Source organism: bacterium endosymbiont of Bathymodiolus sp. 5 South, assembly GCF_900128535.1.
Taxonomy (GTDB): domain Bacteria; phylum Pseudomonadota; class Gammaproteobacteria; order PS1; family Pseudothioglobaceae; genus Thiodubiliella.
The window spans coordinates 1-57,191 of record NZ_FQTR01000001.1; the positions used below are offsets into that span (position 1 = coordinate 1).

Annotated in this window: 62 protein-coding genes and 1 tRNA gene (1 of these 63 running past the window's edge); 21 read left to right on the forward strand and 42 right to left on the reverse strand. The window is 38.6% G+C overall.

The features are described from left to right. Positions 1 to 153 precede the first annotated feature (153 nt). From BBROOKSOX_RS00005 to BBROOKSOX_RS00020, 4 genes are read left to right on the forward strand one after another with little or no spacing between them, the layout of a single operon-like run. The gene (locus BBROOKSOX_RS00005) at positions 154 to 1,263 is read left to right on the forward strand and encodes an aminotransferase class I/II-fold pyridoxal phosphate-dependent enzyme (protein WP_139659125.1); all 1,110 of its coding nucleotides are present in this window, start codon (positions 154 to 156) and stop codon (positions 1,261 to 1,263) included. After that, positions 1,250 to 1,957, forward strand: a complete 708-nt coding sequence (locus BBROOKSOX_RS00010; RefSeq protein ID WP_139659126.1) for an alpha/beta fold hydrolase — start codon at positions 1,250 to 1,252, stop codon at positions 1,955 to 1,957. The genes BBROOKSOX_RS00005 and BBROOKSOX_RS00010 overlap by 14 nt, the downstream gene beginning before the upstream one ends. Positions 1,958 to 1,982: 25 nt before the next feature. Beyond that, positions 1,983 to 2,471, forward strand: a complete 489-nt coding sequence (gene purE / locus BBROOKSOX_RS00015; RefSeq protein WP_139659127.1) for a 5-(carboxyamino)imidazole ribonucleotide mutase — start codon at positions 1,983 to 1,985, stop codon at positions 2,469 to 2,471. Continuing rightward, a complete protein-coding gene (locus BBROOKSOX_RS00020; protein ID WP_139659128.1) occupies positions 2,472 to 3,545 on the forward strand; it encodes a 5-(carboxyamino)imidazole ribonucleotide synthase in 1,074 nt (357 codons plus the stop codon). A 37-nt stretch (positions 3,546 to 3,582) separates the two neighbouring features. On the opposite strand, the gene BBROOKSOX_RS00025 is transcribed toward BBROOKSOX_RS00020, so the two are convergent. The 5 genes from BBROOKSOX_RS00025 to lpxK are packed head-to-tail and all read right to left on the reverse strand — an operon-like array spanning position 3,583 to position 6,677. Continuing rightward, a complete protein-coding gene (locus BBROOKSOX_RS00025; protein WP_139659129.1) occupies positions 3,583 to 3,957 on the reverse strand; it encodes a glutaredoxin family protein in 375 nt (124 codons plus the stop codon). Continuing rightward, positions 3,954 to 4,790: a bifunctional methylenetetrahydrofolate dehydrogenase/methenyltetrahydrofolate cyclohydrolase FolD gene (gene folD / locus BBROOKSOX_RS00030; RefSeq protein ID WP_139659130.1), complete on the reverse strand. Its 837-nt coding sequence runs from the start codon at positions 4,788 to 4,790 to the stop codon at positions 3,954 to 3,956. Before folD ends, BBROOKSOX_RS00025 begins: the two co-directional genes overlap by 4 nt. Beyond that, positions 4,787 to 5,521: a 3-deoxy-manno-octulosonate cytidylyltransferase gene (gene kdsB, locus BBROOKSOX_RS00035; protein ID WP_139659131.1), complete on the reverse strand. Its 735-nt coding sequence runs from the start codon at positions 5,519 to 5,521 to the stop codon at positions 4,787 to 4,789. Before kdsB ends, folD begins: the two co-directional genes overlap by 4 nt. Then, positions 5,521 to 5,682 (reverse strand): Trm112 family protein, encoded by a 162-nt coding sequence (locus BBROOKSOX_RS00040; protein WP_139659132.1) that lies wholly within the window; start codon positions 5,680 to 5,682, stop codon positions 5,521 to 5,523. Before BBROOKSOX_RS00040 ends, kdsB begins: the two co-directional genes overlap by 1 nt. Further along, positions 5,679 to 6,677 carry a tetraacyldisaccharide 4'-kinase gene (lpxK, locus tag BBROOKSOX_RS00045; RefSeq protein ID WP_257607706.1) on the reverse strand — a complete coding sequence of 333 codons (999 nt, stop codon included), beginning with the start codon at positions 6,675 to 6,677 and terminating at the stop codon, positions 5,679 to 5,681. Before lpxK ends, BBROOKSOX_RS00040 begins: the two co-directional genes overlap by 4 nt. A 235-nt stretch (positions 6,678 to 6,912) precedes the next feature. Here lpxK and BBROOKSOX_RS00050 point away from each other — a divergent pair, with 235 nt between their 5' ends. The 5 genes from BBROOKSOX_RS00050 (at position 6,913) to BBROOKSOX_RS00070 (ending at position 10,429) form a co-directional block, all read left to right on the forward strand. Further along, positions 6,913 to 8,148 carry a lipoprotein-releasing ABC transporter permease subunit gene (locus tag BBROOKSOX_RS00050; protein ID WP_139659133.1) on the forward strand — a complete coding sequence of 412 codons (1,236 nt, stop codon included), beginning with the start codon at positions 6,913 to 6,915 and terminating at the stop codon, positions 8,146 to 8,148. After that, a complete protein-coding gene (locus tag BBROOKSOX_RS00055) occupies positions 8,141 to 8,812 on the forward strand; it encodes an ABC transporter ATP-binding protein (protein ID WP_139659134.1) in 672 nt (223 codons plus the stop codon). Before BBROOKSOX_RS00050 ends, BBROOKSOX_RS00055 begins: the two co-directional genes overlap by 8 nt. Further along, positions 8,809 to 9,378, forward strand: coding sequence for a hypothetical protein (locus BBROOKSOX_RS00060; RefSeq protein WP_139659135.1), 570 nt, complete (start codon positions 8,809 to 8,811; stop codon positions 9,376 to 9,378). The genes BBROOKSOX_RS00055 and BBROOKSOX_RS00060 overlap by 4 nt, the downstream gene beginning before the upstream one ends. Beyond that, on the forward strand, positions 9,378 to 9,653 hold the full coding sequence (locus BBROOKSOX_RS00065) for a hypothetical protein (protein ID WP_139659136.1): 276 nt from the start codon (positions 9,378 to 9,380) through the stop codon (positions 9,651 to 9,653). Before BBROOKSOX_RS00060 ends, BBROOKSOX_RS00065 begins: the two co-directional genes overlap by 1 nt. A 92-nt stretch (positions 9,654 to 9,745) precedes the next feature. Then, on the forward strand, positions 9,746 to 10,429 hold the full coding sequence (locus tag BBROOKSOX_RS00070; protein ID WP_139659137.1) for a tetratricopeptide repeat protein: 684 nt from the start codon (positions 9,746 to 9,748) through the stop codon (positions 10,427 to 10,429). A 57-nt stretch (positions 10,430 to 10,486) separates the two neighbouring features. On the opposite strand, the gene panD is transcribed toward BBROOKSOX_RS00070, so the two are convergent. The 6 genes from panD to infA form a co-directional block, all read right to left on the reverse strand. Then, the gene (gene panD / locus BBROOKSOX_RS00075) at positions 10,487 to 10,852 is read right to left on the reverse strand and encodes an aspartate 1-decarboxylase (RefSeq protein ID WP_139659138.1); all 366 of its coding nucleotides are present in this window, start codon (positions 10,850 to 10,852) and stop codon (positions 10,487 to 10,489) included. Between the two features lie 5 nt (positions 10,853 to 10,857). Continuing rightward, a complete protein-coding gene (locus BBROOKSOX_RS00080) occupies positions 10,858 to 11,988 on the reverse strand; it encodes a sodium ion-translocating decarboxylase subunit beta (protein ID WP_139659139.1) in 1,131 nt (376 codons plus the stop codon). 94 nt (positions 11,989 to 12,082) lie between these two features. After that, positions 12,083 to 13,912, reverse strand: a complete 1,830-nt coding sequence (gene oadA, locus BBROOKSOX_RS00085) for a sodium-extruding oxaloacetate decarboxylase subunit alpha (RefSeq protein WP_139659140.1) — start codon at positions 13,910 to 13,912, stop codon at positions 12,083 to 12,085. 5 nt (positions 13,913 to 13,917) lie between these two features. Continuing rightward, a complete protein-coding gene (locus tag BBROOKSOX_RS00090; protein ID WP_010645631.1) occupies positions 13,918 to 14,151 on the reverse strand; it encodes an OadG family protein in 234 nt (77 codons plus the stop codon). A gap of 23 nt (positions 14,152 to 14,174) precedes the next feature. Then, positions 14,175 to 14,259 (reverse strand) — tRNA-Leu (locus BBROOKSOX_RS00095). Between the two features lie 12 nt (positions 14,260 to 14,271). Further along, complete coding sequence (gene infA / locus BBROOKSOX_RS00100) at positions 14,272 to 14,490, reverse strand: translation initiation factor IF-1 (RefSeq protein WP_010645628.1); 219 nt, start codon at positions 14,488 to 14,490, stop codon at positions 14,272 to 14,274. A gap of 117 nt (positions 14,491 to 14,607) precedes the next feature. Between infA and metF the strand changes: the two genes are divergently transcribed. Continuing rightward, positions 14,608 to 15,426, forward strand: coding sequence for a methylenetetrahydrofolate reductase [NAD(P)H] (gene metF / locus BBROOKSOX_RS00105; protein ID WP_139659141.1), 819 nt, complete (start codon positions 14,608 to 14,610; stop codon positions 15,424 to 15,426). Positions 15,427 to 15,434: 8 nt separating this feature from the next. On the opposite strand, the gene BBROOKSOX_RS00110 is transcribed toward metF, so the two are convergent. From BBROOKSOX_RS00110 to BBROOKSOX_RS00120, 3 genes are read right to left on the reverse strand one after another with little or no spacing between them, the layout of a single operon-like run. Next, entirely contained in the window at positions 15,435 to 15,869 is a 435-nt protein-coding gene (locus BBROOKSOX_RS00110; protein ID WP_010645624.1) for a hypothetical protein, read from the reverse strand. Between the two features lie 45 nt (positions 15,870 to 15,914). After that, positions 15,915 to 16,649 (reverse strand): uroporphyrinogen-III synthase, encoded by a 735-nt coding sequence (locus BBROOKSOX_RS00115; protein ID WP_139659142.1) that lies wholly within the window; start codon positions 16,647 to 16,649, stop codon positions 15,915 to 15,917. Between the two features lie 13 nt (positions 16,650 to 16,662). Next, positions 16,663 to 17,259, reverse strand: a complete 597-nt coding sequence (locus BBROOKSOX_RS00120) for a hypothetical protein (protein ID WP_139659143.1) — start codon at positions 17,257 to 17,259, stop codon at positions 16,663 to 16,665. A gap of 167 nt (positions 17,260 to 17,426) precedes the next feature. Here BBROOKSOX_RS00120 and BBROOKSOX_RS00125 point away from each other — a divergent pair, with 167 nt between their 5' ends. Further along, positions 17,427 to 18,380 (forward strand): calcium/sodium antiporter, encoded by a 954-nt coding sequence (locus BBROOKSOX_RS00125; RefSeq protein WP_180323790.1) that lies wholly within the window; start codon positions 17,427 to 17,429, stop codon positions 18,378 to 18,380. 11 nt (positions 18,381 to 18,391) lie between these two features. After that, positions 18,392 to 18,847 carry a tRNA (adenosine(37)-N6)-threonylcarbamoyltransferase complex ATPase subunit type 1 TsaE gene (gene tsaE / locus BBROOKSOX_RS00130; RefSeq protein WP_139659144.1) on the forward strand — a complete coding sequence of 152 codons (456 nt, stop codon included), beginning with the start codon at positions 18,392 to 18,394 and terminating at the stop codon, positions 18,845 to 18,847. Here the strand turns inward: tsaE and BBROOKSOX_RS00135 are convergent. The 15 genes from BBROOKSOX_RS00135 to BBROOKSOX_RS00205 all read right to left on the reverse strand — a co-directional run bounded on the left by BBROOKSOX_RS00135 (position 18,844) and on the right by BBROOKSOX_RS00205 (position 32,952). Then, entirely contained in the window at positions 18,844 to 19,176 is a 333-nt protein-coding gene (locus BBROOKSOX_RS00135; protein WP_139659145.1) for a HesB/IscA family protein, read from the reverse strand. The genes tsaE and BBROOKSOX_RS00135 overlap by 4 nt on opposite strands. Further along, positions 19,173 to 20,522 carry a cobyrinate a,c-diamide synthase gene (locus BBROOKSOX_RS00140; protein WP_139659146.1) on the reverse strand — a complete coding sequence of 450 codons (1,350 nt, stop codon included), beginning with the start codon at positions 20,520 to 20,522 and terminating at the stop codon, positions 19,173 to 19,175. Before BBROOKSOX_RS00140 ends, BBROOKSOX_RS00135 begins: the two co-directional genes overlap by 4 nt. Positions 20,523 to 20,535: 13 nt before the next feature. After that, the gene (gene nrfD, locus BBROOKSOX_RS00145; RefSeq protein WP_139659147.1) at positions 20,536 to 21,735 is read right to left on the reverse strand and encodes an NrfD/PsrC family molybdoenzyme membrane anchor subunit; all 1,200 of its coding nucleotides are present in this window, start codon (positions 21,733 to 21,735) and stop codon (positions 20,536 to 20,538) included. Positions 21,736 to 21,750: 15 nt separating this feature from the next. Then, a complete protein-coding gene (dsrO, locus tag BBROOKSOX_RS00150) occupies positions 21,751 to 22,479 on the reverse strand; it encodes a sulfate reduction electron transfer complex DsrMKJOP subunit DsrO (protein WP_139659148.1) in 729 nt (242 codons plus the stop codon). Continuing rightward, a complete protein-coding gene (locus tag BBROOKSOX_RS00155; protein WP_139659149.1) occupies positions 22,479 to 22,862 on the reverse strand; it encodes a sulfur reduction protein DsrJ in 384 nt (127 codons plus the stop codon). Before BBROOKSOX_RS00155 ends, dsrO begins: the two co-directional genes overlap by 1 nt. A 14-nt stretch (positions 22,863 to 22,876) precedes the next feature. Continuing rightward, positions 22,877 to 24,838: an NAD(P)-binding protein gene (locus tag BBROOKSOX_RS00160; protein WP_139659150.1), complete on the reverse strand. Its 1,962-nt coding sequence runs from the start codon at positions 24,836 to 24,838 to the stop codon at positions 22,877 to 22,879. Between the two features lie 15 nt (positions 24,839 to 24,853). Further along, positions 24,854 to 26,449, reverse strand: coding sequence for a sulfate reduction electron transfer complex DsrMKJOP subunit DsrK (gene dsrK, locus BBROOKSOX_RS00165; protein ID WP_139659151.1), 1,596 nt, complete (start codon positions 26,447 to 26,449; stop codon positions 24,854 to 24,856). 1 nt (position 26,450) lies between these two features. After that, a complete protein-coding gene (locus BBROOKSOX_RS00170; RefSeq protein ID WP_139659152.1) occupies positions 26,451 to 27,224 on the reverse strand; it encodes a respiratory nitrate reductase subunit gamma in 774 nt (257 codons plus the stop codon). A gap of 100 nt (positions 27,225 to 27,324) precedes the next feature. Continuing rightward, positions 27,325 to 27,648, reverse strand: a complete 324-nt coding sequence (locus tag BBROOKSOX_RS00175) for a TusE/DsrC/DsvC family sulfur relay protein (RefSeq protein ID WP_010645598.1) — start codon at positions 27,646 to 27,648, stop codon at positions 27,325 to 27,327. A 37-nt stretch (positions 27,649 to 27,685) separates the two neighbouring features. Then, positions 27,686 to 27,982, reverse strand: a complete 297-nt coding sequence (tusB, locus tag BBROOKSOX_RS00180; protein WP_010645596.1) for a sulfurtransferase complex subunit TusB — start codon at positions 27,980 to 27,982, stop codon at positions 27,686 to 27,688. A gap of 11 nt (positions 27,983 to 27,993) precedes the next feature. Then, complete coding sequence (gene tusC, locus BBROOKSOX_RS00185; protein ID WP_139659153.1) at positions 27,994 to 28,398, reverse strand: sulfurtransferase complex subunit TusC; 405 nt, start codon at positions 28,396 to 28,398, stop codon at positions 27,994 to 27,996. 1 nt (position 28,399) lies between these two features. Further along, positions 28,400 to 28,801 (reverse strand): sulfurtransferase complex subunit TusD, encoded by a 402-nt coding sequence (gene tusD, locus BBROOKSOX_RS00190; protein ID WP_139659154.1) that lies wholly within the window; start codon positions 28,799 to 28,801, stop codon positions 28,400 to 28,402. 11 nt (positions 28,802 to 28,812) lie between these two features. Continuing rightward, entirely contained in the window at positions 28,813 to 29,886 is a 1,074-nt protein-coding gene (gene dsrB, locus BBROOKSOX_RS00195; RefSeq protein WP_139659155.1) for a dissimilatory-type sulfite reductase subunit beta, read from the reverse strand. A gap of 35 nt (positions 29,887 to 29,921) precedes the next feature. Beyond that, on the reverse strand, positions 29,922 to 31,226 hold the full coding sequence (gene dsrA, locus BBROOKSOX_RS00200) for a dissimilatory-type sulfite reductase subunit alpha (RefSeq protein WP_010645590.1): 1,305 nt from the start codon (positions 31,224 to 31,226) through the stop codon (positions 29,922 to 29,924). Positions 31,227 to 31,518: 292 nt separating this feature from the next. After that, a complete protein-coding gene (locus BBROOKSOX_RS00205; protein WP_139659176.1) occupies positions 31,519 to 32,952 on the reverse strand; it encodes a glutamate synthase subunit beta in 1,434 nt (477 codons plus the stop codon). Between the two features lie 117 nt (positions 32,953 to 33,069). On the opposite strand from BBROOKSOX_RS00205, the gene rplS reads away from it, so the two are divergent. Then, positions 33,070 to 33,423 (forward strand): 50S ribosomal protein L19, encoded by a 354-nt coding sequence (rplS, locus tag BBROOKSOX_RS00210; protein WP_010645587.1) that lies wholly within the window; start codon positions 33,070 to 33,072, stop codon positions 33,421 to 33,423. Positions 33,424 to 33,521: 98 nt separating this feature from the next. Beyond that, positions 33,522 to 34,397, forward strand: a complete 876-nt coding sequence (gene xerD / locus BBROOKSOX_RS00215; protein WP_139659177.1) for a site-specific tyrosine recombinase XerD — start codon at positions 33,522 to 33,524, stop codon at positions 34,395 to 34,397. Between the two features lie 133 nt (positions 34,398 to 34,530). On the opposite strand, the gene greA is transcribed toward xerD, so the two are convergent. From greA to carA, 4 genes are read right to left on the reverse strand one after another with little or no spacing between them, the layout of a single operon-like run. Further along, positions 34,531 to 35,007, reverse strand: a complete 477-nt coding sequence (greA, locus tag BBROOKSOX_RS00220) for a transcription elongation factor GreA (protein WP_139659156.1) — start codon at positions 35,005 to 35,007, stop codon at positions 34,531 to 34,533. Between the two features lie 10 nt (positions 35,008 to 35,017). After that, complete coding sequence (gene carB / locus BBROOKSOX_RS00225; RefSeq protein ID WP_139659157.1) at positions 35,018 to 38,227, reverse strand: carbamoyl-phosphate synthase large subunit; 3,210 nt, start codon at positions 38,225 to 38,227, stop codon at positions 35,018 to 35,020. Between the two features lie 11 nt (positions 38,228 to 38,238). Then, complete coding sequence (locus tag BBROOKSOX_RS00230) at positions 38,239 to 38,925, reverse strand: MlaA family lipoprotein (RefSeq protein WP_139659158.1); 687 nt, start codon at positions 38,923 to 38,925, stop codon at positions 38,239 to 38,241. Further along, positions 38,922 to 40,043: a glutamine-hydrolyzing carbamoyl-phosphate synthase small subunit gene (gene carA, locus BBROOKSOX_RS00235; RefSeq protein ID WP_139659159.1), complete on the reverse strand. Its 1,122-nt coding sequence runs from the start codon at positions 40,041 to 40,043 to the stop codon at positions 38,922 to 38,924. The genes BBROOKSOX_RS00230 and carA overlap by 4 nt, the downstream gene beginning before the upstream one ends. Positions 40,044 to 40,148: 105 nt before the next feature. Here carA and BBROOKSOX_RS00240 point away from each other — a divergent pair, with 105 nt between their 5' ends. Together BBROOKSOX_RS00240 and thiS are read left to right on the forward strand one after the other, a co-directional pair. Next, complete coding sequence (locus BBROOKSOX_RS00240; RefSeq protein ID WP_010645581.1) at positions 40,149 to 40,418, forward strand: heavy-metal-associated domain-containing protein; 270 nt, start codon at positions 40,149 to 40,151, stop codon at positions 40,416 to 40,418. Then, a complete protein-coding gene (gene thiS / locus BBROOKSOX_RS00245) occupies positions 40,415 to 40,615 on the forward strand; it encodes a sulfur carrier protein ThiS (protein WP_010645580.1) in 201 nt (66 codons plus the stop codon). Before BBROOKSOX_RS00240 ends, thiS begins: the two co-directional genes overlap by 4 nt. Here thiS and BBROOKSOX_RS00250 read toward each other — a convergent pair. After that, entirely contained in the window at positions 40,612 to 41,655 is a 1,044-nt protein-coding gene (locus tag BBROOKSOX_RS00250; protein ID WP_139659178.1) for a tRNA (5-methylaminomethyl-2-thiouridylate)-methyltransferase, read from the reverse strand. The genes thiS and BBROOKSOX_RS00250 overlap by 4 nt on opposite strands. Positions 41,656 to 41,662: 7 nt before the next feature. After that, on the reverse strand, positions 41,663 to 42,532 hold the full coding sequence (gene prmA / locus BBROOKSOX_RS00255; protein ID WP_257607707.1) for a 50S ribosomal protein L11 methyltransferase: 870 nt from the start codon (positions 42,530 to 42,532) through the stop codon (positions 41,663 to 41,665). A gap of 114 nt (positions 42,533 to 42,646) precedes the next feature. On the opposite strand from prmA, the gene BBROOKSOX_RS00260 reads away from it, so the two are divergent. Continuing rightward, positions 42,647 to 42,937 carry a TusE/DsrC/DsvC family sulfur relay protein gene (locus tag BBROOKSOX_RS00260; RefSeq protein WP_139659161.1) on the forward strand — a complete coding sequence of 97 codons (291 nt, stop codon included), beginning with the start codon at positions 42,647 to 42,649 and terminating at the stop codon, positions 42,935 to 42,937. Positions 42,938 to 43,080: 143 nt separating this feature from the next. On the opposite strand, the gene BBROOKSOX_RS00265 is transcribed toward BBROOKSOX_RS00260, so the two are convergent. The 6 genes from BBROOKSOX_RS00265 to BBROOKSOX_RS00290 form a co-directional block, all read right to left on the reverse strand. Then, positions 43,081 to 43,665, reverse strand: a complete 585-nt coding sequence (locus BBROOKSOX_RS00265) for a hypothetical protein (protein ID WP_139659162.1) — start codon at positions 43,663 to 43,665, stop codon at positions 43,081 to 43,083. Next, positions 43,662 to 44,084, reverse strand: coding sequence for a hypothetical protein (locus BBROOKSOX_RS00270; protein ID WP_139659163.1), 423 nt, complete (start codon positions 44,082 to 44,084; stop codon positions 43,662 to 43,664). Before BBROOKSOX_RS00270 ends, BBROOKSOX_RS00265 begins: the two co-directional genes overlap by 4 nt. Before the next feature lie 160 nt (positions 44,085 to 44,244). Then, positions 44,245 to 46,842, reverse strand: coding sequence for an alanine--tRNA ligase (alaS, locus tag BBROOKSOX_RS00275; protein ID WP_139659164.1), 2,598 nt, complete (start codon positions 46,840 to 46,842; stop codon positions 44,245 to 44,247). Continuing rightward, entirely contained in the window at positions 46,839 to 46,991 is a 153-nt protein-coding gene (locus tag BBROOKSOX_RS00280) for a hypothetical protein (RefSeq protein WP_180323791.1), read from the reverse strand. Before BBROOKSOX_RS00280 ends, alaS begins: the two co-directional genes overlap by 4 nt. Before the next feature lie 45 nt (positions 46,992 to 47,036). Then, positions 47,037 to 47,654, reverse strand: a complete 618-nt coding sequence (locus BBROOKSOX_RS00285) for an L-threonylcarbamoyladenylate synthase (RefSeq protein ID WP_010645572.1) — start codon at positions 47,652 to 47,654, stop codon at positions 47,037 to 47,039. Beyond that, entirely contained in the window at positions 47,654 to 48,511 is an 858-nt protein-coding gene (locus BBROOKSOX_RS00290; protein ID WP_257607708.1) for a PHP domain-containing protein, read from the reverse strand. The genes BBROOKSOX_RS00285 and BBROOKSOX_RS00290 overlap by 1 nt, the downstream gene beginning before the upstream one ends. A gap of 20 nt (positions 48,512 to 48,531) precedes the next feature. On the opposite strand from BBROOKSOX_RS00290, the gene glmS reads away from it, so the two are divergent. Beyond that, positions 48,532 to 50,373: a glutamine--fructose-6-phosphate transaminase (isomerizing) gene (glmS, locus tag BBROOKSOX_RS00295; protein ID WP_139659166.1), complete on the forward strand. Its 1,842-nt coding sequence runs from the start codon at positions 48,532 to 48,534 to the stop codon at positions 50,371 to 50,373. 195 nt (positions 50,374 to 50,568) lie between these two features. Here the strand turns inward: glmS and BBROOKSOX_RS00300 are convergent, their stop codons facing one another. Next, positions 50,569 to 52,002 carry a TolC family protein gene (locus BBROOKSOX_RS00300; RefSeq protein WP_139659167.1) on the reverse strand — a complete coding sequence of 478 codons (1,434 nt, stop codon included), beginning with the start codon at positions 52,000 to 52,002 and terminating at the stop codon, positions 50,569 to 50,571. Positions 52,003 to 52,770: 768 nt separating this feature from the next. Here BBROOKSOX_RS00300 and BBROOKSOX_RS00305 point away from each other — a divergent pair. The 3 genes in view from BBROOKSOX_RS00305 to BBROOKSOX_RS00315 are tightly spaced (each overlapping or abutting the next) and all read left to right on the forward strand, a layout consistent with a single transcriptional unit that may run on beyond the window. Next, positions 52,771 to 53,412: a MerR family transcriptional regulator gene (locus BBROOKSOX_RS00305; RefSeq protein WP_050990225.1), complete on the forward strand. Its 642-nt coding sequence runs from the start codon at positions 52,771 to 52,773 to the stop codon at positions 53,410 to 53,412. After that, positions 53,409 to 56,849, forward strand: a complete 3,441-nt coding sequence (locus BBROOKSOX_RS00310; protein ID WP_139659168.1) for an acyl-[ACP]--phospholipid O-acyltransferase — start codon at positions 53,409 to 53,411, stop codon at positions 56,847 to 56,849. Before BBROOKSOX_RS00305 ends, BBROOKSOX_RS00310 begins: the two co-directional genes overlap by 4 nt. Continuing rightward, positions 56,846 to 57,191 carry the start of a ceramidase domain-containing protein gene (locus BBROOKSOX_RS00315; protein ID WP_139659169.1) on the forward strand. Its footprint extends 410 nt past the window's final position, so the window shows 346 of its 756 coding nt (coding positions 1-346); its start codon is at positions 56,846 to 56,848; its stop codon lies beyond the right edge, outside the window. Before BBROOKSOX_RS00310 ends, BBROOKSOX_RS00315 begins: the two co-directional genes overlap by 4 nt.

Here is a 57,191-nt window from a genome sequence, read left to right on the forward strand (position 1 = left end):
ATTTATAAAAATTTAATGGTAACTTAGGGGTTTTGTTGGTTTTCTTGTTGAAAAAAAATAAGTTTTTTTGGGTTTGAGGTTGGTTTTTGAGGGCAATACAGGAAGCTTCTATATTGTGCCATCAAGTTACCTTGTAAACTATAAAATAGATATATGGATTTTGCAAAAAAATTATCAAGCCTTAAACAGAGTCATCTGTATCGCTCAAGAAAAATATCTGAAAATGCACAAAATACGCAACTTATTATCAATGGGCAATCCTTGATAAATTTTTGTTCAAATGATTATCTGTCGCTTGCCAAGCACCCAAAAATCAAACAAGCCTTCAAACAAGGGGTTGATAAATTCGGCGTTGGTGCTGGTGCATCGCATTTGATTAGCGGACACACGCCAGCACATCAGGCGTTAGAGGAGGCATTGGCTGATTATACGGGGCAGGAAAAAGCGTTGTTGTTTTCAACGGGTTATATGGCAAATATCGGGGTGTTTTCTGCGCTCAGAGATGAGCTTGACTGGGTCTTGCAAGACAAGCTGAACCATGCATCACTGATTGATGCGAATCATTTGATTGGTTTGCCACTGCAGCGCTATTTACACAATGATATGATTGCGCTTGAAAAAAAAATAGCAAAACAATCAGGGCAAGGGTTGATTGCAACGGACACCGTATTTAGCATGGATGGCGATCGGGCTGATATTAAAGGCATTGAAAAAATGGTGAAAAAATCTAGTGCGCTTTTAATGCAAGATGATGCGCATGGATTTGGCGTGTTTGTACCCATCATTCCTCAAAACTCGATTTACATGGCAACACTAGGTAAAGCTGCCGGCACAATGGGGGCGTTTGTGGCTGGTGATGAGGATTTGATTGATTTTCTAATTCAAAAATCACGCCCTTATATTTACACCACAGCAATTGCACCCGCTTTGTGCGTTGCGACAATAAAAAGTTTGGAGTTGATTAAACAAGGTGAACAAAATGCTAAATTATTGTCCAATATTTGTTATTTTCAAACGCTTTCTAAAGCCCTAAATTTACCCATGGCAAATTCTAATAGTGCTATTCAGCCCTATATTGTGGGCAGTAGTAAAAAGGCAATTCACCTTTCAAAAGAATTACTCAGTGCAGGGTTTTATGTTAGCGCCATCCGCCCACCGACTGTGCCAAAAGACACCGCACGCTTAAGAATAACATTAAGTGCCGAGCATACACACGACCAAATTAAACATTTACTCACCCAACTTAAATATGCTCTACAGTAATACACAAGGTATTGGGACTGATTTGGTGTTACTTCATGGCTGGGGGTTTAATTCAGCGTTGTTTAGCCACTTGGTTGATGCTTATAAAAACCAATACCGCATCACCCTTATTGATTTACCTGGACATGGCAGAAGTGCCAATGTTGACGGTGGGCTTAATGAGTGGTGTAATGAGATTATTAAAATCTTGCCTAATAATCCAATATTATTAGGTTGGTCATTAGGTGGATTGTTGGCAATAAATATTGCTAACAAAATCAAAATATCTCAACTTATCTTGCTGGCCTCTACACCTAAATTTATCAAAGATAATGACTGGAATTATGGCATTGATGTCAATAATTTTGAACAATTCTCGAACACTTTGCAACTTGACTCCACTCAAGGACTAAAGCGTTTTATTAGCTTGCAAACTGATAATAAGGCGCAGCTCAAATCACTTAAACACTCTATTGATACATTACCTGCAAGCCCTAATGCACTCGCTCAAGGCTTGGCTATTTTGTTAAAGTCCGACCTACGCAAACCACTCAAACAATTAACAATACCCGTGCAAGTCATCTTGGGCGAGCGAGATACCTTAGTGCCTATTGCTATTATTAAATGGTATACAATGCACAATATATCAATCACCCGACTTAATACTGGGCATTTGCCTTTTTTACACCCAGACTTTGAATTGAGTATAATTTAAACATACAAAAACTTTGGAGAAATTGATGGGTGCACTTGTTGGTGTTATTATGGGGTCAAAATCTGATTGGCCAACCATGAAAAATGCAGTGGAAATGCTAGAGCAATTTGGCATCCCATATGAAGTGCAGGTGGTGTCAGCACATCGCACACCTGATTTGATGTTTGAGTATGCAAGCACCGCTAGCGAACGCGGACTAAAGGTTATCATTGCAGGTGCAGGAGGGGCAGCGCACTTACCAGGTATGGTGGCAAGCAAGACCATCGTACCCGTCTTAGGTGTTCCTGTTCAATCCCGTGCGCTTAGCGGACAAGATTCACTGTTATCTATCGCCCAAATGCCCGGTGGTATTCCAGTTGGGACACTGGCAATTGGTGAGGCAGGTGCAAAAAATGCTGGTATCTTAGCGGCGCAAATTATTGCCAATGAAGACAATATCGTTAGAGAAAAAGTTGCTGCTTTTAGAGTCAAGCAAACACAGGATGTTCTTGACAACCCTAACCCTGCTATCTAAATGAAAGTCGGCGTCTTAGGTGCAGGTCAATTAGGCAGAATGCTTGCTATTGCTGGTTATCCACTTGGCCATCAGTTTGGTTTTTCAGGGAATTCGCAGAATGAACCTTCCTCATTGTTAGGGCATTTGTTTATTAATGATAATAAGTCTTTGGTTGATTTTGCTGATGTCATTACCTTTGAAAGTGAAAATACAGATGTAGAAGTCGTCAAAAAAATAGCCAAAACAGTGGCCGTTTACCCTAGTGCAAAATCACTATTCACCACGCAGCATCGTGGTCGTGAAAAGGCTTTGTTTGATCAACTTAATATCCCTTGTGCACCTTACCAAATGGTAAATTCTGAAGAAGATTTAAAACAAGCAGTTGAGGCAATTGGCCTGCCAGCCATCTTGAAAACTGCCACTGAAGGCTATGATGGCAAAGGTCAATTTTTGCTGCACGATACCAGTCAAATTACCCAAGCTTGGAACAGTATGCAGGCGAAAGAATCGATTCTTGAGGGTTTTGTTAATTTCAAACGAGAGCTTTCATTGATTGCAGTGCGTGATACTGATAATAATCACAAATATTACCCCTTGGTTGAAAATACACACCATAATGGTATCTTACGATTAACCATTGCACCCGCTCAATCTATTGACCCAGAAGTGCAGAAAACGGCGCGGCACTATATGCAAACTTTGCTTGATGAGATGGAGCATGTCGGTGCTCTAACGATTGAACTGTTTGAAACAGAAACGGGGTTGGTGGTCAATGAAATGGCACCTCGTGTGCATAATTCTGGACATTGGAGTATTGAAGGCGCCAATACCTCTCAATTTGAAAACCATGTGCGTGCTATTACTGGTATGCCCTTAGGTGATAGTGTACCAACCCATCCATTTTGTGCCATGATTAATGTTATTGGGGAGATTGGTGATATAGAGACTGTGCTTAAACTGTCAAATACGCATTTGCATTTATATGATAAAGAAGAGCGCGCCGATAGAAAATTGGGGCATATCAATATTACAGCCAACTCTCAGGCTGAGTTAGATGCAAGTATTAAACAATTAAAAGGCTTTCTGCCTTAGTGTTTTTGAGACTCTGTATTATCTTCAATATGCAGTATTACCCAAAATTCTTTTCTAAATAAGCAATAATCTGAGAAGTTTCAAGCATCCACTCGACTTGATCGCCATTCGTAATTTTTAAACAAGGCACTTGAGTTTTGCCTGTTGCTTTGAGTAATTCTGCTCTGTAAGCGCCCTGTCTATTTTGTGCATCTCTGGTAACAATTTTAAGATTTAAGCGTCTGATGACCCTTCTGGCCTTGATACAAAATGGACAACCAAAAAATTGATACAGTTCAATATTAGCGGTTTGTTGATCCACTTCTTGCTGCTTGGACTCACCACGCTTAACTTTGCGGACTGGAATTAGCCAACTAATCAAGGCAATAATTGCGCCCAGTCCATTGCGAAAGCCTTTTAGTAATAATTTCATTTTTCCTCTCTTGCCTTATAGGCGATTAATGTATTTTCTAATAATGTGGCAATGGTCATCGGCCCAACACCGCCAGGCACGGGTGTAATCCAACTAGCCACTTTCTCAGCAGACTCAAAATCTACATCACCAACCAAAGAGCCATTATCCAGTCTATTGATACCAACATCAATCACAATAGCACCTTGCTTAATCCATTCGCCTTGAATCATTTGCGCAATACCAACGGCTGTCACCACAATATCAGCTTGTTTGAGTTTGTTGGGTAAATCTTGAGTTTTGCTATGACAAATCGTCACTGTAGCACGCGCGTTTAAAAGCTCCATTGCCATTGGTCGTCCAACAATGTTTGATGCACCCACTACCACGCAATTTTTACCTACCAGATCAACACCTGTGGCTGCTAATAGTGTCATTACCCCCTTAGGCGTACAAGGGCGTAAAAAGGGTTTATTTTGCATCAATTTCCCGATATTTTCGCTATGGAAACCATCGACATCTTTTGTAGGGTCAATGGTCTCAATCACTTGATTGGCATCCAAATGTTTTGGTAGGGGTAATTGTACTAAAATACCATCAACTCTGTCATCATTATTTAAACGCTCAATTTCTGCTAACAATTCAGCCTGAGTAATATCGTTAGATTTGTTGATTTTTTCAGTATAAAAACCCACTTCCTCGCAAGCATTGCCCTTGTTACGCACATATACACTAGAGGCCGGGTCATCGCCCACCAAAATCACTGCCAAACCTGGCTTGCGGCCAAACAACGCTACCTGAGTCGCCATATCTGTTCTTAAGTCTTGTGCGATTTTCCTACCATCAATGATCACTGTAATACCTCCCTTACTTTTTCTAAATCCTGAGCAGTGTCCACACCAAAACCTGCTGGAGCGCAAGCAAGTGCAACATGTATACCAAGCCCTTCATTCAGCACGCTAAGTTGTTCTAATTTCTCCACTTGTTCATAGTCTGAGCTGTTCATGGTCAAATACTGCTTGATAAAACCTGAGCGATACGCATAAATACCGATATGTTTAAAACACAGTGCTACATCAAAATCCGCCTCATTTCGAAAAGCAGGAATTGGCGCGCGTGAAAAATATAGTGCCTTGCCAAATTTATCAAATACCACTTTTACACAATTTGGGTCTAAATATTGCGCCTTGTCTAACACATTCTCACATAGTGTTGCCATTTGCATCTTCGAATTGGCTAAATTGTTTGCCACTTGTTTGATCACTTGCTCGCCCAACATCGGTTCATCACCCTGCACATTAACAATGATTTGTTCATCGTCAATACCAAGTATTTCCAATACTTGCGCAATACGGGCAGTGCCTGATGTGTGTGCCTCATTGGTCATGCAAGTGGTTGCGCCAAAACCGTTGGCAACTTTCTCAATGCGTTTGTCATCTGTGGCAATAATCACAGTAGCTGCGCCGCTTTTTTTGGCATTTTCATAAGTATGTTGAATGAGTGGTTTGCCGTGAATATCTCTTAGTAATTTAGCACTCAAACGAGTTGATGCGTAGCGTGCAGGAATGATAACGGAAAAATCCATTAGTTTATTTTTCTTGCTTCTTCGGCCAATAACACGGGGATACCGTCAATAATTGGGTAAGCCAATTCGCTCTGCTCACAAATCAATTCGTCCTCCACTTGTTTAAGTGGTGCTTTGCTTTGTGGACAAACTAACAATTTTAATAGGGATTCATCAATCATAATTTAGCATCCAGTTTTGTCAAAAAATCATCGCTTAAATCGGCCTCAGAATATAAATACCACATCTGTTGCGTTGCGAATTGCCTACATTTTACACAATCCTTAGCACTCATAATAATTGGATAATCCTGAACAAAACTCAACTCTTTTTCAGTAAAGGCGTAATGGTCAGAAAATGCGTGTGGCTCAACCAACACACCAAGCTCAGATAGCGTATCAAAAAAGCGCTGCGGGTGCCCAATACCTGCGACAGCGTGACAGACTGTCTTTTCAAAAAAATCAAGTGGTTGAACTACACCTGTCGATAAATTAATAAATGATTTTGGGGTTAATTTTGATGGGTATTCGCCTGCCTGCTGTGCGCCATTATTAATGACAAAATCGACACTTTTTAATCTTGCAACTGACTCTCTAAGCGCTCCAGCAGGTAGAAAGAAACCATTGCCAAAACGACGCTTACCATCTACTACCACAATCTCAACTGCACGCCCCATGGCGTAATGTTGCAAACCATCATCACTAATAATAATATCTGGCTGATATTGCGTGATTAAATCTCTCACTGCTTGTGCGCGATTTTTATTCACCATGACCAACACATCGGATTGGGTGGCAATCAGTAAAGGCTCATCACCAGATAAGCTGGCTAAGGTGTTTTGATCAACCAACAAACTGCCTTGAGTGTGTGTACCGCCATAACCGCGTGACACCACCCCGACCTTCTTACCTTGTTGCTTAAAATGCTTAACTAAAGCCATAACAATGGGTGTCTTTCCACTACCACCAACGGTAATATTACCCACCACCACCACAGCTACATCAAAATGATAGGTGGACAGCAGACCGATACGGTATAAAAATTTTCTAACAAGCGATAACAAATAAAAGACTACTGAGACTGGCAATAACAAATAATTACCCAATTGACGCGTGTTTAAATCCATAAATTTTTTAATAATCGCAGTCAGATTGATGTTTTTCTTGGTAAATTTCAATCATTAGGTTGCCTAACTGGTCAATTTTGTTTTTGAGGGTTGTGTTTGACATGTTTTTCTCCTTTTTTAGAGCTCAGTACTCTTATACATAATTAAAAAGACAACAGATTTTATTGAATTGGGACATTTTTTAAAAAAATTTCCAAGTTGATAAAAGCTGACATTTTAATGATTGTTCATAATTACACAAAGGTCTTTACTTTTGAAGTGCTAATTATGACAAAATATTAACCTTATGAGTATCGAATTTAAAATTTCTAACCAATATTTACGCTCCAATCGAAAGAAAGGCTTTGTTTCTTTCATTTCTGGTGTCTCTATCGTTGGATTGGTACTGGGTGTTATAACATTAATTACCGTGCTATCAGTCATGAATGGCTTTCATAAAGAACTACGCAATAGAGTGTTAGGCGCTATTTCACACGCTTACATTACAGGATATGGCGATACAATTGAGAATTGGCAAACATTGCAAGCAAAAATTAATCAACACCCAAATGTCATTAGCACCTCACCTTATATACAAAAATACGCACTTATCAATGCCTCGTTTGGCTCACAAGGTATCCGTATTAGAGGCATTCAGCCTAAGTTAGAGAAAAAGACTTCTGTTTTACTGGATAAAATCAAATCTGGCAATGCAGAACTAGGCAAGTCTAACATCTTAATTGGCACAGGTTTGGCAACAAAATTAGGGGTGAGGGTTGGCAATAAAGTAACTTTACTCGTGCCACAACTGTCCGCTAATATTATGGGTATACAACCCAGATTTAAGCGTTTTACCGTGAGTGGTATTTTTGATGCAGGTATTGGTGAATATGACAATAATTTAGCCTTTATTGACCTACATCAAGCGCAATTGTTATACGCAATGAAGGGCAAAGTGTCAGGTATCCGACTCAAAGTTGATGATTTATTTAATGCCAAAAAAATTACCAATGAAGTCGTCAATAGTCTAAATTCTAGTCAATATTACGGTGTTGATTGGACACAGCAGAAAGCCAATTTCATCAAGGCGCTTAATCTCGAAAAACAAATGATTGCTATTATATTGTCATTAATTATTGCCGTTGCTGCATTTAATATTGTCTCAATGATGGTCATGGTGGTTACTGATAAAAAAGCCGATATTGCCATTCTCAGAACCATTGGCATGACCCCAAAACGCATTGTCAAATTATTCTTTTACCAAGGTATTACCATCGGTATTATCGGCATTGTTATAGGCACAATATTAGGGGTTCTGCTGGCACTGAACATTGAAGCTGTGATTGGTGTGATTGAGTCAATATTAGGCTTTCAATTCTTCCCCAAAGATGTCTTTTATATCAGCCGTTTCCCTTCTGAAATTCACTTAGATGATGTGATTATGGTTACCGTGGGTGCTTTTGTCTTGGTAGTGCTTGCCTCTATTTACCCTGCAAAACGCGCAGGAAAACTGCAAATCTCAGAGGTGCTTAATCATGAATAAGATTATCGAATGTCAAAATTTGAGCTATACCTATCATAACGCTGAGATTGAAACACCTGTATTAAATGCGCTAAATTTAGACATTAATCCTGCAGAGTCATTGGCTATTATCGGACAATCTGGCTGTGGTAAATCCACTTTACTAAATTTGTTAGGCGGCATAGACCAGCCCACTACTGGAAAAGTTATTATCAACAACGCTGATTTATCACAACTCAACGAAGAAGCAATTACCAACCTTCGTGCACAACACTTGGGGTTTGTTTATCAGTTTCATCACTTATTAAAAGACTTTAGTGCCTTGGATAATGTCGCAATGCCACTGCTCATTCGTGGTGATGACACACACTCAGCACTTGAAAAATCTAGCAAACTACTCGCAGATATCGGCCTGCAAAACCGACTCAATCATCGACCTGCAGAACTCTCTGGTGGTCAGCGTCAACGCGTTGCAATTGCACGCGCCCTGATTAACAACCCAAGTTGCCTGTTGGCTGATGAGCCCACAGGCAACTTAGATACAAAAAGCGCACAGGAAGTTTTAGGCTTGATGATGGAGCTCAAGCAACAGAAAAAATCAGCCTTAATTCTGGTTACACATGATATGAATATTGCAAAAAAAATGGATCGATTTTTAACCTTAGAAAATGGCAAGCTGGTATGAACATACATCAAATGCAAATATCTTATTCAGCCCAAGAAGATAGAATTATTTTAAACATTAACAGCAAAGAAAACGAAGAAATGCGCCTGCTTTTAACCCGTCGAATTGTAACCTCATTTTGGGATATTCTTAACCGCACCATTACCCATACTTTAACCAACGAACCTAAACTCAATGATATGCAAGAAATACCTGTTGCCCCTATACCGCAAAATGCAGGGAAAGAAGCAACACTTAAGCAGATGGAACAACAGATACACCATCAAAATATCATTAATGAAAGTGATTATAAAACCCCTTTTAATACAGGCGACACATTTCCAATGGGTGAGGCACCTATCTTGGTAGAGAAAATCACTATTAACACTTATGAGAACGGCAACATTGTGTTCATTTTTGAAAGTACCCATGAAAAAGATATGCGTCTTAACCTCAACTTACAAATACTACATAACTTATCTGATTTATTGGCTAGAGTGATGCCAATTACTGAGTGGAATATTGAACTGACAGAAGGAATCAACGCCCTCATCTGCGAAAATCAAAACAAACTGGCACTGCACTAATGGCTAACAAGAAAGTATCACAACAATTGTTGACATTGGAACATAGATTAGAACGGCAATCGGACACCATTAAAAACATACAAGAAAATGTAGACAATACCTCTAAATATCAAGATTTAAGGCAAGATGTTTTAAAAAGCCAAGGAAGCTTAATTAATCGGTGGTTAAGTGTAATTGGTATCTTTTTAATGGTATTTGGTGGGTATGGGGTTTTTGTGGTTAGGATGAAATCAAAGCTCTTGATAAACTTGTTAAAAAGTCTGAAAGCACATTAGCAGTAATTAAAACACACTCAAAAAATGCAAAAAAATACGAGGAGGAAGCTAAAGTTAGTGCTTCAACTGCAAAAAAATTAGCCAATCCAGAGGTGAAGCTGACCAAAAAAACAGAACAAGAAGTTAAAAAATCTGGCACAAAACTTCAAAAACTAATGTTAAAAATACGGCAAGAAGATTATAAGACAGCAATTAACCTATGGAAATATTTTATCGGTCATGCTTATTATGAAAATGAGAAAAAATATATATTAATTGGTTACTCTAATCTTGGTTATTCTTATGCCATGGAGGGTAATTATAAAAAAGCCATTGATGCTTTCGAAAAAGCCATTAAGATTAAGCCTGATTATCATGTGGCTTATTACAATAAGGGGAAGAATTATCGTAAACTAAAAGAGTATCAAAACGCCATTGATGCTTTCGAAAAAGCCATTAAGATTAAGCCTGATTTTCATGAGGCTTATTACAATAAGGGGGCTGCTTATGGTGAATTAAAAAAGTATCAAGAGGCTATTAACGCTTACAAAGAAACTATTAAGATTAAGCCTAATTTTCATGTGGCTTATCACGGTATAGGGGTTGCTTATAATAAAAAAGCCATTGACGCTAAGGCTTATTACAATATGGGGAAGATTTATCATAAATTAAAAAAGTATAAAAACGCCATTAATGCTTTCGAAAAAGCCATTAAGATTAATCCTGATTTTCATGAGGCTCATCGCAATTTGGAAAATGCTTTGAATCTTTTTAAAGCAATAAATAATAATCATTAGCGTTAAGAGGTGATGCTAACAAAAACTGGTCAATCTAAACGCTCAACAATATCGGTTTTAAAGGGCAGCTTTGATTTGTGTCAATACATTATTTGCATCAACATAGCACAATGTTGGCGCATAGTTTTTAACTTCAACTTCGCTGTAACTGGCATAAGAGGCAATAATCAATAAATCACCAACCTGTGCCTTATGTGCTGCTGCACCATTCACGGAAATCACGCCTGAGTTGTCTTTGCCACGGATTGCGTAGGTGGTAAAGCGATTGCCGTTACTAATGTTGTAAATTTGGATTTGCTCAAAAGCATGGATGCCTGCTGCCTCTAATAAAATACCGTCAATCTCACACGAGCCTTCATAGTCCACTTCACTGGCGGTGGTGGTTACGCGATGGAGTTTGGCTTTTAAAAAGGTTCTGTGCAAAATAATTAACTCAAAAACTGGATCATAATCCCAGCAGCAATTGCCGAGCCAATCACACCCGCCACATTTGGCCCCATGGCGTGCATTAATAAGAAATTGTGTGGGTCGGTTTCCAGCCCTACTTTGTTAGAAACACGGGCTGCCATTGGCACGGCAGAAACGCCTGCTGAGCCAATCAGTGGATTGATTTTATTTTTACCAAAGGCGTTCATCAATTTTGCCATCAACAATCCGCACGCTGTGCCAATAGCAAAAGCCACCATGCCCAGCACCAGAATACCCAGCGTTTCAGGTTGTAAAAACTTATCTGCCATCAACTTCGAGCCAACGGCTAAACCTAAGAAAATGGTTACGGTATTAATTAAGGCATTTTGTGTGGTGTCGCTCAATCGATCCACCACACCCGATTCCTTCATCAAATTACCAAAGGCAAACATACCCAATAACGGCGCTGCATCTGGCAAGAGTAATGCCACCAACATCAACAACATCACGGGGAAAATGATTTTTTCTGCGGTGGAGACTTCACGCAATTGCACCATTTTAATTTGACGCTCTTTTTGGGTGGTTAAAGCCCGCATAATCGGCGGCTGAATCAGTGGCACCAACGCCATGTAAGAATAAGAAGCCACGGCAATTGCCCCCAATAAATCAGGCGCCAATTTGGAGGCAACATAAATACTGGTCGGTCCATCAGCCCCGCCAATAATGCCAATGGCAGCAGCGTCATTAAGGCTAAAATCAAAAATCCCCATGGCACTCAAACCAATGGCACCCAACAAAGTGGCAAAAATACCAAACTGCGCTGCTGCACCGAGTAACAAAGTCTTAGGGTTGGCCAGCAACGGCCCAAAATCAGTCAAGGCACCCACCCCCATAAAAATAATCAAGGGAAAGGCGCCCGATTCAATGCCCACTTCATAAAATATATGCAAAATCCCATTACCCTCGGCGATACCTGCCCCTGGAATATTGGCTAAAATCGCACCAAAACCAATGGGCAACAACAACAACGGCTCAAACTTTTTAACAATAGCTAAGTATAACAGCAGCATTCCTACCAGCAACATCAGCCCTTGACCCCAAACCATTTGCTGTAATCCTGTATTTGCCCAAAGCATGTTTAATTGTTCCATTGAGAGACCTTGTGATTATGAATAATTAGAAAAATAATAGTGTTGATAGTGACACATAGAAACCTTTGCAATAAATAAGAATACTCAAGGCAGGCTATACCATGCTTAATAGCGTTTGACCTACAGTTACCGCATCACCCTCTTTGACGCTAACGCTGGCGACCACGCCAGATCTTGCTGCTTTGATTTCAGTTTCCATTTTCATGGCTTCTAAAATAACCAACACATCCCCTTCATTGATTTTTTGATGAGGCAATACCATCACCTTCCAAATATTACCCGAAAGGGGGGCGCCGATTTCTTCGGCATTTTCAGCAGGTATGGTATCAATCATTTCTTTTTCTGCTGGTGTTGCTGGCACAACAACATCTGCGGCGGACTTCATTGAGGTGATATTACCGCCTGCGGACACATCAACTTTGTAAGAAGTGCCTTTGAATGACACCGTATAACTGCCCTCTTCGGTTGAGTTATTAATGCTATTACCTGCTTCTGGAATAGCTTCAAAAAATTCAGCATTATTACGATTTTCTATAAAATTGATGCCGACTTGTGGGAATAAAGCATAGGTCAACAAATCATCAATTTTATTATCGGCTAGGGTTAAACTCTTTTCTGCCACGATTTTGTCAAATTCTTGCTCCAAAATGTGCATTTCTGGTGTGATATTGTCTGCTGGGCGACAGGTAATTGGCTCGCTGCCATCTAGTACTTTGGTTTGCAAGGCTTGATTAACTGGGGCAGGTGTTGCGCCGTATTCGCCTTTTAAAATGCCTGCGGATTCTTTGGTGATGGTCGTATAGCGTTCGCCGGTTAGCACATTTAAAACCGATTGTGTGCCAACAATTTGTGAGGTTGGCGTTACTAAAGGGATATAACCCAAGTCTTTACGCACGCGTGGAATCTCTGCCATCACTTCGTCCATTTTATCAAGGGCATTTTGCTCGCGCAATTGGCTTTCCATATTGGTCAACATACCGCCAGGCACTTGTGATAATAAAATTCTGGAGTCTACGCCTTTAAGTGAGCCTTCGAACTGTGCATATTTGGCACGAATGGGTCTAAAGTAGGCGTCAATTTCTTCTAATTTGGCTAAATCTAACCCTGTTTTTCTAGGGCTATTTTCTAAAATAGATACCACTGAATTGGTGGCTGAGTGTCCATAAGTCATGCTCATAGAACCAATAGCTGTGTCCACACGGTCAATACCTGCTTCCACTGCTTTGACAATCGAGGCGGTTGACAAGCCTGTGGTGGCATGCGCGTGTAATTGAATGGGAATATCAACGGTTGCTTTAAGTTTTTTAACCAAATCATACGCATCATAAGGGTGCAATAAGCCTGCCATATCTTTGATACATAAAGAATGGGCGCCCATGTCTTCAATGGCTTTTGCCATATCCACCCAAGTTTGCAGAGTGTGCACTGGGCTGACGGTGTAAGAAATGGTGCCTTGGGCGTGTTGACCTAATTTAACGGTTTGATCCACGGCCGTTTTTAGGTTGCGCATATCGTTCATTGCATCAAAAATACGGAACACACTGACGCCATTTTCAGCGCAACGCTCAATAAATTGACGCACCACATCATCACTATAATGGCGGTAACCGAGTAAATTTTGCCCTCTGAGCAACATTTGCTGAGGGGTGTTGGGCATGACTGCTTTGATTTCACGAATTCTGTCCCAAGGATCCTCGCCAAGATAGCGAATACAGGCATCAAAAGTTGCACCGCCCCATGATTCCATTGACCAATAGCCAATCTTATCAAGTTTATCAGCAATCGGGAGCATATCGTCTATACGCATTCTCGTTGCGAATAGAGATTGGTGTGCATCTCGCAAAACAAGCTCGGTGATTTCTACTTTTTTGGTGTTTTTTTGGTTATTAGGATTTCGAACAACATTCTTTAGAAAATCTAGCATTTTTTCTACGCTCCTCTGTGTATCTTAATAGCTTCCTCAATGACAAATTTAGTCTCTTCGTCTAATTCGTCGTCCATATTGTTAACAGTGACTGATGCCTGTTTGTTTGTGTTTACCCTGTGAATAATAATTGACATTAATTTGGTCACAAACACCAATAAAGTCAAAAACAAAAAAACAAAACCCATCCCAAAAAGGGTTAGGTTTAAGGCTTCTGCTATTAAATCTACTTGTTCCATATTATTTCACTTTGGTTTAAATTTGGTACCGATGGACGGGGTCGAACCGTCACTCCTTGCGGAACTGGATTTTGAATCCAGCGTGTCTACCAATTCCACCACATCGGCTTAATCTTTTTTTTATTTATGTCTGAAAGTAATTCTACCCTTTGTTAGGTCGTAAGGTGTCATTTCTACAGTCACCTTGTCTCCTGGTAAAATACGAATATAGTGCTTACGAATCTTGCCAGAGATATGCGCCAATACACTGTGCCCATTCTCTAACTCAACCGTAAAAGTGGTGTTGGGTAATTTTTCTTTCACCACACCCTCTAACTCAATATAATCACTTTTCGACATACACGCTCTTTTAAACAAAAAAAGTTATTTTACCCGATTGTTGCGACTTAGACAAAAGCTTTAATGCCATACAAATACGCTATAATTAGCGTCTTTTTACCAGCATTTAGAATGCCAATGAAAACAAGTTTCGAATTTTTCCCCCCACGAACAGAAAAAGGCAAACAAACTCTACACCAAGTTCGCCAAGAACTGAGTAGCCTCAACCCAGAATATTTTTCTGTGACTTTTGGTGCGCTTGGTACAACACAAGAGGTAACATTAGAGACGGTTTTAGATATTCAAAAAAATGACACTGTCGCTGCTGCACCTCATTTATCTTGCATTGGCTCAAAAAAAGAAATTATTATTGAATTGCTTGACCAATATAAAGCAGCTAATATTAATCGACTGGTTGCACTCAGAGGTGACATCCCATCTGGCGTGCGTGATATTGGTGATTTCCATTATGCCAATGAACTGGTTGAATTTGTTAAATCGCAATACAACCATCACTTCCATATTGAAATAGCCGCCTATCCTGAGATGCACCCAGAATCTAAAAACAGACTAACTGACTTGCAACATTTTGCTGACAAAGTAAAGGCTGGTGCAGATGGTGCTATCACACAATACTTTTATGACGCTGATGCCTATTTTAAATTTGTTGATGCAACAGAAAAACTCGGTATTAATATTCCAATCACCCCAGGCATTATGCCGATTACCAACTACACGCAGCTGGTAAGATTTTCCAAAATGTGTGGTGCAAAAATCCCTCATTGGATTTTAAAAAAATTAGAACTGTATCAAGATGACTTTGACTCACTCAGTGCGTTTGGATTGGAGGTTGTCACCAACTTGTGTCAAACGCTAAAAGCGCAAGGCGTTAATAATTTTCATTTCTATTCAATGAATCGCTCACAGCCTTCTCTAGAAATCGCTAAGCATTTATAGTAGCACGCTTAATGTTGAGATTTAACCCAGCCTTGTAGGTTGTGTAATGCTTTTTTATCTTGAGAATGGCACTGCTGCTCAAGCATATCTAGGCGTTCAGCAAACTCAGAAAACACCATTTCATAATGTTTATTTTTAATTTCTTCTTTATAAAGTTTGGACTTTAGATTAGTGATAATACCGTGATAGACTTTATCATTGGCACCATGAATGGCGTTATCAACTTCTATTTTATGGATAGCATCATCCTTAATCTGTTGCATTTTTTGAATATGTTGGTCTTGCTCAGAACTCATATTAACACTCGGATACGCCAACCTCAAACTGTCTATTGTTACATAGCCTTCATGCGTTTGCAGTTTGCCATTGTTGATTTGATTTTGAATATCAAAACGACTAATGCCCAACATTCTTGCTGCCTTAGATACACTCAACTTAACCATAATACTCTCCTCAAGAAATAAACTATAGTTAACAATAAACCTATTTTAGGTTTTTGTCAAGTTTGTTAATGCTTCAAGTAACCCTTCATCACTGATTTTTGTGGCAACTTCAACTTGAGTGAAGCCTATAGATTGTGCAAAAGTTTTAATCCGCTCACTTAATACTACTAATGGATAGCGCTTGATTGCATTCATCGAATTGGTATCGATTTGCTCAACTATTGACAAAAGTGCCGTGAGGTTTTCAACACTGGTTGCGGTAATAATACCTTGATCACTTTGTAAAAATTCCGACAAAGCGCTATGATGTAGTGATGTAGCATCACACACCACACGCTGATAAGCTTCAATATATTCAACTGTATTATGCCGCTCCAGCCCTTCTCTGAGCGTTTCTCTTCCGCCTTTACCTCGAAAGATCAAAATATCTTTATCTGTTAGCATTTTGACTTCTGACAGTGCCAACAATGCTTCACTAGAGGCTTTCTCACCAGGGAAAGCATCAACCTCAAAGCCATATTCATTCAGTTTATTTGCAGTTGCTGCACCTACAGCAAAAAATCTACATTGCTGATGCGCTAAGTTTTTAAGTATCTCTAAACTGTATTCAACTGCATTGCTACTGATAAAAATCAGCACATCATAATGGCTTTTAAGCGGTGCATTACTTAAAGGCTCAACTTTTAAACTGGGAAACAAGATAGCTTGATAACCACTCTGACTTACCAAAGTTTGCAATGGTTGGACTTGAGCTAAGGCGCGTGTTAGTAAAATATTCAAGCTACGCGCATCTCTAAAAACCCAATAATTCAGCAATAATGCGGATTCTATCTAATGTTTCACGCTCTGCAAATTTGCAAATCAAGACCGTCTTAGTGTTGATATTAACGATACTTTCAAGGTAGGTGCGTATTTGTTTTTCATCCCATACTTGTGCAGCATATAACACTGGATATTGATTAAAACTCAATATTATATCTGCGACTTGCGCTTCTTGTAAATCCAGTTTAAGTGTTTTAGATGATTGGAAGCACACTTTATAGCCAGACAATAACTTCATTATGGCTGTGCTTGGTGTCTGATCGACTTCGCAAAATAAAATAAAATTTTGCGAATAATCTTGTACTTCATTTAGCGCGTTTTTCAGTGCTGTTGCATCGGTTAATTGCGAATGTTTAATCGTTAACACCAGCGTAAAATCATTCTCTTCATCTTCTGCAATATCGCTAAAAATTTGCTCTAAATCTTCATCCGTATCAATCGGTAATGATAGCGTTTTAAAGATAGCAGCATAATAATCAAAACGCCAATCTTCAGGTAAATCATCAGGATAAAAATCATCTTGCAGGTCAAGCCCACTACGACCAATTAGAAATTCTGTTTTATTCATTAGTCCTCCTAAATAAATATAATTAAATTTTGTAAATCAAGGTTATTAAGCCCATAAGACAAGTTTTGCAACTAAGGTTGTTCTTTTAGTGTTGTCAAAAATTATCATATTTGTTCAGCGCGCACTATACCCTTTATAATGAGTGAAAAATTATTGCTTCATTAATTATGCCTGATATTCTACTACCAATTATTGCCCTGTTAGCAGGTTTTATACTTTTAATTTGGAGTGCCGATACATTTACTGAAAATGGCGCAAAGATTGCTAATATTTTCAAAGTTTCGCCTTTAGTAATTGGCTTGCTTATTTTTGGTTTCGGTACTTCGGCACCTGAGATGCTGGTGTCAGGCTTAGCAGCAATAAATGGCAATACAGGACTAAGCATTGGTAATGCCATCGGCTCTAATATTTTTAATATCGCACTTGTGCTTGGCGTGAGTGCCATCATCGCTCCTATTGAGGTAAAAAACAAAGTTCTAAAAAAAGAATGGCTGTTCTTAATGCTTGTTACGCTTGTTGCTGGCTTCTTACTATGGGATAAACACCTTGGTGTCGCTGATGGATTGGTATTGGTATTTTTATTAATTGTATTTTTAACTTACACTTTAATGACAGCTAGAAACTCAAACTCTCACGAATTTGATGAATTTTCAGAAACCATTGATAAAAGTCAAACGAAAAAAACTTGGGTAATGCTTATTGTTGGTTTAGTGGTGTTGATTTCCAGTGCTAAATTGATTGTATGGGGGGGTGTAGAAGTTGCGAAATTCTTTGAAATATCTGACTTAATCATTGGCTTAAGCGTTATTGCGCTCGGCACCAGTTTGCCTGAGTTAGCGGTATCTATCTCTAGCGTTTTAAAGAAGCAATATGAGATGGTGGTTGGCAATGTGATTGGCTCTAATCTATTTAACACTATTGCTGTTCTTGCTATTCCTGGACTCATTCACCCATCCAAAGTGGCAGATGAGATTATTGTTCGAGATTACCCAGTGATGTTACTATTGACATTACTGTTATTCATCCTATCTTATAAGTTTCATAAAAAACATAGGATTAATCGCTTTGAAGGTATCGTATTGGTAAGTGTGTTTAGCATTTATATGTGGCAGTTATTCTAAGAGTGTCGCCAATGAATCTGGTTTTTCACAGTGAGCTTGAAGTGGCAAAATTTGCTCAGGACTTAGCACGCAATGTAGAAAATCTTAATCATGCTATCGTTATTTACCTAGAGGGTGATTTGGGCGTAGGGAAAACCACAATAGCAAGAAACTTTATTCAAACTTTTGGTTTTAAGCGTGTCAAGAGCCCCACTTATTCACTGGTCGAAAGTTATCAAAATCAAACGATTAATATTCATCATTTTGATTGTTATCGCCTCAGCGACCCAGAAGAATTAGAATATATTGGCATTCGAGAATATTCACAAGACAAAAGTATTCAACTGATTGAATGGGCAGAATTAGGCAAAGGTATGATTGCTCCTGCTGATTTAATTATTCACATCACTGGTGAAGACAACAGCAGAACTTTAACAATGAGCGCACAAAGTGACACAGGAAAGCAACTACTGCGCTCTATTGATTAAGCTTTTTCAGGTGCTACACCTTCTTCTGGTGGTTCGTAATTTGGGTCGTTTGGATTCATAAAAATAAAGCCGTACCCCCCTTCGGTATCAATCTCGTCAAAATCAACCACCATGCCCTCTAACAATTCTTTCTGTGCATAAGTCAGCACATACTCAATGCCGTTTGATTCTAAATGAATATCGCTATCTGAGCGCTCATCAAAACCCATTAAATATTGGAAGCCCTCATCGGTTTTATCAACCGCAAAACGCATTAACAAACCTTGTGCATCAGGGTTTTGTGTAGAGAGTGCGATTTCTTCAGCAGCACGCTTAGTAATTGTAATCATTCTTTATTTTTCCTAACAAAATTCACAAATTGCTCAACCCAACGATTGCCACCTACACTACGCAAGTGTGTGTAAGTGGCTAATAGGTTGTGCGTTAAAATACCATCGTGCTTATTATCCACACCTACGCCGCGCAAAACCTTATAAGCATAACGGGTTTTAGGGTTTATATTTTCAAGTTTCGAATAATGAAACTCATGTGCATAAATCACAGAGGCAGCCCCTTCCCAAGGGTGTTGGTCTGTTGGTGCTAATTGCACATAACCCCTGCCAATCGGTTTAGGCGTCATCACCGTGTTAGCCTGAATCACGCCAACCATTTGGTGAGATTTTCCTTGATGAGTGATTGTCTGACTAAGATACATCAGCCCACCACATTCTGCATAAGTGGGTAATCCCTGCTCTATTTTTAGTTTAATATCAGCAAGCAAGGATTGATTGCTACTGAGTGATTCAAGTTGCATTTCTGGAAAACCGCCACCAATAAACAAGCCATCACATTTTGGCAATTCACTGGCTTTTAATGTATCAAAATATTTTATTTTGACACCCAAGGATTTGAATGCATCTAAGTCATCTTGATAGTAAAAACCAAAGGCTGGGTCTTTGGCTACACTGATTGTTAAATTGCTAAAGGCAATAACTGATACTGGCATATCAACCAATTTTTTTGCACTGGCTAAAGACAAAATCTTGTCTAAGTCCACTTGGTCAGCGATCATCCGAGCAGCACTGTTGATAAATCGTTGAGATTGAGTCGACTCATTCGCCGGCATAAGCCCTAAGTGGCGTTCATCGATAACCAATTCTTTAGAGCGACGAACAGCGCCTAAAACAGGGGTATCTGTGTAATACTCAATGGCTTGGACAAGCTTTGATTCATGACGCTCGCCAGCAACCTTATTCAGGATTACGCCAACAATATTAACATTAGTATCGAAAGTTTGATAACCCATTAATAGGGGTGCAACACCACGGGTAATACCGTTACTATCAATCACTAAAACAACATTTGTATCCAATAGTTTTGCCATATCCGCATTGGCATCACCCCCTGTGGTATTCATGCCGTCATACAAACCCTTATTGCCTTCAATAATTGCGATATCACTTTGTTGTTGATGAAATAACGCACTAATTTCATTTTCAGACATGGTATAAAAGTCTAAATTGTAGCAAGGGTTGCCACTGGCTTGTGCCAACCAAATCGGGTCAATATAATCAGGTCCTTTTTTAAATGCTTGAACTTTGAGTGTGCGGGCTTTAAATGCTGCACATAAGCCTAGGCTAACGACAGTCTTACCTGAGGATTTATGAGCAGCAGAAAGGTAGATAGAGGAGGACATACCTCATTATTGATTAAGCTTTATGATGTGGGTCTGCCACTTTATCAGCCAAACTCTCAGGTAAAAATGGCAAGAATTTAATTAAAAACACAACAGCAATCAAAGCCACAGCAACACCACCCACACCCAATAACATCTCAGGCAATGAAGCTTGATAAATAACAAGCTCGCCATACCCCTCTAAGATTTCTTTACCTGGGAACATTTCTAATGGATAGGCTTGTCCGCCAATAATTAATACATACATCTGAACAATACCGCCAATCAACACCAAAAGAGACGCCAATCCCAAAACAGAACGATTGCCCTTAAATACTGGATGGTAAATTAACAACAGAGGCACCAAGCTGCCCAGTAGAATTTGCCCATACCAAAATAGATTGGTATAAATGCTGTTGGTATTAAATAGAAGCATTGCCACATTCTTATTTTCAGCCAAATAAATATTGCCAATATGAAACACGATCACAAAATACAAAACCGCTGCTACAAACACACCCAGTAAATTCCTAAGACGATTTAAAACCACATCACCCAAGGGGCGTTCGCTCCACTTGTAACTTGCCATTAAAATTAAGATAAAGAAAGCCAAACCAAAAGAAAATGACATCGCAATAAATTTAGGTGCCATAATCATGGCATCATAAGCATGACGAGCCACCAATAAGCCAAAAATAGAGCCTGTGCCAGTCGTTAATATCAAACGCCAAATAAACGCTGCTATGCCAGCTTTGCGACTAAATTTGTTCATTCTACGCTCAAACATCATCCACAGATACACCGCAACAATAACAAAGAAACCATTGTATAAAATAATATTCCAAGCAAAAATTGACTTGAAATTATACTCTGTCATTGCCACAATTAGACGATCAGGGCGACCCAAATCAAGCACCAACACCATTAAGCCACCTGCCAATAATGCCAAAGCCACCAAGCCCGATAAACGCGACAAGGGTTTATAAAGTTTTTTCTGAAACACGGAGGCGATGGAAGCCACATTCAACGCACCTGAAGCGGCAATAATTAAAAACAAAGCAAACACATGTGGGAGACCCCAAACAATGCGGTTATTCATGCCGGTAACAAAATGACCGTTATGCTCCATATAGTAAACGCTTCCCAATGCGGCTAAAATAAAAACACCTAAGCCTGCAACGAGCGCATAAAAACCTAAACTTCTGCCTTGGATTTGCTGGTAACGAATATTCATAAAATTCCTAAATGATTAAATGCCGCTGTAACGCACGCCAGTATTTAAATTGAGATCTGCCCTGATTTGAGTGCTTTGAATTTTTTTAAGTGTTTGGTTAATTTTGCTATCGGCATCGTATAAATCGCCAAAAATAACACCCTCGCCACTCACTGCCTCAGCACAAGCAGGCACGCCCCCTTTATCAACACGATGAACACATAATGTGCAGGATTCAACTGTGCCTTTGCCTCGCGGCATATGCTCTTTTTGATTGCTCAAATTTTCATGCACAAACGAACGCGCATCATAAGGGCAAGCCATCATACAATAGCGACAACCAATACATAAATGCTTATCCACCAACACAACCCCATCTTCACGCCTCATTGAAGCGTTGGTTGGGCAAACATCTACACAAGGGGGTTGTTCGCAATGTTGGCACATCATGGGCAAACTATCAATCTTACCAGTGGCTCTGTCTTTGACTTTAATTTTCTTAATCCAACTTGGTTTTTGATGACCAGTAGAATGCGTTTCATTACCCCAACCATTTTCCTCTTGACAGGCATTTACCATGTTATCAATATCGGACTCGCTCAGTTGGTTAATGTCAACCAACATTCCCCAGCGTTTTTCCTTGGTTACTGGATTGTCATTAACGGCAAATGTGGTTAACGAAATACCACTGGCAATCGTTGCTACGCCTGCTGTTGAAGCCGTTGTACTCTTAATAAAATCACGACGATTTAGTTTTTTACTCATTATAAATCCTCTTGTGGTGTAGTGCGATGACAAGAAAAACAATCCAAACTTACGCCTACTTTTTGATGGCAAGTTGAGCAAAATTGATCAGGGGCGTTAACTGGAATATACTCACCGTCTTTACTAGTGCTATGACAATTAACACAAGCTTTTAATGAATCTCTCTTAGTTCGAACACCCTGGCGTAAAGTTTTATCACGCTTATGCAATAAAAACTCAGGGTGCATTTTTCTAATCTCAGAAAGACTGGGGTGAATATCTCTACTCTTGCCTTCATCTTCCAATTCACTCGCCTTGTCACCAAGATTAATATGACCCTCACCACTATATGCAAACACGCTGGTATATGATAATGCTAACAAAATAATCAATAAACGATTCATAGTTATTCTCTTTATTACTCGCCTAATCCCATTTGAATATAGCCTGTTGGACACACATCAGCACAAATGTGACAACCAATACACTTGTTGTAATCTGTGTCAACATAACGACCTAGTGTGGCCTGGTCTTTCTTAACCTTAAATACTGCATCTTGTGGACAATACATAACACAGTTGTCACATTCAAAACACAGACCACAAGACATACAACGACCTGCTTCAGCCTTCGCTTCTTCTTCGTTGTAACCAATTAAACGCTCTTCGAAGTTACCAAGTACATTGTCAACATCAACCGTTTTATGGTTTCTTGCGTTGCGCTCTTCATTATCAAAGTGCCCTAAGAATAACTCGGTATGTGGAATGATTGATGCAAATGAACGATCTTCATAGTTATGTACTGCATATTCTGCAGAGTCCGTTGCTGCAGCCAATGCACCCTTATCATATTCTGTAGGCGCTAAATCCCACTCGTTGAGTTTGTCCATTAAATCAAAGTAATGCACATCAACTTTATTACGCGCTTTTTGGTTGTTGCCAGCAAGGTAGTCATCAATACTATCAGCTACAATGCCTGCTTGTCCAATCGCAGTAGTTAACAAGTGTGGACGAACCACATCACCACAAACAAAGAAACCTGGTTTGTTTGGTATCTGAAAGTTCTTATCGGCATCAATAAAACCACGCTCATTAAAGAATGAATCATCCATACCTTCAGCGTCAACACCTTGACCAATCGCAGATACGATTAATTCGCACTCAATATCAAACTCAGAGCCTTCAATCGGTGTAGAGCCATCCTCTTCCAAGCGAATCATACGCAATGCAACAGCACGACCATTGCCATCTGTCACTACTTCCACAGGTTGTAATTGACCTTGAATTTCAACACCCTCACGGTTTGCATCATCAATTTCTTCTTGTGCTGCTGGCATATTTTCAACAGTTGAGCGTGTTGTTAGTAGCACATCTGCGCCTAAACGCTTAGAAGTATCAACCACATCGTGCGCTGTATCATCAAAAATAACACGCTCAGGACGGTCTTTTTCGGCAATATTTTCAATGTTACCCAAACGACGAGCAACAGAAACAACATCAATTGAAGTATCACCACCACCAATACAAATCACTTTACCGGTAATATGCTTTAAACGACCTTGGTTGTAAGCTTCAAGAAATGCAACACCTGAGACACAGTTAGCCGCTTCACCACCTGGAATTGGTAATGAACGACCACTCATTGCACCGATAGCGAATAACACTGCATCGTAATCTTTTTCTAATTCTTCCATAGAAACATCAACACCAATCTTGGTATTCATTTTAGTCTCAACGCCGGTTTCTATAATACGATCAATTTCGTGCTTTAATACATCGCGCGGTACACGATAATCAGGAATACCATACATCATCATGCCGCCTAACTGGTCATATTTTTCAAATACAGTCACACTGTGACCTTGCTTGCGTAATTGTAAGGCTGCTGTTAAACCACCACAACCGCCACCAATAATAGCAACTTTTTTGCCCGTGTCTTTAGCTTCAAATTCAAATTTGTAACCTTCTTCTTTTGCAGTATCACCAATAAATTGTTCTACTGCATTAATACCAACTGTATCTTCAACTTCATTACGGTTACAGCCATCTTCACAAGGTGCTGGACAAACACGCCCCATCACGGATGGAAATGGATTTGCATCCGTTGAACGACGGAACGCATATTCCTGCCACGATAGATCACCAGAAGGCTTCTCCATGCCACGAACAATATCCAACCAACCACGAATATTGTGACCAGAAGGACAAGAGCCTTGGCAAGGTGGTGTTTGACTTACATAAGTTGGACATTTATGCGATTCATCGTTTTGAAAAATCTTTTGATTCCATGGTACGCTACCTTGGTCATCACCCTCATCTTTAAACATTCTAAATGTGTGGTTGTCGCCTTTATAATTTTGTCCATATGGGTTTTTTTGCATATCAAATCTCCTTATTTATTTTGCAGTTTCTTTTTCTACTGATGCTTCTTCTACCTCTTCGGATGAAGCATCATCTGTTTGTGGTTTGTCCATAATAATTGCCTCACTCACTAACTGATGAGCGCTGACAATCATATAGGGGTCAAAATCAAATTTTGGTAACACTTTGCTGAACTGTGACTTACAGATTGCACAAATGGCAACCAGTGTATTAACAGCGTCAGTTTTTTCTACTTCCTTCAGTGCTTGCATTCTCGGCATAGCACCTTTAATACGAATCTCCATTAAGTCATCTGTTAATAGACCGCCACCGCCGCCACAACAAAATGTTGATTCCATAATCGTGCTTCGTTCCATATCCACATAGTTATTACAAACCGCTTTAATCACTTCACGAGGAAGGATAAATTGACCATTTGGAATACCGCCCATATTAGTCGCCCGAGCAACATTACAAGAGTCGTGGAAAGTCACTGTTCTATCGTCATTAGCAGATTTATCAAATTCTAACCTGCCGCGCTGAATTAAGTCGTGTGTGTATTCAATAATATGCTGTGGTTGTGGATAACGGGAATCTAACTGATTTTGCAACTTTAAAGCATGTTTGTCAGTTGTGTCTGCACCAGCACCAACTCCTGATAAAGTATTCCAAAAACTGTATGCCACACGCCAAGCATGACCACACTCACCCACCATAACACGAGACACTTCAAGATCAAGTGCGGCTTTGCGAATTCTAAGTGCAGCTTTGCGCATAATGTCGTAAGAGCCAATAAACATACCGAAGTTTGCGCCTTCAGATGCATAAGAGCTCATGGTCCAACTAACGCCATCTTGATGAAAGACTTTGCCATAACCGATCAAACCATCAATATGTGGTTCAGCAAAGAAATCTGCTGATGGGGTGATGAGTAAAATCTCTGCACCTTTTTGGTCTAACGGGTATTTAACGGCAACACCTGTTTCCTCTTCAATCTCTTCTTCAAGGTCAAGCAAAGTATCCCGCAAGGCTGGCTCAGGCAATCCTAAGTTATTACCTACTGTGATTGCCTTACCTAAAATTTGGTTACAATATTTTTGACCCACACCAACACTGTCTAATACTTCACGAGCTGCCATTGAAATTTCAGCGGTATCAATACCATACGGGCAAAATACAGAACAACGACGACATTGTGAACACTGGTGAAAGTAGTTATACCAATCATCCAACATTTCATCATCTAGCTCTTTGGCGCCAACTAATTTAGGGAAATATTTACCCGCAAAAGTAAAGTGGCGACGATAAACACTTCTAAACAAATCTTGTCGTGCTACTGGCATATTTTTAGGGTCAGAAGAACCCAAGAAATAATGACACTTATCAGTACAAGCACCACACTTGACGCAAGCATCCAAAAAAACTTGAACAGAGCGATATTTAGACTTAAGCTCGCCCATTTTGTTAATCGCAACTTCTTGCCAATTGTCAACTTTTTCACCAGGAAAGCCTAAGGGTTTTTGAAATTCTTCAACGGATTTGAATGGACCGTCGCCAGCCATAACACCTTCGTTAATCTCAGGAATTTCTAAATAAGTGGGTAATTTTGGTACTTCGAAATCTTTTGCCATGTTATTCGTCCTTACCTATTGTCTCGTTTAATCTAACTTCCTGTTCTTTTTCTTGCTTCAATGCCCATGGTGAAATGTGTCGTTTTTTGCGTGCATCATCCACTTGATTGCGTGTTGGGCTAAAAAACACACCCGGTACATGCAACAGTTTTGAAATTGGGAAAATTGCCAACAATGAAAATGCCAAGAAAATATGCACCAAAAAATGCACTTCTGTTGGTAAATTTTCCCAATCAAAAGTCAACAAACCAGAGGCAAAGTTTTTCACTGTAATAACATCAGTGTGATTACTGGTAAATGTCATCACCACCCCACTCACACCAATAACCAATAATAAAAGCAGCATAAGATAATCAGATGGTGCTGAAATATAACGAATACGCTCAATGGCAATACGACGACCCATCAAACCAATCAGCCCAATTACCATTGCAAATGCTGCATATTTAAAGGGTTGAACCAATAAAAATATTTCAGGTAAATCGCCTGGCCAAAAATAACGAGCATGACGAATTAAAACCAACAACAAACCTACATGGAACAACCAGCCAAACAGCCAAGTCCATTTATTAGATTTAAACAAACTTTCAAACAACACAACTTCGCGCGCTAAGCGTATAACCACACCTGTTTGTGTTAACGGCGTTGGTGCAGTTGGAATTTTAAGAGGGGCAGGCGTTATCCAATATTGATAAATTTTTCTTGTCATACCAACAAGAAAAATCACCAAAGATAGGTAGAATAAAGCCGTAAAAAAAATACTTACTAAAGACATGTTGCCCTCAAAAAATTTAAAATTTAGGAAAACACCCGAATAAACGGGTGCTTTCAATTAATATTTACTTAAAAAGCCTTAGACCTTTTAAATCAAATATTTAGATACAACCCGTTGGCTTAGGAAGACCCGCAAAACGACAGCCTTGCTTACCAGGACCGTATGGGAATAAAGAATAAAGATACTTAGAGTTGCCTTTTTCTTTACCGAATTGTTTGCCAATTGCTTTTGTTAATACACGAACCGCTGGTGCAATCTGGTACTCTTCAAAGTAATCACGCAAGAAATTAATAACATCCCAGTGTTCTTCAGACAACTCAATATCATCACCTTTTGCCATTTCTACAGCAATTTCCTTTGTCCAGTCTTTAAGATCTACCAAGAAACCTTCTTCGTCTACTTCTGCGCCTAAAATATCAGCCATTTTTTTACTCCTATATATTAAATTAAAAAACTATCGTTTAAACCCACGAAACTGTCGTTCCGTGTTCCTCAACTAAATCAACAAAACCTGCATAATCAACTAATTTGATATTATCTGCAACCTTTGATGAAATTCCTCTTGCGTCAACATCTCCTTGCAATGCAAAGACTCTACCTTGCGCAGCAAGATCAGCAAGCATCGATGAATTCGCATTATTTGCAGCGGAAATCACACCGTCTTCAATCAACAAGATAACACTTGTGTCATCAATTGTATTCAAACAAGACTGTAATGAGTTACGTTCAAAAGATGATTTGTTTACTGTATGTAGCATATTAAAACTCCTTAAAAACTTAGACATACGTCTTGTTCAGACATAATTTTAGTAAGTTCGGCATTAGAAACCACTTTAATACTTGGTTTTTCTGCCCAATCATCATCTTCATCTTCCCAGACTAAAGGCATAAGGTCGTCTAGACTCAAACCTCTTTCTTCCAAAGATTCTGCCGATACATAAAACTGTTTAATGTCATAATCGCCAAGCGCATGAAAAGTCTTAGAAAAGTTTTTCATGCCAATGCCTTCAGGGTTTTGACCTTCAACAAGTTGATACACACCGTCATCAATAAATGATAAAGAGACATCTTGGTCAAAAGCAGCGGCAACCAATACCACCTCTAATGACTCTAATGCATACACAGTACCATAAGGCGCCCTACGGTTTAAATACATAAATTTCTTTGTGCTCATACTAGTCTCCAAATACCACTAAACGATCAGACTGAATGCCTGCTTCAATTAACTGACCTAGGCCAGAAATACGAAATGCAGGATGGATATTATTACCATCAACACCATTCTTGCCCGCTTCACCTTCATCTAACATACCACGACGAAGCGCAGCAGCCACACATACCACCAACTCAGGCTCACCGTCAGCATTCTTAATATCTAGGCTAGCCCAATTACTAACAACATTACGATCGTCTTGTGGTGGAATGGTAAAGCGTGATGCGTTATCTACGCCATCGTGATAGAAAAACACACGAAAAATCTCGTGTCCTTTTGCAATCGCTGCTTTAGCAAATTGATATGCAGTATCAGACGCTTGATGCTGATACGGACCCTCGTTAATTTGGATAGAAATCTTCATTGAACTGTCCTTTAGAAACGAATGTAAGCAGATGAATTTAACTGGTGACGCGTACCTTTCCAATCAGAAACATGGAATTTAGTAAACGGCAGTCCAGTCTTTTCAAAAAATGCCGGCCAGCCGATACGCTCAACCCACTCTCCAACTCTTTCCCAGTCGCGAGCATCACCTTTATAAACAGCTAAAATTTTCTTAACCACTGCACCAACTTCTGGCCATCTTGGCGGGTTGTTTGGTAGTCCTGCTGCTACTAACTTCTGGAATGAAGGCTTAGAGCGAGCATTTGAGTGCTTACCACCGATCCAGATAGCAATCTTAGAGTGCTCGGGGTCGTTAATTTGCATTGGCGGACATGGCGGGAAACAAGCACCACAACAGATACACTTCTTCTCATCAACTTCCAATGTTGGCTTGCCGTTAACCATCGCTGGACGAATCGCAGCAACTGGACAACGCGCAACAACCGTTGGGCGCTCACAAACATTAGCCACTAAATCGTGATTAATCTTAGGTGGCTTAGTATGCTGGATATTAATCGCAATGTCACCATGACCACCACAGTTAATTTGACAACATGAAGTCGTCATGTGCACACGGTTAGGCATTTCTGCTTTAATAAATTCACTGTGTAAATCATCCATTAATGCTTTCACAACACCAGAGGCATCAGTACCTGGAATATCACAGTGTAACCAACCTTGGGTGTGTGAAATCATGGAGACTGTTGGACCTGTGCCACCTACTGGGAAACCAGCAGATTCTAGCGCCTCAATCAAAGGATTGACCTTTGCTTCGGTGTCCACCATAAATTCAACATTTGAACGAATGGTAAAACGAATAAAACCGTCACCGAAATCATCAGCAATATCTGCTAATTTTTTGATTGTGTAAACATCCATTTGTCTTTGTGTGCCACAACGAACAGTCCAAACTTCTTCATTATGCTTTGAAGTATGACGTAATACACCTGGACGAGGACGGTCATGATAAGCCCACTGGCCGTAGTTACGACGCATAGTTGGGTGCATGTATTGAATAGGATCAGGGCAACCTGATTCGATAGGCATTCTTACTGGTTCAGCCATAATAGTTTCTCCTTAATAGTTTGTGTAATTAAAAATTATGCGTTTGCTTCGGCTTTATTCTCAAACCACTTAGTCGCTTCTTCATCCCACTTGTCCATACGAACATAAGACATATAGCGTGGTGAATCAACCATATTTGGATTAACATCTAAGCCAATACCTTCCATAAAGTTAACAATACCAATACGCTCAATCATTTCACCCGTACGCTCGTGTTCTAGTGCATTCTCAGCAAAGAAGTCAATCACTTCACCTGCTAATTCTTCAATGGCTTCGTAGTCTTCTTCGGTTTCAAGTTTCATAAATGGAACAACAACTGTACCGAATAAATCACCAATTTTTAGTGTACGCTTACCACCCATACAAATTGTTACACCTTTGTCATCGCCTGTTGCTAAGATTGCACCTTCTGCTGCGTCTTTAATATAGTTATGCGTCAATGGTGAAGTTGCATTTAAACAATGCATACACTTAACACAATTTTTATTATCAATGGTCAATGAAGTATCAGCTTCAACTTTCATACATTGTGTCGGACAACGAGAAGTAATGTTGTCAACAATATAATCCATGCCTTTATCAGCAACCATGGCTTTCCATGCGTCTTGGTTGATCTTAATATCATCTCTCCAAGTACCAATAGTTGCAAAGTCTGAACGCTCAATAGAGTTCATACAGTCATTAGCACAGCCTGAAACTTTAAATTTCATTTTGTATGGTAATGCTGGACGGTGCATATCATCAAGGAATGCATTGACTAATGTTCTAAGTGCTGCTTGCTCATTCGTGTTTGACATTTCACAACGCGCTGCGCCTACACATGACATACCCGTACGAACCGCAGGACCTGCACCACCCATATCAAAACCATAATCATTTAATGCGTTGAAAATAGTTTGTGTTGTTTCTTCGGTTGCGCCTTGGAACATAATATCACCTGACTGACCATGAAAAGCAATCAAACCAGAACCACCATTATCAACAAAAGTATCGCACATATCTCTTAACAACTTAGAGGTGTAGTGCATACCTGCTGGCGGTTGAATCCTTAAAGTGTGGAATTCACCGGCATCTTTAAATTTAAATTCACCATTTTCATCTTTAAGTTCGTTAAAGCGTGGAATCACACCACCGCCATAACCAACAACACCAACCGTGCCGCCTTTCCAATAACCTTTTTTAGTGACATATGATGTTTCTAGTGTTGCCAATACATCACGAACCATGCTTGCACCGTCGTGATCATCTTGTGCTAAACGCTTAAGACCTGTTACAAACGAAGGCCAAGGACCATTTTCCAACTCATCAAGGTTGGGTGTGTTATATAACTCTTTTGCCATTTTATTTCTCCAATAGTTTTAATAAATCTCCTAATCCTCAAGAAAAGGAAATATGAACCAGATAAATTATACGCAAGATGTAAGAAAATCCACTATTTATTGGTGATTTATTAGTGGTATTGATGACTACCCCTTAGGGGATATAGAATAACAAAAAATTGCACTTATTTTTTCAAAATCAGCACAATAATAATAAAGCCAATACCTGTTAGGATAGGGGCAATAATGGTATTAGTAATACCAGCAACGATCATGCTAATTGCAATTATTAGGAGTAATATTAACAAGTATTTCAGACTAAATATTCATTAACTTTAGCGGCAACACCACGACCTTCATTGATTGCCCACACGACTAATGACTGGCCACGACGGCAATCACCTGCGGTAAAAATACCGGTTTGGGAAGTGGCATACTCGCCATAGTTGGCTTGATAATTACCACGCTCATCAAGTGAGATATTAGCATCAGTACTCAAATAGTGCTCAGGAGTAACAAAACCCATTGATAACAACACTAATTGTGTATCCCAAGTTTTTTCACTGCCTATTTGTTCGATGAATTGCCCCTCTTTGAAATCAACATTCACGGTATTAAGACCTATAACTTTGCCATTCTCATCTTTGATGAATGATTTGGTCATTAAATGATATTGCCTTGGGTCTTCGCCAAAGACTTGTTGGGCTTCGGCATGTCCATAATCCACACGATAAATCAATGGCCATAATGGCCAAGGGTTGTTGTCTGCACGAGTTTCAGGTGGCTTACCCATGAGTTCAAAATTTACAATTGATTTAGCGCCCTGGCGTAATGCCGTGCCAATACAATCGGTACCGGTATCACCACCACCAATCACAATCACATCTTTGTCTTTGGCTGACAAATCAGAGTTATCAGCACTGCCAGTATTTAATAGGCTTTGTGTGCTCTTGGTTAAATATTCCATCGCCAAGTGCACGCCATCTGCGTCATGATTGTCTACTGGCAAATCACGAGCCTGTGTTGCACCTGTGGTAAAAACCAAGGCATCAAAATCATTTTGCAATTGTGCAACACTGATATCTTTACCTACATCCACATTAGTCGTAAATTCAATCCCTGATTGTTTAAGTAAATTCACCCGCCGTTCAACCACATCTTTGCTAAGTTTCATATTAGGAATACCATACATTAACAAACCACCAACACGCTCAGCACGCTCAAAAACGCTCACACTATGCCCCAGTTTATTCAGCTCTTCTGCTGCGGCCAAACCTGCAGGACCAGAACCAATCACTGCCACTTTCTTGTCTGTGCGATATTCAACCTTAGTCGGCTGAATCCAACCCTCTTCAAAACCTTTATCAACAATCGCCTGTTCAATATTCTTAATAGCAACGGCTGGGTTGTTCAACCCCAATACACAGGAACCTTCGCAAGGTGCAGGGCAAACTCGGCCTGTAAACTCTGGAAAATTATTGGTCTTGTGTAGGCGTATTAATGCGGCTTGCCATTGACCATGATAAACCAAATCGTTCCACTCAGGAATCAAGTTATCAACAGGACAACCTTTCTCTGATTGACAAAAAGGCACGCCACAATCCATACATCTTGCACCTTGTTCTTGCAAGTGTCCTATGTTATGCGTGCCTGTGAATATTTCACCATAATCTTTCAGTCGCAATTCAACGGGGCGATAATCCTCAGTTTTTCTGTCAAATTCCTTAAAGCCAGTTACTTTCCCCATCATTAATCATTATCTAAATATAAAGGTATATAATTATGCCATAAATTCATCTTGTCTATCAATCATAATGACTGTATAATTGCTCATTTTTACAGATTTGAAAGAAGGAATACAGTCATGAATGTAATTGACCAAATTGAAAGTGAACAGTTAAGATCAGATATCCCTGAATTTTCATCAGGTGATACTGTTGTTGTTCAAGTTAAAGTTCGTGAAGGCGAACGCGAAAGATTACAGGCATTTGAGGGTGTTGTTATTGCGAAGAAAAATCGTGGTATTGGTTCAGCATTCACAGTAAGAAAAATTTCTCACGGTGAAGGTGTTGAGCGTATTTTCCAAACACATTCTAAAATGATTGACTCAGTCGAAGTTAAGCGTCGTGGTAAAGTTCGCCAAGCAAAACTTTATTATCTTCGTGGTCTTACGGGTAAAGCAGCAAGAATTAAAGAAAAATTGGCTACTAAAAAATAAAAACCACTTATTTTTGTTGAAAAATGTCGGTTCTGCCGGCATTTTTTTTGTCTAAAATAAGATTGGGACTTTATACGATTATGAAAATCTCAATAAGCATGGAAAATAACCTACCCATTATTGAACAATTTTTAGATTATTATTGGCTCTCATCGGGTGCCAGTCAAAATACGCTGTTAGCCTATCGCTCTGATTTAAAACTCTTTGCCAAATGGTTAAATGCCTCACTGTTCAATGTTAATGATAAAGATATTACTGATTATTTCACGCAACGAAAATCTAACCCTGCTACGCAAGCGCGTATATTGACTTGTCTACGGGTGTTTTATCAATATCTTATTTCTAAAAAAACAATTGATAGTAGTCCTTGCGAAAAACTACACCACCCGAAACAAATACAAAAATTACCTATTTTTTTAAACATTCAAGAAGTTGAGCAACTGTTAGCTGCACCTGATAAAAAAACCATTTTTGGACTGCGTGACCGAGCTATGTTAGAGTTGCTATATTCTTGTGGACTGCGTGTTTCTGAACTGATCAACTTAAGTTATCACAACATCAATCTAAATGAAGAATATATTCGACTTCACGGCAAAGGCAACAAAGAGCGTATGTTGCCGATGGGTGAAGTAGCAATTGATTATTTGGGTATTTACGAAGAGAACTCTAGACCTTTTTTACTCAAAAGTGAGCAAACTGATGCTTATTTTTTAAGCAATCGTGGTGCGGGGATGAGTCGACAAAATTTCTTTTATGTTGTTAAGTCCTATGCTATTAAAGCAGGTATTGATAAACCACTATCGCCACACACTTTGCGTCACGCTTTTGCCACACATCTGGTACAAAGCGGTGCAGACTTGCGTAGTGTGCAATTAATGTTGGGACACAGTGATATTTCCACGACACAAATATACACTCATATTCAAAATACCCAGCTTAAATCACAACACAGCAAACACCATCCTCGCGGTTAGTTAAGCATTTTGACGATCCTAGCCAAGATATTTGTAGCTGGTATTTGAATTTAGGATTCTAAGCTATCATCTAAAAAAGTTTTACTGCTCTATCTTTAAAATATGGCGTTATAAGTATATATTTTTCAATAGATTAAATATATTGAACTTCCAGTATTTCATAAACAATATCACCTTTAGGGGCTTTCACTGTTACCTCGTCGCCCTCTTCATTGCCCATTATGCTACTGGCAATTGGACTGTGACAAGAGATTTTGTTTTGGCTGATATCCGCTTCATCTTCACCAACAATCTGATAGATTATTTCACTATCATCGGTAAGATTCATTAAAGTAATCGTGGTGCCAAATACACATCTTCCATCTTGATTGAGTTTGCTCACATCAATGACTTGCATACATGAGAGTTTTGACTGGATTTCTTTAATACGCCCTTCAATAAAACCCTGCTCTTCTTTGGCAGCATGATATTCAGCATTTTCTTTAAGGTCACCGTGTGCACGGGCTGTTGCAATTTCTTCAACAATACGCGGGCGTTCAACATCCTTCAGATGTAATAATTCTGCTTCTAAAGCTTTGCTGCCTGCAACGGTCATCGGGATAGTTTGCATAAGAGTACCTCTAATTGTTTAATGATTGTATGGTTCTAACGGAAATTTTATCATGCGCTTTTAAGCCATCAAGTATCGCAAAAGCAGCAGCCACTGTCGTAGTACAAACAACTTTATGCACCAAAGCTTGTTGGCGAATTTCTGCAGCATCTTCTGCACCTTGTGTGTCTTCTGTGGAATTAATAATTAAATCAATTTGATCATTTTTAATCATATCAACAATATGTGGTGAGCCTTCAGATACTTTATTAACTGTCTCGCATTCTAAGCCTGCTTCAACCAAGGCGTCTTTATTGCTACGCGTTGCAACTAAACTAAATCCCTGTGATGCTAAACGCTTACCCAACTCAACCAAATCATCACGGTCTAATTTACGCAAACTAATAAATACTTTACCTTCTGTAGGTGCGTGCGAGCCTGCAGCAAGTTGCGCCTTATCAAAGGCAGAAGCAAAATCATCGCCCACACCCATTACTTCACCTGTTGAACGCATTTCAGGACCTAAAATTGGGTCAACACCCAAAAACTTATTGAATGGAAACACAGCTTCTTTCACACTGAAATGTTGTGGAATAATTTCTGTTGTAAAGTTTAAGGCTTTTAATGTTTTACCTGACATTACGCGTGCTGCAATATTAGCCAATGGCACGCCAATCGCCTTAGAGACAAATGGCACGGTGCGTGATGCACGAGGATTGACTTCAATAATATAAATTTCATCGTCTTGATACGCAAGCTGCGTGTTCATTAAGCCAATGACACCCAGTTTTTTTGCCATGGCAATGACCTGCTCACGCATCTCATCTAGTACATCGTTCGGCAAAGAATAAGGTGGTAATGAGCAGGCTGAGTCGCCTGAGTGGATGCCGGCTTGCTCAATATGTTGCATAATACCACCAATCACCACATCCTCGCCGTCAGAAATAACATCAATATCTACTTCAATCGCATGGTCAAGGAATGAGTCTAACAACACCGGTGAATCGTTCGAGACTTGTACCGCAGTGTGCATATAATGATCAAGACTGTCTTTATCATAGACAATTTCCATTGCACGGCCACCCAATACATAGGATGGACGAACCACCAATGGGAAACCAATCGCATCAGCAATATCTTGTGCTTGTTCTAATGAGCGCGCTGTACCATTGAGGGGTTGTTTTAACTCTAATTCTTGTAGCATTTGCGAAAAACGCTCACGGTCTTCTGCCAAATCAATAGCATTAGGGCTGGTACCGATAATCTTTGCACCACTTTTTTCTAAGGCAGCGGCTAATTTAAGTGGCGTTTGTCCACCATAATGCACGATGATGCCATCTGGATTTTCAATATCAATCACCGCCAACACATCTTCAAGCGTTAACGGCTCAAAATATAAGCGATCAGAAATATCATAATCGGTAGAAACCGTTTCAGGATTACAATTCACCATAATAGTTTCATAACCATCTGCGCGCAATGCTAAAGATGCGTGTACACAACAGTAGTCGAATTCGATACCCTGTCCAATACGGTTCGGTCCACCACCCAATATCATAATCTTTTTCTTATCGGTCGGGTTGGCTTCACATTGTTGTTGGTAAGTAGAATATAAATATGCCGTTTGCGTATCAAACTCAGCTGCACAACTATCAACGCGCTTAAAAACAGGTTTTACATTGAGTGCTTTGCGACGCTCACGCACAGACGACTCACTACAATTACACAACTGTGCTAAGCGCGCATCAGAGAAACCTTTACGTTTTAACAAAAATAATTCTCTGGCATCAATATCAGTAATATTGCTACCATTAACTTGCATTTCACTGGAAACGATATCTTGAATTTGTGCTAAAAACCATGGGTCAACTTTAGATAAGTCGAATACTTCATCCAAACTCATGCCCAATCTAAATGCATCGGCTAAATAGAAAATACGCTCGCCACGCGCGGTGATACATTCTGACCTGATTTTATTTTTAGCGTCATCAGCACCCAAATCAACCATTGGGTCTAAGCCAACTTTGTCGGTTTCTAAACCGCGTAAGGCTTTTTGCAAAGACTCTTGGAAAGTTGAGCCCATTGCCATTACCTCGCCTACCGACTTCATTTGTGTGGTCAAGCGGTCATCGGCTTTAGGGAATTTTTCAAAGGCAAATCTTGGGATTTTGGTTACCACATAATCAATACTTGGTTCAAATGAGGCAGGGGTTTTACCACCAGTAATATCATTATCAAGCTCATCTAGCGTATAGCCCACTGCAAGTTTTGCAGCCACTTTGGCAATAGGAAAACCTGTTGCTTTTGAAGCTAAGGCGGACGAACGAGACACGCGTGGATTCATCTCAATAATCGTTAGGCGACCGTCTTCGGGGTTGAGTGCAAATTGCACATTTGAGCCACCCGTATCTACACCAATTTCTCTGAGTACTGCCAATGAAGCATTACGCATCACTTGGTATTCTTTATCCGTTAAAGTTTGTGCAGGTGCAACCGTGATTGAATCGCCCGTATGAATACCCATTGGGTCAAAATTCTCAATTGAACAAATGATAATACAGTTGTCTTTGGTGTCACGCACCACTTCCATTTCGAATTCTTTCCAACCTAAAATTGACTCTTCAACCAGCAACTCATTCGTTGGTGATAAATCCAAACCGCGTTCACAAATCTCAACAAATTCTTGTTTGTTATAGGCAATACCGCCACCTGAACCACCCATCGTAAAGGAAGGACGAATAACGGTTGGAAAACCCACAGTCTCTTGGATAGTAAATGCTTCTTCCATATTATGTGCAACTGCTGCTTTAGGCATATCAAGACCAATCTTAAGCATTGCCTCACGGAATAAATCACGGTCTTCTGCTTTATCAATGGCTTCTTTCTTAGCGCCAATCATCTCAACGCCGTGCTTTTCTAATACGCCATGACGCTCTAAATCTAGCGCACAATTTAGTGCGGTTTGTCCGCCCATAGTAGGCAACAAAGCATCGGGTTTTTCAATTTCAATGATTTTTTCTACCGTACGCCATTCAATCGGCTCAATATAAGTGCTATCAGCCATTTGCGGGTCGGTCATAATAGTCGCAGGATTAGAATTGACTAAAATAACACGATAGCCTTCTTCTCGTAATGCCGTACAAGCTTGCGCACCTGAATAATCAAATTCACACGCCTGCCCAATAACAATAGGACCTGCGCCAATAATTAAAATACTTTTTATATCTTGTCTTTTAGGCATTATCTATATATTTAAAATTCATCATCTTCAGGCAGATTGCCATTATATATATCATACTTACGCTTTTGTAAATAAGCAGAACGAACGGCAATATAAGAATCATCTGAATGCTTAATCAAATCAGTTGCTGGTAATAATTTAACACGCGTATCAACCGCCTGCAATGTAATTATCCCCACTTTTTCAACCTCCTTTAATGCTTTAGTTCGCTTCACCCTTTGAGCGCCATCTACCGCCTTGCCTGTTACATCACGCAATGTTGAAGAGCCTAATACCGGTAACACCACATAAGCACCTTTCGGTGTACCCCAGACTGCCAGTGTTTGTCCAAAATCTTCCTGTGTTTTTTCCAAACCCCAGTTACTTGCCACATCAAATAAACCAAACAATCCCACCGTGGAATTAATCAAAACCCTGCCCAGTGTAGTAGTACTATTAATTAATTCAAACTGCGCTATTTCATTACCCAATGTGCCAATATCACCGATATTAGAAGAAAAATCACTCACTCGATTTTGCGCTGGTTTAGGTACATTCTCTTTATAGGATTTAGCAATTGGCTCAAACAATGTCTCATCTAAACCTTGGTTGAATTCAAAAATTACTCTGTTAGCGTCTTCAAATGGGTCAAGTTCTTCTTCAGCCATGACTGTCATGCTAAAGATTAAACACAAAGAACTTATTAATAAATTTTTCATTGACTAATCTCCTGTATAAATATATCAAATAAATGACTTATATCCTGTGGTCCTGGCGATGCTTCGGGATGTCCTTGAAAGCCAAATGCTTTCTTGCCAGTCACTCTAATGCCTTGAATGGTATTGTCAAATAACGATTTGTGTGTTATCTCAAGATGGCTTGGCATATCACTGTACGATACAGAAAAACCGTGATTTTGTGAGGTAATCATCACCTGTTTAGAGATCAAATCTTGTACAGGATGGTTGGCGCCATGATGACCCACAGTCATTTTTTCAGTGGTTGCACCATTTGCGAGCGACAACAATTGATGACCTAAACAAATGCCAAACATGGGCATATTTTTTTCTAACAAGGTTTGAATATTTTTAATTGCATAATCGCACGGCTGCGGGTCACCTGGACCATTAGATAAAAAGACACCATCAGGATTCATTGCCAAAACATCTTCAACTGGCGTTTGCGCATTAACCACTGTTAAATCACAGCCACGGTCAACCAACATTCTTAAAATATTTTTCTTGACACCGTAGTCATACACAACGACTTTGAATTTTGCATCAAGTGGGTTAAATTCACCCTTTTCAAGGGAATAAGAGCCCTCATTAAAGGTATATTGCTTAATGGTTGAGACCACCTTTGCCAAATCCATATTTTGAAGACCTGCGAATGCTTGCGCCTTAGCAACTGCTGTGGCTTCATCAGCATCCTCACCTGTAATAACACAACCTTTAAGTGCACCTTTTTCACGCAGATGGCGTGTTAGTGCACGAGTATCAATATCACTAATAGCTACAATATTGTTAGCAGATAGATACTCATCAAGTGGCATTTCGCTACGCCAATTGCTATGTAGGAGTGGTAAATCACGAATGATTAAACCTGAGGCATAAATTTTTCCAGACTCTTCATCAACCAAGTTAGTGCCTGTATTACCAATATGTGGATAAGTCAGTACTACGATTTGCTTGGCATAAGAAGGGTCGGTTAGGATTTCTTGGTAGCCTGTCATTGATGTATTAAACACCACCTCGCCCACTGTATTGCCATTAGCACCCATTGATTTTCCTTTGAAAATCTGACCATCTTCTAATGCTAATAAGGCAACTTGCGACACCAAAATACTCCTGAATAAAAACTTGAGAAATTTTACCACAACTGGTGTGCAATTTAACGCTCAAATTGATATAATAAGACTCATTTATATTAAAGGAAAAATGTTATGAATATCACGGTTGAAAACATCAAATGTGGCGGTTGTGCAGGCACAATTACCAAAAAACTCAATGCAGAATTTAACACCGATAGTGTCAAGGTTGAGGTGGAACAAGGTATGGTTACTATTAATATCGAAGATAACAAACGCGATGAAGTAACTAAAGTTTTACTTGGCTTAGGTTATCCTGAAACCGATTCTGTACACGGTCTTAGCTCAGCAAAAGCAAAAGCCAAATCATTCGTATCTTGTGCGATTGGAAAAATGGATAAATGATCTTACAAGTCAATGGCTCACCATTAGAAATTGACGACAAATCAAACGCTGCTGATTTAATTACAAAGCTCACACTCCAAAACCAACGCATTGCATTAGAAGTCAATAGAGCCATTATTCCTAAGTCTAGGCATGCTGAATTCGTCCTAAATGAGGGTGATATTTGTGAAATTATTAAGGCTGTTGGTGGCGGTTAAACCATCCACTCTTTTTTGATTTCATCACTAGAAAATGGCTTAACACTCAGTGTTTGCATAATACCAGAATCTAATTTCACCTCCACATCCACACTGCGCTCATCTCTACCTTGAGAATAGCGTGCTAATATTTTAGCGGCAATTTGTAAGTCTTCTTGATTTGGCTCACCATCAATCAATGCCAACGGACCATTGCAACTAATTGGATATAGATTTGCATATTGATTGCGATAGCCTTCTAGGAATTTAACTTCACCCTCTTCTCTAGCGACAATCATTTTAAAACGAGGGTTTGGGCGAATATGCCTACCAACTTTGAGCATCATTAAATCATCAAGTTGATACTCGCGATTACCGCGTGATTGCCACATATCCACCAGTTTATCCGAATATTGTTTATCCGTTAAAAAACAACAGCCTCCTGCTGGCGTGGCATAATCTTCAAAACCATACTGTTTGGCTAAAGCCATTTGTGGTTTGCGCGTCCTACCTGAAAAATCTAATAATTTCTCTCTATCTACCCAACCTTCAATTTCTGCTTTGGTTGCTGGCAGGTGCTTGGCACACAAAGGTCGCAATAATAAGTCATTAGCGCCCGACTCTGCTTGCACAATCGGCATCGTCTCTTTGCGTTGAGACATCGGGCGTTGTCCCATCACCTCACCGGTAATAATAAAATCAAAATCATGCTTAAGCATCCACTGCTTGGCTTTTTTCACCATAAACCCCTTACAATCAAGGCAGGGATTCATATTTTTACCATAACCATGTTTAGGATTTAGAAGGACATCACGATACTCTTCAATAACATCAATAATATGTAATTTAATACCCAATTGCTCCGCCACCCATAATGCATTATTGCGTTTTGGTTTGTCTTTTTTTTGCTTGCGAATAGCGTGTGTATGCCCTTCCACACAAAAGCCTGTAAAGAAGTTAATACCTTCCACATGTATGCCTTGGTCAAGCAATAATTTGGTGCTCAACAGCGAATCTAGCCCCCCTGAAATTAACGATACTGCTTTTATTTGTTTGCTCATTTTTGCTTTATTTTCTAATTCCATTTACTCGACACCAATCCTCTTTTTGCACCACTTTTAACTCTGAAAAATACTCGCCATAGGCATCCAATATTATCTCCAATTGCTCGTGCAAGATACCTGATAAAACAAGTTGCCCGCCCAGTTTAACCAATTTAGAAAAGTGCTCACACAAACCCACTAAAGGTTTTGCCAAAATATTAGCCATCAATAAGTCCACTTTGTCCAACTGCCCTTCATCATCGGTATGTAGGGCAATAATTTTCGTTGCTTCTTGATTATTTTCAATATTACTGCGTGTGGCAAGAACCGCCTGCGGGTCATTATCCACACAAAGAGCCTGATTAGCACCCAACTTAACAGCAGCAATTGCCAAAATTCCTGTACCCGAACCATAGTCAATGACGCTTTGTCTTATAGGTGGGTTTTCATCTAAATATTGCAAACACAGGTCTGTGGTTTGGTGTGTGCCAGTGCCAAATGCTAGCCCTGGATCCATATTAATCACGACCGCACCATCAGGCAATTGAGTGCTATCTTCCCACGACGGGCAAATCCAAACACGCTTGCCAAATTGCATCGCATGGAAATCTTTTTTACACTCATCTTCCCAAACTCTGTCTTTCAATAAGGCAAAAGTTACTTTATCAATATTACAAATTTGTTGCAAAGACTCTTTGATGGCGCTCTCATCAATGCCAATGGCAAACAATGCAGTAACTGTTACATGCTGCCACAAGGGCGTTTCACCCACTGGTGGCTCAAAAATCTCATCATCAAATGTATCACTAAAAGTAACTGAAACACACTCTAAACCCATTAAAACTTCACTAACAAAATCTGCATTTTCTTTATTCGTTTTTAATGTTAATTGCATCCAATCCATAGTAGCTAAATTATACCCATTTAAAAACACTTAAAAAAACCAAGTAAATAACTAAGGTAATGACTATATAATATTGTTTAATTTATAGTATTTAAAGGAATGAAAATGGCATTAGAAAGAACTGGAAACGGATATTTAGTTGACCCAAGCATCTGGAGTGAAGAAGTGATGTTTGAAATGGCAAAAGAAGACGATATAGAATTAACTGAAAGTATGGTGAGTCAAATTATGGCAGCCAGAGAATATTTTGCTGAAAATTCATCCGTCCCGCCCATTAGAACATTTGCTAAAGTAGTTGGCATTGACAAGAAAATATTATTTAAAGAATGGTTAACTGGTCCAATGAAACCTATTACTAAATACGGTGGCATGCCACAACCAACTGGCTGCGTCTAATATATTAACAAAAATCCGCAAAAATGGTTTTTATGCTTGCAATTTATAAATTTCTCACATAAGAAAGAGCAGGCATTTTAAACGGGTGATTTACAAAAATATATTGATAAAAGCAAAAATATAAAATTTTCTAAAAGCTATTTTTAAATTTTATAAGACTTAAAAACTATAGAATCTAATAAATCTTGACCCAGTTGCTTAAACAATTGATTTTTTTGATCAAATGGTGCTTTTCTTGACAACTGAATAAAAAGACCAATATTGTTATTATTTGGGTGTATGCAATACACACCATAAACTTCAAATATTGTATATTGCCCATCTCTTTTTGCCCCATAATCTTTACTTGATGCAATATGTTTAACACATGTTGCGCCTTTATGGTTATAAGAGTTTATAAACTCAGTAATGCGTTCATATCTGCCGGTCTTCGGGGCTTTTTTTTCTCTATCTTTAATAAAAGACAGAAAATTTTCCTTATTTATTTCTTCAGATAGGTTAAAAGTTTCAATAACTGTGATTAATGTTTCATCTTTATTTTTATTAAATAATATTGCTTGATAAGTGTGCTGTTTTACGATATCCCATACTATATCCCCAGAAGGAATAAAACTCATTCCCGCAATCGCAATATTTTGACCACTATTACCCCGAACTTTATCAAAGTTTGGGATTGATGCACAAGATATAGTAAAAATGCATAATACATAAATGATTATTTTCTTCATAAATAACCCCTCACAGTTTCTTTCATTAGTAATTTTTCCTTTTCGCCTGTTACATCAAATAGATAAAAACTTACAGTGCTTGTAGTAATTGAAGATGTAGAGGTGATTTTGTACTTTTTCCCGGCTTCTAAGGTTATAAACATTTCATGTTTTGCGCTTAATGGGGAAAATACAGATAGCGATTGCGAATGCACTTCAACAAAATGCTCTCCTGGCTTTAAGTAGAATTTATTTGCGATTTTACCATTCACCACTACGGTTGTAAGAGAATTATTTGCGAGTGCTGAAAAAATATTAGGCGTGATTGTACCTTGTAATACTGCATTATTAATAGATTTTGTACCAATGTATTCAGGTATAGACGAACAACCAATTAAAAAGAATAAAATTGGTAATGTTCTAAATATCAATTTAATCATAAATTATATATTGTGTTTATCATCAAGTTATTTTATCTGTTTGTTTTCACAGCGACAATGTTTTTTTTCTAAAATTAAAATATCACGACTACTTTTGCCAGTTCTCTTGGCAAGTTGTTTTTGACTCAGTCCTTGATAAAGTTCTTTTGGTTTTTATTGTCTAAATTAGCCCCTTAACTGAAGCCAATGCTTGATTTATCTTACTAGGGTCTGTGCCGCCACCCTGCGCCATATCTGGACGACCACCGCCCTTGCCACCAACTTGTTGAGCGACATGATTCAGGATTTTCCCTGCTTGGTATTTATCGGTTAAATCTTTGGTAACGCCAGCAACCAATGATACTTTATCGTCACTAACAACTGCTAATACGATAATTGCAGTGCCTAATTTATCTTTGAGTTTGTCGGCAATATCACGCAAATCTTTACCACTCACACCCTCTACAACGCTGGCGAGGACAGACACGCCTCCCACATCTTGTACTTGGTTAACCAAATCATCGCCTTGGTTGCTGGCAAGTTGTTTTTGCATAGAAGCTATTTGTTTTTCTAATTCTTTTTGTTGTTTTATTAACTGCGCTACTTTTTCTACAACTTGCACATTACTTGACTTAGTCATCTGTGCAATTTGATTCAAATTATCTTGTGTTTGATTGTCAAACTGATAAGCACTATAACCCGTCACTGCTTCAATACGGCGTACACCAGCAGAAACACCGGCTTCTGAGATAATTCTAAAAAGTCCAATATCACCAAGTTGATTGACATGAGTGCCACCACAAAGTTCAACTGAAAAATCGTCCTTACCCATGGTTAAAACCCGTACAGTATCGCCGTATTTTTCACCAAACAGTGCCATTGCGCCTTTCTTTTTAGCGCTGTTAATATCAGTTACATCGGTATGCACTATAGTATTGCTCAAAATTTTACGATTGACCATGCCCTCAATTTTATCAAGGTCTGATTTAGCAATCATTTCATCGTGTGAAAAATCAAAACGCAGTTTTTCGCTGTCAACCAATGAACCTTTTTGCGTTACTGTTTCACCTAAAACCGTGCGCAGTGCGGCATGTAGTAAATGCGTGGCTGAGTGATTTCTAGCAATGCGTTTGCGAGATTTTTTATCAACAACAGCCGTCAACACATCGCCTACTTTTAAAAGACCTTTATTTAAAATACCGTGGTGCTCAAAGGCACCTGATTTTTGCCTTTGTGTATTATTAACTACAAACGCAACCGTATCATTTGAAAGTGTGCCACAGTCACCAATTTGCCCTCCTGACTCGGCGTAAAAACTTGAAATGGCAAGCACAACAATACCTTGTTCACCTGCTTCAATTTGTTCCACCAATTCGCCTTCTTTAATCAGGGCTTGTACTGAGGAGGAATTTTCCAACTGCTCATAGCCTAAAAACTGTGTTTGTTCGCCAATATCAACGCCTTTTTGCAGGGTTTTAAAATCCCCTGCTTGACGGGCACGCTCGCGTTGCTTAGTCATTTCAATTTCAAAACCAAACATATCAATGGTTAAATGATGCTCTCGTGCTACATCAGCAGTTAAATCAGCTGGAAAGCCATAGGTATCATAAAGTTTGAATACAGTTTCACCATCAATCTCATTGCCTTTAAGTTGGGTAATCGCTTCGGTTAAAATTCCCATACCTTGGTCTAGTGTCTGTGCAAATCTCTGTTCTTCTCGCTTTAATACTTTTTCAACATTTGCCAAAGATTTTTTGAGCTCTGGATAGGCGTCTTTAAGCTCTAATGCCAAAACTGGCGCTAAGCGATAAAAGAATACTTTATTGATACCAATTTTATGCCCATGACGAATCGCGCGGCGAATAATGCGTCTGAGCACATAACCACGCCCTTCATTGGATGGAATCACACCATCTACCACCATAAACGCAGTTGAACGAATATGATCAGCAATCACGCGTACTGAGGCGTTATTTTGTTTAATATTGTCATCTTTTGGGGTTAAATCAACAATGGCTTTGGTTAAAGTTTTAAAGCCATCGGTGTCATAATTATTATTTTTGTGTTGCAATACCGCAGCCAATCGTTCAAGCCCCATACCCGTATCCACGCAAGGTGCGGCAAGTGGTTTAAGATAGCCATCTTCTTGCTTGTCATATTGGGTAAATACCAAATTCCAAATTTCAATATATCTATCACCATCTTCATCAGCATGCCCTGGTGGACCCCCTGCAATATCCTCACCATGATCATAAAAAATCTCACTGGATGGACCACACGGGCCAGTATCGCCCATTTGCCAAAAGTTGTCCTTAGCGCCACAACGAGAAATGCGATTTCTGGGGAATCCGATTTCATTCACCCAAATATCTTCCGCTTCATCGTCTTCTTCAAAGACACTAACCCAAAGTTTTTCTTTGGACAGTCCAAGTTCAACCGTTAAAAACTCCCACGCATATTGAATTGCCTCGCGTTTAAAATAATCACCAAATGAAAAATTACCCAGCATTTCAAAGAAAGTATGATGGCGCGCGGTATAGCCCACATTCTCTAAATCATTATGTTTTCCCCCTGCACGCACGCACCTTTGACAACTGACTGCACGATTATAAGGGCGTTTTTCCACACCACTAAACACATCTTTAAACGGCACCATGCCAGCATTAACAAATAATAAAGTTTTGTCATTATGCGGAATAAGTGAAGCACTTGGCTCAATCGCATGTCCTTTTGATGCGTAAAAATCTAAGAATTTTTGTCTAATCTGTGGCGTTTTCATAGTGATACTTTAATAGAGACTTTTACATAAGTAGGGATGATTAGCAAAATGACAAGTTTTGCCGACTTGGTGATTTTATGAAATATAGTCATAGCAAAGCTATGGCTGTGTTTTATAAAATTGTCAAGGGCGTTTTGATGATTATTCATATTTATGCAAAGGTCTCTAATAACTAAAAAAAATAAAAGATTGAATTATACTGAAATGAGCGAGGTGTCGCCCGCACCTTGGCGAATAATTTCAACACTATCACCCGATAAATCAATGACTGTAGTGGGCTCTGGCGGACAATAACCATCATCAATAATCACATCAACTTGGCTGTCTAACGCCTCACGCACATCATTAATATGATAAAACTTATGCCCCTTTAAAATCAGAGAAACGCTCATAAGTGGCTCATTCAGTGCTTCTAAAATAGCTTGAACCACACTGTGAGCGGATATTCTTAATCCAATGGTTTTTTTCTTAGGGTGTAATAGGCGTTTTGGCACATCACGAGTGCCTGCTAAAATAAAGGTATAAGCCCCAGGCAAGATTTTTTTTAATAAGCGAAAGGCATTATTGTCCAGCTTGGCATACTCGCCAATATGAGACAAGTCACGCATCATTAAAGTAAAGTCGTGTCGCTTAGACAAGTTGCGAATACGCCTAATTCGCGCTAAACCCTCTTTATTGCCCATTGCTGTACCTAATGCATAACCAGAATCTGTCGGATAGACAATAACACCACCTGCATTGAGTTCATCCACCACTTGTTTGAGCAAGCGATTTTGTGGATTCTGCGCGTGAATTTCCAATAATTTTGCCATTACCAATCTCTCCATAATGCTCTATCAGGATTAGGAAAATCCTTTAAGCACCCAATTTTAATTCTTTGATTATTCCAACCATGGTAATCTGAACCACAAGAATGCAATAATTCATGCTCATTTGCCCACTTTGACATTAAACTAATTTCGCCATCCGTGCTATGGGCAGTAATAACCTCCACGCCATCAAGTCCGGCATTTGATAAGTGCGAAAGCATTCGTTGAATTTTGGTATTGGTCATACGATAACGCAAAGGATGTGCCAATACTGCCACGCCACCTGCGGCATGAATCCACTTAATCACTTCATCAAACTGCGCCCATTTCCCGCTAACACCGCCAGGTTTTTTACCTGTTAAAAATCGTCTAAATACAGATCTCATATCTTTGCAAATGCCTTCTTGAATAAGCATTTGTGCAAAATGCGTACGCGTGATCATATCGGTTTTGGCAAGTGCTTGGGTTTTTTCCATTGCCCTCACCACACCTGCACCACCCAAACCACGCGCCATTTTTTCGGCTCTGGTTTTGCGAAAACCTTGATGTTGCTTTAATCCTGAGCGCAAAATCGGATTATCTTTATCAATATTAAGTCCAACAATATGAAGGGTCATATTACTCCACATGGCTGATATTTCAACACCATGCACCAACTTAATGTTTTGCTTATTCGCTTCTTGTTGTGCCTCAATTAGCCCATCGGTTGTATCATGGTCGGTAAGTGCAAACACATTGCACCCCGATTCTTTTGCTAAGCATACCACTTCGCTGGGTGATAAAACGCCATCGGAATAATAAGAGTGGTTGTGTAAATCAATTGTCATAAGCGTTATTATATTGACTATAATTTCAAACATTAATCTTAATTATTGTTTATATGTGCGGAATTGTTGGCGGTATTTGCCAAAATAACATTACCCCTATCTTAATCGATGGTCTAAAACACTTAGAATATCGTGGTTACGACTCGGCAGGCCTCGTTGTGCTAACGCACGACAATGTACTACAACGCGCAAGAGCAGCAGGCAAAGTTGCTAATCTTGAAGGTCGCATTAATTCAACAATCGTCAATGGCACGATTGGTATTGCTCATACTCGCTGGGCAACGCATGGCAAACCTTCGACAAAAAACGCACACCCTCATATTTGTAACGATAGTGTTGGTGTGGTGCATAATGGCATTATTGAGAATTTCTTAGCACTTAAAACCCAGCAACAGGCACAAGGCTATCGCTTTACCTCAGATACTGATACTGAAGTAATTGCACACGGCATTGCTCAAGCATTAAAAGAATGTGACACTTTATTAGAAGCAGTGCAAAGCGCTATTACTACTTTCCAAGGTGCCTATGGTGTTGGCGTAATCTCGCCACAGCACCCAGGTCATATTATCGCTGCTAGAAGTGGTTCACCTTTGGTAATTGGCTTGGGCGATCAGGGTAATTTTATCGCTTCGGACCAAATGGCATTAATTAGCATCACCAAGCAATTTATCTTCTTAGAAGAAGGTGATATTGCTGATATCACTAAAGACTCTGTGAATATTTTTGACAAAAATGGCACAAAAGTTAAAAGAGCAATTAAAATCTCAAAACTTAAAAAAGGACAAACTTCAAAAGGTGATTATGCACATTACATGCAAAAGGAAATCTTTGAACAACCACAAGCCATCAGTGACACATTGGAATCTCGCATCACCAAAAACAAGGTGCTAACATCGGCTTTTGGTTACGAAGCAAAAACCATATTTAAAAAAATTGAACATGTGCAAATCATCGCCTGTGGCACGAGTTATAACGCAGGTTTGGTGGCTAAATACTGGCTGGAAGATATTGCTAAAATACCGACTCATATTGAAGTTGCCAGTGAATATCGCTATCGTAACCCCATTATTTTAAACAATACTTTGTTTGTCACCATTTCTCAAAGTGGTGAAACAGCCGATACCTTGGAAGCACTTCGAGCCGTTAAAAAACGCAACAAAAATATTCATTCATTAGCAATTTGTAACAACGCTGAGACAAGTTTGACTCGCGAATCAGAACTCACTTTTTTAACCCATGCAGGCCCTGAAATCGGCGTGGCAAGCACCAAAACATTCACCACGCAATTAGTATCCTTAGCCCTACTATCAGTTGTCCTCGGCAGATGCCGCAATCAAGTATCACAGGAACAAGAGGCCGTCATTGTTGGCGGGCTAAGCCGCCTACCTAATTTAATCAACAAAACGCTTGAACAAGAAGACCGAATTATCGAGCTTGCCAAAACTTTTAAAAACAAGTTCAATGCATTGTTCCTAGGCAGAGGCTCAATGCACGCCATTGCCATGGAAGGCGCGCTCAAACTCAAAGAAATTAGCTACATCCATGCTGAAGCCTATCCTGCAGGTGAACTCAAGCATGGTCCGATTGCCTTGATTGACAAAGAAACACCCGTGATTGCCGTGGCCCCAAATGATGAATTATTAGACAAGTTAAAATCCAACTTACAAGAGGTTAAATCTCGTGGTTCACATATGATTGTGTTTGAAGACGAAGCTTCAAATATTGAGCCAATGGAGGGCATGAGTATCATCCCCATCACGCACAATTTAGGACGCATCACTGCCCCGATCATCTTTACCATTCCATTACAATTGTTAAGTTATCATGTGGCGTTGATTAAAGGCACCGATGTTGACCAACCAAGAAATTTAGCCAAATCAGTAACAGTTGAATAGAGACCTTTGCATAAATAGGAATGATTAGCAAAATCCAATTTTTGCCCAATGGGTGATTTTTTTAAACCTTGTCCTAGCAGGACTAAGGCTGGGTTTAAAAAATCGCCAAGTGGGTGAAAAGTGGGTTTCTGATGATTGTTCCTATTTATGCAAAGGTCTCGAATAATATTAACTTGACACTCAACGCACAGTATTTTAATACCGAGTTAATACCCTATCAAGTTTATCGTCATATTTGAGTAAGCTTTCTTGATAGTCTTTCAATGCTTTAACATAGTCTAATTCAACATCGCGTTTTTCTTGATAGACATCAATCAGCGCTGTAATCGAAACAGAATCATTCAAATAGCCTTTGAGTGCCAAATTAGCCTCAGACTCCACACCAATCCTTAATTTTTGATAGGTATCAAGCGCCTTTTTTTTCAAATTCAACCCGACAATCAATGCCTCTACATCTGAACGAATATCTTTTAATTTGTTGTTGTAATCTATATTGAGTTTTTGCAAGTTTAATTGTGCCACCTGAATGTCTTTTTGATTATTCACATCAACGCCAATTGGCATAGAAAAATTAAGACCTGCAGTATAAAGAATGCTCTTGCTCTTATAAACCGCGGTCATTGTGTTGCCTTTATTATCATTCCTTTCAGCGTCAATATTAAAATCCAATTTATAAAGAGATTGATTGTTGTGATAATCTAAATCAATCTTTTTTAAACGCTTGTCAATCTCAAGCTTCAACAAAAATCGTACATTATGTTGTAAATATTGCGTTAAATCCGGCATAATTTTTGAGCGTTTTTCGGTATTTATTTTTGGGCTTTCAAACCACAAACTTGAGTCATTCAGTACGCTCACCAACGCTCTTTTCAAAGACTGTAATTTACTATCATTGCTTGATATATCCTGCTTTGCACGCAAGATCGCTGTATTTAATTTTGACTTGTCTTTGACTTTATTAACTTGAATGATTGTTAATGACTGACTATAATCTTGGTAAACCTCAGCATTCTTTTGATAAAAATTCCAATCAATAAATTGCTTTAAACGAGCCACCAGAAAACCTTCTTGCGCATCATCAAAATCAAATTTTTCTCGTTCTAAATCCAAAATATCACGACGATAAGTTTTTAAACCCGATGCACTTTCACCATGCTTTAACAAGGGATATTTGTAACTAATCTTATAAGTATTATCAAAAGTAGTAATACTATATTTAGAATCACTGCCGATATACAGTGCATCTTGTTTATAGCGTGTTATATCAACATCTGGGATTGAGCGCTTAACACTGAATGTTAGAGTGGAGGGATTAGATAAAAAATTCTTCTTAATTGATAATTTGAGAGATTTATTATTGTTGTAGCGATACTTATCATAGATAGCGGTAGAAGTTGTATTATTATCTATATCATAATAACTGTTTAATAATGATGCACTTAAATCAGCATTCCAATCTGCATAACTACGCTTACTGGCGTCTAACTCTATTTGCTTAATTGCAACATATATTTTATCTTTCTCAAAATTTGTATCTTGATTTAATACTTTATCAATAAACGCTTTTTCAGTTAACGCTAAAGCGTCTATAACAAATAAAAGAAAAATCATGCTTGCAATAATTTTCATAAGTCTGTGCTCTTGATAACTAAACGCTTAAGGTTGTCTAATTTTTTTAATGCTTTCTATATATATTTAAAGATTTTAAAGGTTTAAAATAAAATTATACACCTAAATCTGCAGATCACCTTATGCTTTAATCACCACTTTTGGCTTTCTCAACCTTGGTAGGCTTCTAGTTTTCGTATATCAAGCGTATTAAAGCACTATTGCCTAACTCAAAAAGCAATGCAAGTGAGTCATGAAACAATTTAATAGAGACCTTTGCATAAATAGGAACAATCATCAGAAACCCACTTTTCACCCACTTGGCGATTTTTTAAACCCAGCCTTAGCCCTGCTAGGACAAGGTTTAAAGAAATCACCCATTGGGCAAAAATTGGATTTTGCTAATCATCCCTATTTATGCAAAGGTCTCTAATAAACAGAAAATAAATATTTTAATCTGTTAATTTTTAAAAACTTTAAGTTGGCACTGACCTATATTTAATCGGATACAGTGCTAGATACAAGTGTAGTGCCTCCAAAGCGTGAGTCACCCCACGCCGTGATTGACCCAACTACAAGCACATCCTACTAACACTTTGCGAAAAAATACGCCTGTTTTTAATTGGATAATATTATCAGATTCAGTGCTTGACTTAATATTAAACCTTTAAAATTTTAGTGATGTTATTACCTTTTAATTCCAATTTTATTTTAAAAAGCGTAAAGTAACACTTTACAATTTTTGTTTTACCAGTATAATGCTGATAATTTCTTAAAAAAGTAAATATTATGCTAAAAATGAATGAATTGGTAAGGTTGAGCGGAGAAAGTAAATCGACACTTATTTATTATTTAAATGATGGTTTGTTGCCTCAACCACAAAGACCCAAGCCCAATGTTGCTTTGTATGATGAAAAATGCCTAGAGATTATTAAATTTATTCGTTATTTGCAAAACTCTCTTTATTATTCCATTAGCCAAATCAAAGCAATTCTCACTGGCAGCACCATTAATTTTGATGATAGTATTGATATGATTATTAACTCGCTAGAGGTTGTTTCAGTCGGCAATAAAGAGTTTTCTGTTAAAGAGGTTTTGCAAAAAAGTAAAATTTCCCTGCAAAAATTACAAGCACTGCAAACATTAGAACTCATTAGAGTTGATGATTTTTATTCCCAAAAAGATATTGAAATAATTGATATTCTCATAAAAAGCGAGCAAACACTAGAATTGCTCAAACATTATGTTAAAAGCGCTAAAGCATTGGCAAAACTAGAAAATAAAATTGGCGTAGAAATATTACAAGAGCAACACAAAAACAGCAATACCCACCAAATAATTTTTGACACAGTGTTAAAAGTCAAGCCTTATATTTTTAGCAATCACACTTTACTAGAAAATAAACGCATTCATAATGGAGACAAATCATGAAAAATCTTTATAAAATTAGTGGATTTTTAACTTACTTTTTAATCGTATTCCTTAATGCTTCTGTTGATTTAGGGCACAAGATTGTTTTACAAAATACTATTTTTAAAACCTATGATGGCACAGAATTAATGGTTTTAACTGCCATTATTAACGCCTTAATTTTATTACCTTTTGTATTTTTGTTTTCGCCATCAGGTTTTATTAGTGACAAATATTGCAAAACTAAGATAGTGCAAGTTTCCTCATTTATTGCTATTATTATTACCTCTTTAATCACATTGAGCTATTATTTAGGCTATTTTGAAATGGCATTTGTTGCCACATTACTACTCGCCGCCCAAAGCGCTTTTTATTCCCCCGCCAAATACGGACTCATTAAAGAAATGTTTGGCACCGCTAATGTTGTTAAGGCCAATTCCATCACTCAGGCTATTACCATTATTGCAATTTTATTGGGCGCTGTTATTTATTCTATTTTCTTTGAAAGTCTTTTAATAGGTGATGTTAATAATAAAGATGAAATACTAAAAATGGTTGCTCCAATTGGCTTTGTGTTAATTATTTCAAGTGTATTTGAGTTTTTGTTGTCTCTTAAATTGCCAACAACCAAGACTAAAAAAATCACTGATAATTTTGCAATAAAAAAATACTTAACTGGCGGTTATTTTAAGAACAATAACAGCATAATCAAAAGCAATAAAGTCATTTGGCATAGCATTATTGGGCTGAGTATTTTTTGGGCAATTTCACAAATTGTTGTTGCTGTCTTTGGCGCATTTTTAAAGTCATCTGCTGGCGTAGAAAACACTGTCATTGCCCAGTCTTTGTTAGCAGTTGGCGGTCTTGGTATTATTGTTGGCTCAATGATTGCCAACAAGGTTTCTAAAAACTATGTTGAATTAGGTATTGTGCCTTTAGGGAGTCTTGGCGTTGCAATCACTTTATTTATTATTCCTACTTTGCAAAATGTTAATATTATTGCTGGGGTATTTTTTATTTACGGTCTTTGTGCTGGTCTTGTGTTGGTGCCACTGAATGCATTAATTCAATTAAGCGCACCCAGTTTTAGTTTGGGTAGAATTTTAGCTGCCAATAATTTTTATCAAAATGTCTTTATGCTTGTTGCTTTAATTGCTACTGCATCCCTTTCTTATTTACAATTTGATAGTGGTGATATATTGCTGATTGCCGCAACAATTGCCACTGTTGGAGCGCTTTGGACATTTGTTAAATTACCGCAATCTTTACTAATTTACATAGTGCGCTTTGTATTTAAGCTGCGTTACAAAATTAACGCCATAGGGGTAGAGAATATTCCTACAAATAAAGGCACTTTATTACTTGGCAACCATGTTTCCTACATTGATTGGGCAATTTTGCAAATAGTTTACCCACAACAAATTCGCTTTGTTATGGAAAAATCAATTTACAAAAAATGGTATCTTAAATGGTTTTTTGATTTTTTCAAAATAATTCCCATTTCATCATCTGGTAGCAAAAATTCCCTCAAAGAAGTGGCAAAAGCACTTAATGACGGTCATACAGTGGCACTTTTTCCAGAAGGAATGTTGACTAGAAATGGTGGAATGAATACTTTTTTAGCTGGTTATGAACACATATTAAGAGAAGTTAAAGATTGTGCAATTGTGCCCTTTTATTTACACGGCTTGTGGGAAAGTAAATTCTCTAATGCAGCAGATAGAATTAAACAAAGTGGTCGCAATATTTGTGTTAAATTTGGCGCAGAACTGCCAACTAACATCAAGGCTGTGCAATTAAAAAATATTGTTATTGATTTAAGCGTTGATGTTTGGCACAACTATATTAATCAGCAAAAAGATATTGCCAGTCTATGGATTGAACAAATAAAGAAGAAAAATAATTTTTATGTAGCAGACTCCACAGGCATGAATTTAAACGCTAATAAATTTTTAGCCGCCACGCTATTAATGCGCAAATGGCTAAAAAATAAATTAGGAAATAATAATAACATAGCGGTAATACTGCCTGCAACAGTTGCTGGTGCCATGTGTAATATGTCTTTATTTTGTTTGGCTAAAACAGTCGTTAATCTTAACTACACAACTGGAATACAGCCCTTGAAGTTGGCTATTAAAAAAGCGGACATACAAACCATTATTACCAGCAAAAAATTTATTAAAAAATTACAAGGTAAAGGCTTTGATTTAAGTGAAGTGCTTAACAATGGCAATGTTATTTACTTAGAAGATATGCAAAAATTTGCACACAAATTACGGGCAATTGGTTATTTTTTACGGGCAACATTCTACCCAGTATGGCTCTTAAAATTATTATTTATTACCAAAGTAAAAATCACAAAGACTGCTGTGATTTTATTTAGTAGTGGTAGCGAGGGTACGCCCAAAGGCATCATGTTAAGCCATAAAAACTTAATTGCTAATGTTAAACAAGTAATAACAATGCTCAACCCAAGCTTAAACGATAAAATAATGGGCACACTGCCAAATTTTCATTCTTTTGGATTAACAGTTTGCACGCTGATGCCCCAACTTGAAGGCATTCCTGTTATTTATCATCCAGATCCAACAGATGGCTACGGTATTGGTAAGTTGGTAACCGAACATAAGGCAACTATTTTGCTTGGCACTGCGACATTTTTTCGCTTGTATTTGCGTAATAGAAAACTCCAACCTTTAATGTTAGCAAGCATTAGACTGGTAGTTGCTGGCGCTGAAAAACTACCTAATAAAATACTTGATGACTTTAAACAAAAGTTTGGATTAGATATTTATGAAGGCTATGGAACCACAGAAACTGCACCTGTTGCAAGTAGCAATATTCCAAATGCACTGGTGCCAAAATATTGGAAAATTCAACAAGGGCAAAAAACGGGCACTATTGGCAAACCATTAGTAGGCACAAGCATTATTATTACTGACCCTAATAGTTTTGAAGTATTAAAACAAGGTGATGCTGGGATGATTTTAATTTCAGGACCTCAAGTAATGCAAGGCTATTTAAATGATCCTGCTCAAACAAACGCGGTAATAAAAACCATCAATAACAACAGGTACTACATCACTGGCGACAAAGGTAAGATTGATCAAGATGGCTTTGTTACTATTGTTGACAGATACTCTCGTTTTGCAAAAATTGGTGGCGAAATGATTAGCCTAGGCAGCTGTGAAGAGCAAATGAGTGTTTGTTTGGGTGATGAAATTGAAATAGCGGCTACCAATTTAACCGATGTTAAAAAAGGTGAAAAGATAGTATTGTTATTTACTGGAGACATGACACAAGAGGCACTAAAACAAAAATTAATTGCCGCACAAATTAACCCATTGTATTTGCCTAGTTCTTACCACAAGGTAGAAGTTTTGCCAAAATTAGGAACAGGTAAAGCAGATTTTAAAGGTATTAAAAAACTTGCGCAACACTTGGAGGCGGGCGAATGACAAATATTCAAAAACTAACAATCAAATTAATATTATTAATCAGTTTTGTCATAACGCTCATCATGTTTTTACAAGATCCAATTCCACAAAGTGTCAAATACCATAGTTTTGTTGATGACAGAGGTATGTTTGGGGTTGTTAATTTTTACAATGTTATTTCTAATTTTCCTTTTTTATTGGTTGGAATTTACGCAATAATATTATTGAAAAACAATAAGTTAGACATTAGTGACAACATAAAATATATGTATTACACTATGTTTTTTGGCGTTGTTATGGTATTTTTTGGCTCTAGTTATTTTCATCTTGATGTTAGGCATGAAACATTATTTTTGGACAGAT

Bases quoted from the DNA above. Each gene is read 5' to 3' on its own strand.
- BBROOKSOX_RS00005 (WP_139659125.1), top strand. From the start codon at position 154: ATGGATTTTGCAAAAAAATTATCAAGCCTTAAACAGAGTCATCTGTAT.
- BBROOKSOX_RS00010 (WP_139659126.1), top strand. From the start codon at position 1,250: ATGCTCTACAGTAATACACAAGGTATTGGGACTGATTTGGTGTTACTT.
- purE (WP_139659127.1), top strand. From the start codon at position 1,983: ATGGGTGCACTTGTTGGTGTTATTATGGGGTCAAAATCTGATTGGCCA.
- BBROOKSOX_RS00020 (WP_139659128.1), top strand. From the start codon at position 2,472: ATGAAAGTCGGCGTCTTAGGTGCAGGTCAATTAGGCAGAATGCTTGCT.
- BBROOKSOX_RS00025 (WP_139659129.1), bottom strand. From the start codon at position 3,957: ATGAAATTATTACTAAAAGGCTTTCGCAATGGACTGGGCGCAATTATT.
- kdsB (WP_139659131.1), bottom strand. From the start codon at position 5,521: ATGGATTTTTCCGTTATCATTCCTGCACGCTACGCATCAACTCGTTTG.
- BBROOKSOX_RS00040 (WP_139659132.1), bottom strand. From the start codon at position 5,682: ATGATTGATGAATCCCTATTAAAATTGTTAGTTTGTCCACAAAGCAAA.
- BBROOKSOX_RS00050 (WP_139659133.1), top strand. From the start codon at position 6,913: ATGAGTATCGAATTTAAAATTTCTAACCAATATTTACGCTCCAATCGA.
- BBROOKSOX_RS00055 (WP_139659134.1), top strand. From the start codon at position 8,141: ATGAATAAGATTATCGAATGTCAAAATTTGAGCTATACCTATCATAAC.
- BBROOKSOX_RS00060 (WP_139659135.1), top strand. From the start codon at position 8,809: ATGAACATACATCAAATGCAAATATCTTATTCAGCCCAAGAAGATAGA.
- BBROOKSOX_RS00065 (WP_139659136.1), top strand. From the start codon at position 9,378: ATGGCTAACAAGAAAGTATCACAACAATTGTTGACATTGGAACATAGA.
- BBROOKSOX_RS00080 (WP_139659139.1), bottom strand. From the start codon at position 11,988: ATGGAACAATTAAACATGCTTTGGGCAAATACAGGATTACAGCAAATG.
- oadA (WP_139659140.1), bottom strand. From the start codon at position 13,912: ATGCTAGATTTTCTAAAGAATGTTGTTCGAAATCCTAATAACCAAAAA.
- BBROOKSOX_RS00090 (WP_010645631.1), bottom strand. From the start codon at position 14,151: ATGGAACAAGTAGATTTAATAGCAGAAGCCTTAAACCTAACCCTTTTT.
- infA (WP_010645628.1), bottom strand. From the start codon at position 14,490: ATGTCGAAAAGTGATTATATTGAGTTAGAGGGTGTGGTGAAAGAAAAA.
- metF (WP_139659141.1), top strand. From the start codon at position 14,608: ATGAAAACAAGTTTCGAATTTTTCCCCCCACGAACAGAAAAAGGCAAA.
- BBROOKSOX_RS00110 (WP_010645624.1), bottom strand. From the start codon at position 15,869: ATGGTTAAGTTGAGTGTATCTAAGGCAGCAAGAATGTTGGGCATTAGT.
- BBROOKSOX_RS00120 (WP_139659143.1), bottom strand. From the start codon at position 17,259: ATGAATAAAACAGAATTTCTAATTGGTCGTAGTGGGCTTGACCTGCAA.
- BBROOKSOX_RS00125 (WP_180323790.1), top strand. From the start codon at position 17,427: ATGCCTGATATTCTACTACCAATTATTGCCCTGTTAGCAGGTTTTATA.
- tsaE (WP_139659144.1), top strand. From the start codon at position 18,392: ATGAATCTGGTTTTTCACAGTGAGCTTGAAGTGGCAAAATTTGCTCAG.
- BBROOKSOX_RS00135 (WP_139659145.1), bottom strand. From the start codon at position 19,176: ATGATTACAATTACTAAGCGTGCTGCTGAAGAAATCGCACTCTCTACA.
- BBROOKSOX_RS00140 (WP_139659146.1), bottom strand. From the start codon at position 20,522: ATGTCCTCCTCTATCTACCTTTCTGCTGCTCATAAATCCTCAGGTAAG.
- nrfD (WP_139659147.1), bottom strand. From the start codon at position 21,735: ATGAATATTCGTTACCAGCAAATCCAAGGCAGAAGTTTAGGTTTTTAT.
- dsrO (WP_139659148.1), bottom strand. From the start codon at position 22,479: ATGAGTAAAAAACTAAATCGTCGTGATTTTATTAAGAGTACAACGGCT.
- BBROOKSOX_RS00155 (WP_139659149.1), bottom strand. From the start codon at position 22,862: ATGAATCGTTTATTGATTATTTTGTTAGCATTATCATATACCAGCGTG.
- BBROOKSOX_RS00160 (WP_139659150.1), bottom strand. From the start codon at position 24,838: ATGCAAAAAAACCCATATGGACAAAATTATAAAGGCGACAACCACACA.
- dsrK (WP_139659151.1), bottom strand. From the start codon at position 26,449: ATGGCAAAAGATTTCGAAGTACCAAAATTACCCACTTATTTAGAAATT.
- BBROOKSOX_RS00170 (WP_139659152.1), bottom strand. From the start codon at position 27,224: ATGTCTTTAGTAAGTATTTTTTTTACGGCTTTATTCTACCTATCTTTG.
- BBROOKSOX_RS00175 (WP_010645598.1), bottom strand. From the start codon at position 27,648: ATGGCTGATATTTTAGGCGCAGAAGTAGACGAAGAAGGTTTCTTGGTA.
- tusB (WP_010645596.1), bottom strand. From the start codon at position 27,982: ATGCTACATACAGTAAACAAATCATCTTTTGAACGTAACTCATTACAG.
- tusC (WP_139659153.1), bottom strand. From the start codon at position 28,398: ATGAGCACAAAGAAATTTATGTATTTAAACCGTAGGGCGCCTTATGGT.
- tusD (WP_139659154.1), bottom strand. From the start codon at position 28,801: ATGAAGATTTCTATCCAAATTAACGAGGGTCCGTATCAGCATCAAGCG.
- dsrB (WP_139659155.1), bottom strand. From the start codon at position 29,886: ATGGCTGAACCAGTAAGAATGCCTATCGAATCAGGTTGCCCTGATCCT.
- dsrA (WP_010645590.1), bottom strand. From the start codon at position 31,226: ATGGCAAAAGAGTTATATAACACACCCAACCTTGATGAGTTGGAAAAT.
- BBROOKSOX_RS00205 (WP_139659176.1), bottom strand. From the start codon at position 32,952: ATGGGGAAAGTAACTGGCTTTAAGGAATTTGACAGAAAAACTGAGGAT.
- rplS (WP_010645587.1), top strand. From the start codon at position 33,070: ATGAATGTAATTGACCAAATTGAAAGTGAACAGTTAAGATCAGATATC.
- xerD (WP_139659177.1), top strand. From the start codon at position 33,522: ATGGAAAATAACCTACCCATTATTGAACAATTTTTAGATTATTATTGG.
- greA (WP_139659156.1), bottom strand. From the start codon at position 35,007: ATGCAAACTATCCCGATGACCGTTGCAGGCAGCAAAGCTTTAGAAGCA.
- carB (WP_139659157.1), bottom strand. From the start codon at position 38,227: ATGCCTAAAAGACAAGATATAAAAAGTATTTTAATTATTGGCGCAGGT.
- BBROOKSOX_RS00230 (WP_139659158.1), bottom strand. From the start codon at position 38,925: ATGAAAAATTTATTAATAAGTTCTTTGTGTTTAATCTTTAGCATGACA.
- BBROOKSOX_RS00240 (WP_010645581.1), top strand. From the start codon at position 40,149: ATGAATATCACGGTTGAAAACATCAAATGTGGCGGTTGTGCAGGCACA.
- thiS (WP_010645580.1), top strand. From the start codon at position 40,415: ATGATCTTACAAGTCAATGGCTCACCATTAGAAATTGACGACAAATCA.
- BBROOKSOX_RS00250 (WP_139659178.1), bottom strand. From the start codon at position 41,655: ATGAGCAAACAAATAAAAGCAGTATCGTTAATTTCAGGGGGGCTAGAT.
- prmA (WP_257607707.1), bottom strand. From the start codon at position 42,532: ATGCAATTAACATTAAAAACGAATAAAGAAAATGCAGATTTTGTTAGT.
- BBROOKSOX_RS00260 (WP_139659161.1), top strand. From the start codon at position 42,647: ATGGCATTAGAAAGAACTGGAAACGGATATTTAGTTGACCCAAGCATC.
- BBROOKSOX_RS00265 (WP_139659162.1), bottom strand. From the start codon at position 43,665: ATGAAGAAAATAATCATTTATGTATTATGCATTTTTACTATATCTTGT.
- BBROOKSOX_RS00270 (WP_139659163.1), bottom strand. From the start codon at position 44,084: ATGATTAAATTGATATTTAGAACATTACCAATTTTATTCTTTTTAATT.
- alaS (WP_139659164.1), bottom strand. From the start codon at position 46,842: ATGAAAACGCCACAGATTAGACAAAAATTCTTAGATTTTTACGCATCA.
- BBROOKSOX_RS00280 (WP_180323791.1), bottom strand. From the start codon at position 46,991: ATGAATAATCATCAAAACGCCCTTGACAATTTTATAAAACACAGCCAT.
- BBROOKSOX_RS00285 (WP_010645572.1), bottom strand. From the start codon at position 47,654: ATGGCAAAATTATTGGAAATTCACGCGCAGAATCCACAAAATCGCTTG.
- BBROOKSOX_RS00290 (WP_257607708.1), bottom strand. From the start codon at position 48,511: ATGTTTGAAATTATAGTCAATATAATAACGCTTATGACAATTGATTTA.
- glmS (WP_139659166.1), top strand. From the start codon at position 48,532: ATGTGCGGAATTGTTGGCGGTATTTGCCAAAATAACATTACCCCTATC.
- BBROOKSOX_RS00300 (WP_139659167.1), bottom strand. From the start codon at position 52,002: ATGAAAATTATTGCAAGCATGATTTTTCTTTTATTTGTTATAGACGCT.
- BBROOKSOX_RS00305 (WP_050990225.1), top strand. From the start codon at position 52,771: ATGCTAAAAATGAATGAATTGGTAAGGTTGAGCGGAGAAAGTAAATCG.
- BBROOKSOX_RS00310 (WP_139659168.1), top strand. From the start codon at position 53,409: ATGAAAAATCTTTATAAAATTAGTGGATTTTTAACTTACTTTTTAATC.